Source organism: Gemmatimonas sp. (assembly GCF_036405635.1).
Lineage (GTDB): Bacteria > Gemmatimonadota > Gemmatimonadetes > Gemmatimonadales > Gemmatimonadaceae > Gemmatimonas.
In genome coordinates this window covers 1-45,176 of record NZ_DASWXE010000198.1, presented here as the reverse complement: position 1 = coordinate 45,176, position 45,176 = coordinate 1, and the positions used below count along the sequence as shown (strand labels likewise).

At 65.4% G+C, this 45,176-nt stretch carries 40 protein-coding genes and 1 tRNA gene; 22 read left to right on the top strand and 19 right to left on the bottom strand.

Translation table 11 applies throughout. From position 1 onward, the window contains the following. From VGE27_RS15650 to VGE27_RS15640, 3 genes are all read left to right on the top strand, one after another. Positions 1 to 1,025: class I adenylate-forming enzyme family protein (locus VGE27_RS15650; protein WP_331050606.1), on the top strand; the 1,025-nt coding region annotated here is incomplete at its 5' end. Between the two features lie 125 nt (positions 1,026 to 1,150). Then, entirely contained in the window at positions 1,151 to 3,268 is a 2,118-nt protein-coding gene (locus VGE27_RS15645) for an NYN domain-containing protein (RefSeq protein WP_331050605.1), read from the top strand. A gap of 30 nt (positions 3,269 to 3,298) precedes the next feature. Continuing rightward, positions 3,299 to 3,892 (top strand): DNA-3-methyladenine glycosylase, encoded by a 594-nt coding sequence (locus tag VGE27_RS15640; protein ID WP_331050604.1) that lies wholly within the window; start codon positions 3,299 to 3,301, stop codon positions 3,890 to 3,892. Here the strand turns inward: VGE27_RS15640 and VGE27_RS15635 are convergent, their stop codons facing one another. From VGE27_RS15635 to tdh, 4 genes are all read right to left on the bottom strand, one after another. Further along, positions 3,893 to 4,951 carry a 6-bladed beta-propeller gene (locus VGE27_RS15635; RefSeq protein ID WP_331050603.1) on the bottom strand — a complete coding sequence of 353 codons (1,059 nt, stop codon included), beginning with the start codon at positions 4,949 to 4,951 and terminating at the stop codon, positions 3,893 to 3,895. It abuts the gene before it with no gap. 70 nt (positions 4,952 to 5,021) lie between these two features. Further along, positions 5,022 to 5,603, bottom strand: coding sequence for a hypothetical protein (locus VGE27_RS15630; protein ID WP_331050602.1), 582 nt, complete (start codon positions 5,601 to 5,603; stop codon positions 5,022 to 5,024). A gap of 271 nt (positions 5,604 to 5,874) precedes the next feature. Beyond that, entirely contained in the window at positions 5,875 to 7,071 is a 1,197-nt protein-coding gene (locus tag VGE27_RS15625) for a glycine C-acetyltransferase (protein ID WP_331050601.1), read from the bottom strand. Positions 7,072 to 7,086: 15 nt separating this feature from the next. Next, a complete protein-coding gene (gene tdh, locus VGE27_RS15620; protein WP_331050600.1) occupies positions 7,087 to 8,112 on the bottom strand; it encodes an L-threonine 3-dehydrogenase in 1,026 nt (341 codons plus the stop codon). A gap of 319 nt (positions 8,113 to 8,431) precedes the next feature. Here tdh and VGE27_RS15615 point away from each other — a divergent pair, with 319 nt between their 5' ends. Together VGE27_RS15615 and VGE27_RS15610 are read left to right on the top strand one after the other, a co-directional pair. Next, a complete protein-coding gene (locus tag VGE27_RS15615) occupies positions 8,432 to 8,761 on the top strand; it encodes a hypothetical protein (RefSeq protein ID WP_331050599.1) in 330 nt (109 codons plus the stop codon). A 100-nt stretch (positions 8,762 to 8,861) separates the two neighbouring features. Then, the gene (locus tag VGE27_RS15610) at positions 8,862 to 9,131 is read left to right on the top strand and encodes a hypothetical protein (RefSeq protein WP_331050598.1); all 270 of its coding nucleotides are present in this window, start codon (positions 8,862 to 8,864) and stop codon (positions 9,129 to 9,131) included. A 114-nt stretch (positions 9,132 to 9,245) separates the two neighbouring features. Here VGE27_RS15610 and VGE27_RS15605 read toward each other — a convergent pair whose 3' ends face one another. After that, positions 9,246 to 9,419, bottom strand: a complete 174-nt coding sequence (locus VGE27_RS15605; RefSeq protein WP_331050597.1) for a hypothetical protein — start codon at positions 9,417 to 9,419, stop codon at positions 9,246 to 9,248. A gap of 216 nt (positions 9,420 to 9,635) precedes the next feature. Then, positions 9,636 to 10,298 carry a hypothetical protein gene (locus VGE27_RS15600; protein WP_331050596.1) on the bottom strand — a complete coding sequence of 221 codons (663 nt, stop codon included), beginning with the start codon at positions 10,296 to 10,298 and terminating at the stop codon, positions 9,636 to 9,638. Between the two features lie 253 nt (positions 10,299 to 10,551). Here VGE27_RS15600 and mutM point away from each other — a divergent pair, with 253 nt between their 5' ends. Then, entirely contained in the window at positions 10,552 to 11,346 is a 795-nt protein-coding gene (gene mutM, locus VGE27_RS15595) for a bifunctional DNA-formamidopyrimidine glycosylase/DNA-(apurinic or apyrimidinic site) lyase (RefSeq protein ID WP_331050595.1), read from the top strand. On the opposite strand, the gene VGE27_RS15590 is transcribed toward mutM, so the two are convergent. The 8 genes from VGE27_RS15590 to VGE27_RS15555 form a co-directional block, all read right to left on the bottom strand. Beyond that, complete coding sequence (locus VGE27_RS15590) at positions 11,278 to 12,528, bottom strand: glycosyltransferase family 1 protein (RefSeq protein WP_331050594.1); 1,251 nt, start codon at positions 12,526 to 12,528, stop codon at positions 11,278 to 11,280. The genes mutM and VGE27_RS15590 overlap by 69 nt on opposite strands. Positions 12,529 to 12,637: 109 nt before the next feature. Beyond that, positions 12,638 to 13,810 (bottom strand): class I SAM-dependent rRNA methyltransferase, encoded by a 1,173-nt coding sequence (locus tag VGE27_RS15585; protein WP_331050593.1) that lies wholly within the window; start codon positions 13,808 to 13,810, stop codon positions 12,638 to 12,640. A gap of 104 nt (positions 13,811 to 13,914) precedes the next feature. Beyond that, entirely contained in the window at positions 13,915 to 14,739 is an 825-nt protein-coding gene (locus VGE27_RS15580) for a glycosyltransferase family 2 protein (protein WP_331050592.1), read from the bottom strand. Positions 14,740 to 14,765: 26 nt separating this feature from the next. Then, positions 14,766 to 15,815 (bottom strand): endolytic transglycosylase MltG, encoded by a 1,050-nt coding sequence (gene mltG, locus VGE27_RS15575; RefSeq protein WP_331050591.1) that lies wholly within the window; start codon positions 15,813 to 15,815, stop codon positions 14,766 to 14,768. Beyond that, on the bottom strand, positions 15,815 to 16,330 hold the full coding sequence (gene ruvX, locus VGE27_RS15570) for a Holliday junction resolvase RuvX (protein ID WP_331050590.1): 516 nt from the start codon (positions 16,328 to 16,330) through the stop codon (positions 15,815 to 15,817). The genes mltG and ruvX overlap by 1 nt, the downstream gene beginning before the upstream one ends. 5 nt (positions 16,331 to 16,335) lie before the next feature. Next, positions 16,336 to 17,589 (bottom strand): transcription termination factor Rho, encoded by a 1,254-nt coding sequence (gene rho, locus VGE27_RS15565; RefSeq protein WP_331050589.1) that lies wholly within the window; start codon positions 17,587 to 17,589, stop codon positions 16,336 to 16,338. 97 nt (positions 17,590 to 17,686) lie between these two features. Continuing rightward, positions 17,687 to 17,760 (bottom strand) — tRNA-Arg (locus tag VGE27_RS15560). Between the two features lie 85 nt (positions 17,761 to 17,845). Next, positions 17,846 to 18,625 (bottom strand): helix-turn-helix domain-containing protein, encoded by a 780-nt coding sequence (locus VGE27_RS15555; RefSeq protein WP_331050588.1) that lies wholly within the window; start codon positions 18,623 to 18,625, stop codon positions 17,846 to 17,848. Positions 18,626 to 18,844: 219 nt separating this feature from the next. Here VGE27_RS15555 and VGE27_RS15550 point away from each other — a divergent pair, with 219 nt between their 5' ends. After that, entirely contained in the window at positions 18,845 to 18,994 is a 150-nt protein-coding gene (locus tag VGE27_RS15550; RefSeq protein WP_331050587.1) for a hypothetical protein, read from the top strand. 19 nt (positions 18,995 to 19,013) lie between these two features. On the opposite strand, the gene VGE27_RS15545 is transcribed toward VGE27_RS15550, so the two are convergent. Then, the gene (locus tag VGE27_RS15545) at positions 19,014 to 20,225 is read right to left on the bottom strand and encodes a tetratricopeptide repeat protein (protein WP_331050586.1); all 1,212 of its coding nucleotides are present in this window, start codon (positions 20,223 to 20,225) and stop codon (positions 19,014 to 19,016) included. 238 nt (positions 20,226 to 20,463) lie between these two features. Between VGE27_RS15545 and VGE27_RS15540 the strand changes: the two genes are divergently transcribed. The 10 genes from VGE27_RS15540 (at position 20,464) to VGE27_RS15495 (ending at position 34,364) form a co-directional block, all read left to right on the top strand. After that, positions 20,464 to 20,940: a hypothetical protein gene (locus VGE27_RS15540; protein WP_331050585.1), complete on the top strand. Its 477-nt coding sequence runs from the start codon at positions 20,464 to 20,466 to the stop codon at positions 20,938 to 20,940. 180 nt (positions 20,941 to 21,120) lie between these two features. Next, positions 21,121 to 22,263, top strand: coding sequence for an efflux RND transporter periplasmic adaptor subunit (locus tag VGE27_RS15535; RefSeq protein ID WP_331050584.1), 1,143 nt, complete (start codon positions 21,121 to 21,123; stop codon positions 22,261 to 22,263). Positions 22,264 to 22,267: 4 nt separating this feature from the next. Beyond that, a complete protein-coding gene (locus VGE27_RS15530; RefSeq protein WP_331050583.1) occupies positions 22,268 to 25,372 on the top strand; it encodes an efflux RND transporter permease subunit in 3,105 nt (1,034 codons plus the stop codon). Continuing rightward, a complete protein-coding gene (locus VGE27_RS15525) occupies positions 25,369 to 28,437 on the top strand; it encodes an efflux RND transporter permease subunit (RefSeq protein ID WP_331050582.1) in 3,069 nt (1,022 codons plus the stop codon). Before VGE27_RS15530 ends, VGE27_RS15525 begins: the two co-directional genes overlap by 4 nt. A 9-nt stretch (positions 28,438 to 28,446) precedes the next feature. Next, positions 28,447 to 29,298: an NAD(P)-dependent oxidoreductase gene (locus VGE27_RS15520; protein WP_331050581.1), complete on the top strand. Its 852-nt coding sequence runs from the start codon at positions 28,447 to 28,449 to the stop codon at positions 29,296 to 29,298. A 33-nt stretch (positions 29,299 to 29,331) separates the two neighbouring features. Beyond that, a complete protein-coding gene (locus tag VGE27_RS15515) occupies positions 29,332 to 29,514 on the top strand; it encodes a hypothetical protein (protein ID WP_331050580.1) in 183 nt (60 codons plus the stop codon). A 228-nt stretch (positions 29,515 to 29,742) separates the two neighbouring features. Beyond that, positions 29,743 to 31,281: a serine/threonine-protein kinase gene (locus VGE27_RS15510; protein ID WP_331050579.1), complete on the top strand. Its 1,539-nt coding sequence runs from the start codon at positions 29,743 to 29,745 to the stop codon at positions 31,279 to 31,281. A 79-nt stretch (positions 31,282 to 31,360) separates the two neighbouring features. Beyond that, on the top strand, positions 31,361 to 32,212 hold the full coding sequence (locus tag VGE27_RS15505) for a DUF3108 domain-containing protein (RefSeq protein ID WP_331050578.1): 852 nt from the start codon (positions 31,361 to 31,363) through the stop codon (positions 32,210 to 32,212). A gap of 129 nt (positions 32,213 to 32,341) precedes the next feature. Beyond that, positions 32,342 to 32,935 (top strand): YceI family protein, encoded by a 594-nt coding sequence (locus VGE27_RS15500; RefSeq protein ID WP_331050577.1) that lies wholly within the window; start codon positions 32,342 to 32,344, stop codon positions 32,933 to 32,935. Positions 32,936 to 32,993: 58 nt separating this feature from the next. Next, a complete protein-coding gene (locus tag VGE27_RS15495; protein ID WP_331050576.1) occupies positions 32,994 to 34,364 on the top strand; it encodes a hypothetical protein in 1,371 nt (456 codons plus the stop codon). Between the two features lie 80 nt (positions 34,365 to 34,444). On the opposite strand, the gene VGE27_RS15490 is transcribed toward VGE27_RS15495, so the two are convergent. Further along, positions 34,445 to 35,530, bottom strand: a complete 1,086-nt coding sequence (locus VGE27_RS15490) for a cyanophycinase (RefSeq protein ID WP_331050575.1) — start codon at positions 35,528 to 35,530, stop codon at positions 34,445 to 34,447. A 147-nt stretch (positions 35,531 to 35,677) separates the two neighbouring features. Between VGE27_RS15490 and VGE27_RS15485 the strand changes: the two genes are divergently transcribed. The 5 genes from VGE27_RS15485 (at position 35,678) to VGE27_RS15465 (ending at position 41,885) form a co-directional block, all read left to right on the top strand. Then, the gene (locus VGE27_RS15485) at positions 35,678 to 36,523 is read left to right on the top strand and encodes a DUF1028 domain-containing protein (RefSeq protein ID WP_331050574.1); all 846 of its coding nucleotides are present in this window, start codon (positions 35,678 to 35,680) and stop codon (positions 36,521 to 36,523) included. Between the two features lie 158 nt (positions 36,524 to 36,681). Continuing rightward, the gene (locus VGE27_RS15480) at positions 36,682 to 37,176 is read left to right on the top strand and encodes a YbhB/YbcL family Raf kinase inhibitor-like protein (protein WP_331050573.1); all 495 of its coding nucleotides are present in this window, start codon (positions 36,682 to 36,684) and stop codon (positions 37,174 to 37,176) included. 107 nt (positions 37,177 to 37,283) lie between these two features. After that, a complete protein-coding gene (locus VGE27_RS15475) occupies positions 37,284 to 38,774 on the top strand; it encodes an alkaline phosphatase PhoX (protein WP_331050572.1) in 1,491 nt (496 codons plus the stop codon). Positions 38,775 to 38,790: 16 nt separating this feature from the next. Next, on the top strand, positions 38,791 to 40,692 hold the full coding sequence (locus VGE27_RS15470; RefSeq protein WP_331050571.1) for a cytochrome c peroxidase: 1,902 nt from the start codon (positions 38,791 to 38,793) through the stop codon (positions 40,690 to 40,692). Positions 40,693 to 40,727: 35 nt separating this feature from the next. After that, entirely contained in the window at positions 40,728 to 41,885 is a 1,158-nt protein-coding gene (locus VGE27_RS15465) for a glycosyltransferase family 1 protein (RefSeq protein WP_331050570.1), read from the top strand. Here the strand turns inward: VGE27_RS15465 and VGE27_RS15460 are convergent. From VGE27_RS15460 to VGE27_RS15450, 3 genes are read right to left on the bottom strand one after another with little or no spacing between them, the layout of a single operon-like run. Then, positions 41,882 to 43,054: a glycosyltransferase family 1 protein gene (locus tag VGE27_RS15460; protein WP_331050569.1), complete on the bottom strand. Its 1,173-nt coding sequence runs from the start codon at positions 43,052 to 43,054 to the stop codon at positions 41,882 to 41,884. The two genes, VGE27_RS15465 and VGE27_RS15460, sit on opposite strands and share 4 nt — an antisense overlap. After that, positions 43,051 to 43,815, bottom strand: coding sequence for a polysaccharide deacetylase family protein (locus VGE27_RS15455; protein WP_331050568.1), 765 nt, complete (start codon positions 43,813 to 43,815; stop codon positions 43,051 to 43,053). The genes VGE27_RS15460 and VGE27_RS15455 overlap by 4 nt, the downstream gene beginning before the upstream one ends. Then, complete coding sequence (locus VGE27_RS15450) at positions 43,812 to 45,047, bottom strand: glycosyltransferase (RefSeq protein ID WP_331050567.1); 1,236 nt, start codon at positions 45,045 to 45,047, stop codon at positions 43,812 to 43,814. The genes VGE27_RS15455 and VGE27_RS15450 overlap by 4 nt, the downstream gene beginning before the upstream one ends. Between the last annotated feature and the right edge of the window lie 129 nt (positions 45,048 to 45,176).

Here is a 45,176-nt window from a genome sequence, read left to right as displayed (position 1 = left end):
CGGTGCAGCTGTCGCACCGGGCGGTCGTGGAAAACGCGGTGCGCACGGCGGCTGTGCTGGTCGTGCAACCCGATGATCGCGTACTCACGCTCGTGTCGTTCAGCGCGATCTTCGGATTCAGTGCGATGGTGGGCACCATGGCCAGCGGCGCGACGATCGTACTGCAGCCGTCGTTCGATGCCCCTGCGGCGCTCGACCTGATGGCCGAAACGCAGACCACTGTGCTGCTTGGTGTGCCGGCGCAGTATCACCTGCTCATGCGCGAGAGCGCGTTCGATCCGGCGCGGTTGCGATCCATTCGCACGGGACTGATGGCCGGTAGCGCCGTCGCCGAAGCGCTGGTGCGCAAGGTGCGTCGCTGGTGCGATGTGCTGGTCGCATGGGGTCTCACCGAAACCGGGGGCGCGGTCACCGTGACCCGGCTCGATGACAACGAGGATCGCCGGCTGCACTCCGTCGGCGTCCCGATGCCGGGCATCGAAGTGATGGCGATGGACCTGTTGTCGGGGCAGTTGCATGGCCCCGAAGCCGTGGGTGAGCTCGCGGTGCGCGGCTCGAACGTGATGGGCGGCTATCTCCGCATGCCCACCGAGACGGCGAAGGTGCTCACGACGGACGGGTTCTTCCTCACCGGAGATCTCGGCATCATCGACGAAGACGGGTGCGTGCGCATCCTCGGTCGTCGGCAGGAAACCATCTCGCGGGGCGGGTCGCAGCTCTACCCGCGCGAAATCGAGGATCGCCTCCGGGCGCATCCGGCAGTGGACGATGTCTGCGTGATCGGCGTGCCCCATGACGTCATGGGAGAACTGGTCTGCGCGTGCATCGTTGCGGTGGAAGGGGCAGTCATCACGGGCGACGAAATCAAGCGCTTTGCCCGCGATACGATGGCTGCCGACAAAGTTCCCGACCTCGTCCGCTTCTTCGACGCGTTCCCGATGACCGGGAGCGGCAAGGTGCGTCGGCGAGAGCTCGCGCGCGCAATCGCGCTGAGTGCGAACGCCCTGAGCGCTTCGGCGCTGTAGGCGATGCGCTCGATCACCCCGTTTCGAATCCAGGCTGGTTCATGAGTCGCCATCTTCCCCGGTCGGGCGCATCGCCGTCCCGTTCCGTCGCGCCGTTCCATCGCGGGCCGCAAGCCGTCACGCCGATGACGTCGCCCAATGCCGCGCCGCCGGCGCATGCGCCCAACGCGGCGCTGCTCATCGACTTCGACAATGTCACGATGGGTATTCGCTCCGATCTGCAGGAGGAGCTCAAGAACCTCCTCTCGTCGGACATCGTGAAGGGCAAGGTCGCCGTGCGTCGCGCGTATGCCGACTGGCGCCGCTACCCGCAGTACATCGTGCCGCTCACCGAGGCGTCGATCGACCTCATCTTCGCGCCGGCCTACGGCTCGTCGAAGAAGAACGCGACCGACATCCGCCTTGCGATCGATGCGCTCGAACTCGTGTTCACCCGCCCCGAGATCGGCACCTTCGTGCTGCTCTCCGGCGACTCCGACTTCTCGAGCATGGTCATCAAGCTCAAGGAGTACGGCAAGTACGTGATCGGCGTGGGCATCCGCGAGTCGTCGAGCGACCTGCTGGTGATGAACTGCGACGAGTACTACTCGTACAATGCGCTCGCCGGTCTCGTGAAGACCGGTGAGGACGAAACCACGCGCTGGGATCCGTGGCAGCTCGTGACCGAGGCCATCGGTCGCATGAAGCGCAACGGCGATGTGATGCGCTCCGATCGCCTCAAGCAGGTGATGCAGGAAATCGACGCGTCGTTCGACGAGAAGAACCTCGGTCATCCCAAGTTCTCGCGCTTCGTGCAGGAAGCACAGCAGCGTGGCCTGCTGCATGTCACCAAGCTCGAGAGCGGCCAGCTCGAAGTGGACGCGCCGGAGGGCACGGCGTCCGCGCTGGTGCCGGCAGCCCCTGCGGCCGATGCCGAGCCGCGGCGTGACGGTGAACGTGATCGGGATGATCGTCGTGGTCGTCGGGGCCGCCGTGGTCGCGGTCGTGACCGGTTCGATCGCGATCGGGATGTGCAGGACGGTGCAGTGGCAACGGATGCCACTGGTGTCACGGAAGCCGGCGATGCGACCGACGTGCCGCTCGATGTGACGGCCGAAGTGGCCATCCCGCAGGGCGTGTTTGTCGAGCCCGAAGGGATTCGGCCGCTGCCGAGCGAGGCCACTGCTGACGAGACCGCCGATGAGCAGGGTGCGGCGGGTGAAGACAGCGGAACGGGCACGGCGGAAGAGCGTGCTGAGCGGCGTGATCGTGGCCGTCGCCGTGGACGGGGGCGCGACCGGTTCCGCGATCGCGATCGTGGTCCGCGTGCCGAGGGTGGCGAGCAGGAGGCGGCTGGTGAAGTGGCCGCGACGCCAGCGCCGGTACCGGCTTCGGCCCCGCTGTCGCTGGGTGCGCCGTTCGGCACGCCGGTGGCAGATACGGTGGGCCGCAGTGGCGAGCGTCTCACGCGCAGTGACGCCTTCGATCTCGTGCGCCGGTCGGTGGAGTCGCTGGTCAGCGGCGAAGCCGTCACCAGCGCGAGTGCGGCGCGTCAGCGGGCGTTCGAGCTGCTGGGCCGCGACAGCGAATCGCTGAGCGCACGGATGTTCGAGCGGATCCTGCAGGACGCGCATGATGCCAACCTGATCGACCTGCGCCGTCGCGGCGACGATTGGGAGTTGGCGCGTGCGGCCGAAGCGGCCAGCATCGTGGAACAGCTCAAGACGGCCGATGACGCCCACAAGGCTGCTGCGGCGGCACTGGCGGCCTCGCAGCCGGCGGCGCCCCGTGGTATGGGGGCTCGCGGTGTGAGCGGCCGGGGGATGGGCGCACGTGGCAAGGGCGGACTGCCGCCCGAGCTGCTCATGGTCGGTGTGGTGGGAGCTGCCCCGGCGGTCATCGCCCCCGCGGCGATCGCCCCGGTGACGCCGGTGGTTCCGGCTGCTCCAGTTGCTCCGGTCGCAGCCGTGCCTGCCCCGGTGGTGGAGGAAGCCCCCGCCACGCCGGCTGAAGCGCCCGTGGAGGCGGTTTCGGACGCTCCGAAGGCCGCAGCACCGGCGGGACGGAAGTCGCCCGCCAAGAAGGCGGCCAAGGCTCCGGCGAAGGCGGCCAAGACTGCTCCCAAGGCTCCGGTCAAGGTGGCGACCAAGGCACCCGCCAAGGCCCCTGCCAAGGCGGCCAAGGCTCCGGCCAAGACCGCCGCGAAGGCCCCGGCGAAGAAGGCGGCCAAGGCTCCTGCCAAGAAGGCCGCGTCCAGGAAGTGACCGGTCCGTTCGAGGGTGAGGGGCGTCCGCATGCGTGAGCATGAGGGCGCCCCTCTTTCGTCCGGGTTCTATCTGCGCGACGCCGCACTGGTCGCGCGTGACCTGTTGGGTGCCGTCCTGCAGCATGACGACGGCACGCAGGTGGTCAGCGGGCGCATCATCGAGACCGAGGCCTACCTCGGTCCACACGACCCGGCGTCCCATTCGGCCGCTGGGCGCACCGCCCGCACCTGGCACATGTTCGGCCCGCCCGGCACGGCCTACGTGTACTTCATCTACGGCATGCACTGGTGCGTGAATGCCGTCACGGGTGAGGATGGCTACGGCAGTGCAGTGCTGATCCGCGCCCTCGAGCCGATACAGGGGCTGAGCGCCATGCGTCTTCGGCGGCCACGTGCCCGCCGTGACACGGCCTTGTGTGATGGCCCCGGCAAGCTGTGCGCCGCGCTGGGTATCACGCGGGCGCAGGACGGTCTGCTGCTGACCGGCGCCTCATCTCTCACGATTCTCGCCGGCCCTCCGGTGCATGACACCCACGTCGTGATCGGTCCGCGTATTGGCATCAGCAAGGCGGTGGACTGGCCCCTGCGGTTCCGGGTGATGTCGCCGCGGCCCATCCGATGATCAGCGCGTGACCCGATAGACCCGAACTTCCGGGAAGTCGTTGTCGGGGTGGTGCGCGAGGCCGAGCAGGTAGTCGCGACCGATCTCCACCACGTCGAGCGATGAGGGGAGTGAAATGCGGGCCGTCACGGCGCCCTTGCTGTCGAAGACGGTCCAGGTGACGGGTGCACTGCCTCCGCGTGGAAAGGCTTGCACCCACAAGTTGCCGAGCGCGTCGGCGATGATGTCGCGCGTGGCCGGAAGGGTCTTCGGACGCGCCTTCTTCTGATAGCTGGCTTCGATGGGCTTGCGAAGTGCCTCACCGAACTGTGCGATGTCCCGCTCCATTTCCGCCTTCCAGTCGGCGTCGGAGGAAGAAACGGGCGTCCACGCCGCGCGATAGGGTGCGAGGGGCTTGCCGGTACGATCGAACACCTGCACATGCAGACTGTCTGACAGGGCGATGAACACGCGATCGCTGCTGATGGCCACTCGTGGCTGTTTGCCCAGCGGCAGCGGTTCGTTGGCGAAGCGCTCCGACCCGGGAAAGCGCCCCAGCAATGTGCCCTTCAGTGAATCGGCACCAGCGAGGAGATAGTCCACGGTCGGACGAAAGGGACCGTCGACCATCGCCTTGTCGGACTCCCATCCCATCTGCACGAACTGCTGTCGATCGTTGCAGGCGGTGCGAAAGGGATCAACGGCAAAACGAAACGCCCGACGGTACGTGAGATCCAGCGTGAATTCCTGCACGCGCCCACCCATGGTGTCGTGCGTGTAGATCCGATCGCCGCAGCGGTAGAGAAAGCTCAGGCCATTCACCTCACCCGGTCCTCTTCCCTTTCTTGCCGTGCGTCGCACGAATGCGCCCTTGGCATCGAACAGGAAGAGTGCATGATCACCCCGGTTCCCCACGACGATGTGTCCATCGGGGAGGCGCGTGGCATTGGTGATCACCTGGAGGTCTGCAGCATCCACCTGATCCTGCCCGATCATGGTCATGGGTGCGGCATCCACTTTGAGGCGCTGACCGTGCAGGGCCTCGGGGAGTACGACGGGCGACAGCAGTGTCGTGGCCACGATTCCGGCAGAAAGCCTTTTCGCAATCATCACATACTCGCGGACAGAAAAGGTGTATGGCTCATCGCCGTCAGCGCAGCGATGGAACGCGGCTGGAAGCTGCGGTGGCGACGGTGTCGCTGGCGCGCACGAACAGCTCCGCGGCCTGATCCACGATCTTGTTGACCTGCGGCCGGGGGAGCGTTTGCGTTTGGCGACCGGCGCGGGCGAGTGACAGTACCGGCAGGTCGGCGAGGAAATGCACGACGAGAAGTTGCTGACGTACTGGCTCCGGCATGGCTTCCAGTGTCTCGATCGTCAGGCCGCTGTCACGCATGCGCTCGGCGTCGCGGCGGGCCAGAGAATCGCTGGCGCCGAATGCCCCCTGACTGAAGTGGCTCAGGCGTCCGGCCGTCTCATAGCGGAACACGCGCCATCCGATGCGCTCCGCAGGCCCTCGGAAATCCTGATGGATGGCCACGATGCGCCCACTGTCCACGATCGAGCGCCAGGTCGTCAGTTCGGAGGGTGTGTGCCACTGCCCCTCCGCGGCGCGCAGTACAGGGCGCACGTTGACGCTGGTCTGGTTGACGGGAGGCGCCGCTTCCGCACAGCCCTGCAGCACAAAGACCAATGGCAAGGCGGCGAGCAGCAGCAGTGGATGTATTCGCAATCGGCAACACGGCATCGTCGGCACCCAAGGTGGTCGTGGCACAGCCATCGACAGGTCCAGCGTGGGGCCAACAGTGCGTCCCGACACATGGGACGTCCAGACGAATTGGATTAACGGATCATTAGTCGTGCGTTACAACACGGCAGTGGCGGGTCGCGAGGCAACGGGTTCGGGGATCACCAGCTTGGTGTCGGGTCGCGGGTTTCGTGACCCGTAACGCGCTACTGAGCAGTTCACCTCCAAGCCCGTCCCCCGCGACCCACAACCGCTGTTACAGAATTCCCGCCACGCGTCCCGCATCCTTGAACGCCGCGACCACCGCATCGAGATCGTCCTTTGTGTGCGCCGCACTCACCTGGCATCGCACGCGCGCCTGACCCTGCGGCACCACCGGGAATCCGAAGCCGGTCACGAACACGCCGCGCTCGAGCAGCAGATCGCTCATGCGAATGGCCAGTGCTGTCTCGCCCACAATGATCGGCACGATGGGTGTTTCGCCGGCCAGCGGGTTGAACCCGGCCTCCTGAATGGCACCGCGGAAGTAGCGCGCATTCTCGGCCAGCTTCGTCACGAGCTCCGGGTGGGCTTCCGCATGCTGCACCGCAGCCAGTGCGCTGGCCGCCACGGTGGGCGGGAGCGCATTGGAAAACAGCTGCGGCCGCGAGCGCTGCGTCATCACATCGCACAACGCCCCCGGGCCGGCGATGAAGCCGCCGGCTGCTCCGCCCAGTGCTTTGCCGAGCGTGGATGTAATGATGTCGACCTCACCGACCACGCCGAAATGTTCGGCCGTACCGCGGCCGGTCTTGCCCAGCACACCGGTGGCGTGGGAGTCGTCCATCACGACGATAGCGCCTTCGTCGCGGGCGATCTGCAGGATTTCCGGCAGCTTGGCGATGGCGCCTTCCATGGAGAACACACCGTCGGTCCAGATGATCTTGCGCTTGGCATCCTTGTTGGCGCGCAGTTTCTCGCGCAGATCGTCCATGTCGGCGTGCTTATAGACCGCCGTCGTGCACTTGGTGATGGCCTTGGCCAGGCGCACCGAGTCGATGATGGACGCGTGGTTGAGCGCGTCCGAAATGACGAAGTCGCCTTCCCGTGCGATGGTTGGCGTGAGCGCTTCGTTGGCATTCCAGGCCGACACGTAACTCAGGCTGGCTTCGGTGCCGACGAAACGGGCAAGCGCCGCTTCGAGTTCGCGGTGCACGGTGAACGTGCCGCAGATGAAGCGCACACTGGCGGTGCCGGCGCCGAACTGGTGCAGGGCATCCACGCCGGCCTTCACCACCGAGGGCTCGTTGGCGAGCCCCAGGTAGTTGTTGGACGACAGGACGATGACTTCTCCGCGCCCTTCCATCTGCACGCGGGCCCCCTGGGGGCCTTCGAGATGGTTGAGGCGCTTGTAGGTGCCGGCGGCGCGGAGTGCGTCGAGCTCGGCTTGCAGTTCCGTGGAAAGAGCAGACATCGCGAGGCAGGTCGGTCAGTCGATGGTGAAAATGATCTTGCCGGCTTCGCCGCTCTTGATCAGCTGCATCGCTTCGTCGACCGCTTCGAGCGGAAGGCGGTGCGTGATCACCGGCGTCGGATCGAAGGCACCGGAGCGGATGAAGCGGGACATCTGATGCCAGGTGTCGTACATGCGACGGCCGACCACGCCGTAGATCGTCAGGCCTTTGAAGATGATCTCGGTGGCGAAGTCGATGTCGATGGTCTTGGACGGAATGCCGAGCATGTTCACGCGTCCCGCCGGGCGGGCGAGGGCGAATGCCTGGTGCACCGCGCTGGGCACGCCGGACATTTCGAGCACGACATCGGCGCCGTGTCCATCGGACGCCGCCATGACGGCGTCGCGCGCCTGGTCGGGGTGGACTGCATCATGGGCGCCCATGGTACGGGCCAGTTCGAGGCGGCGCGGATTCACGTCGGTGGCGATGATGCGCGCCGCACCGGCCGCCTTGCAGATACCGACGGCAAACGCGCCGATCGGACCACACCCGGTGACGAGCACCACCGCACCGGGGATGTCGGCGGTCAGGGCGGTGTGGAAGGCGTTGCCCATCGGATCGTGGATGCCACCGATGTCGTAGCTGATCGCGTCATCGAGGTGCCAGACGTTCGTGGCCGGCATCGCGATGAACTCGGCAAAGCAGCCATCCCGGTCGACGCCGATGATGCGGGTGGACGGGTCGGCGTGGGCGTTGCCGGTGCGGCTGAAGAGCGAACGTTCGTCGACGATGTGTCCCTCGGCGGTGACGCGGTCACCGACCTTGACCGTTTCGACGAAGCTGCCGACGGCGACGACGTCACCGGCAAATTCATGACCAACGACGAACGGTGGCTTGCAGCGTCCGGCGGCCCAGGCGTCCCACTCGTAGATGTGTACGTCGGTGCCACAGACGCCGGCGCGACGGACGCGGATGAGCACCTCGTCGTCGCGGATCGTGGGCACGGGAACGTCCGTGAGAGTGAGACCGCGACCGGCCGTCTGCTTCACGAGCGCTTTCATGTTGCTCCAAGAGAAAGGCCGACGCGGGCGTCGGCGCAGAGTGAGGCGTGCATTGAGAAGGCGAAAAGTCGCATGCGTGCCGGGCGGAGAACAGGGCCGCGCGCGGCGCCGAATACGTGCGCGGCGCGGGCATTTTTGGTGCGCCGCGACAATGTTGCCTTTAGTAATCGCGCGCGTTCTTTATACGCGCTATTGCGCGTTGGAATTATCCACGCGTATATTCGCGTCAATTCAACGACTTGCGCGCGCTGTCCACATCGAACTCCCCGAGCGTTTTGCAGTTCACCGTCTCGGGGCGCGCAGTCCTCATCGGAAACGCGTGGCCATAGTCCGGCACGAGTTCCACCCGCAGTACCACGTCGCGCTTGCGACCCTCTCATCCGAGACCTGCCGCTTCATCGAGCGGGTCTCCGCTTCGCCGTCGTTGATCGCGCCTGTGCGCGGAACGATGGCGTGCTCCGCTGTCTCGCTCCAACAGCGTTCGAGCTCGATCGTCGTGATCGCCGCGATCATCCCATCCTATCACGCACCTGCTGACCAGTTCGCCGATACGGCCAACCGGTTCTCCATCCCGTTCGCTTCGTCGCGCGATGTTCTGCGACGGTCACGGCGAACACCAGACTGCGCGCGCCTCCTGGAGGCCGCGTAGCGCAAGCCGTGGCAGCGCATGCGCTGCGCGGTTTGTGCGCTCACCTTTCCACCGGGGGAAAGGGAGCACGATCCACCTCCTCGAGAGGAGAGTTGTTCCAATGGCTCCTGCCAAGAAGGCCGCCAAGAAGGCGGCGAAGAAGGGTGGCCGTAAGGTCGCGAAGAAAGCCGCTCGCAAGACGGTGAAGAAGGCTGCGAAGAAGGCGGCCAAGAAGGGCGCGAAGAAGGTTGCCAAGAAGGGCGCGAAGAAGGCGGCCAAGAAGGGCGCCAAGAAGGCTGCGAAGAAGGGCGCGAAGAAGGCGGCCAAGAAGACCCGCAAGACGGTGAAGCGCGCCAAGAAGGTCGCGGCACCGGCTCCGGTCGCGATGTAATTCGGTCGTTCGCGACGTCGCAGTACCCATATACGTGAAAGGCGCCGGCATGTCTGCCGGCGCCTTTCACGTATATGCAATCCGTTGCGTCGCTGGTGCGTACTTACTTGCCGCTCAGTACGCCGCAGCCACCATCGGCTCGGGTTCGACGATCACGTCGAGATCTTCAGGAACGGGTCCCCAGACAAACGCCGAGAAGCGCGGCAGTGCGTCGCCGCGGCCACCGTCTGCGATGACGATGCCAAGGGGTTCCTGATCTTCGGTCTGAAAGAGATGCTGGATACGCATTGGGGTGAACCTCCACCCAGTATGTTGAGTGTCACGGCCATCTGGCCATCGACGCACTCTATTGCACGCCCGATGCCAGATCGGCGATGGGACGGTAAGTCATTATGTCTATATGCTTTGCGAGACTTCTTTCGGACGGTCCCGGGACGTCAAGTGTCCTGCTGACACATCACAAAGTCGCTCGTTCGTGTCATGACGACACACGAGATGATCTGATCAGGCGACCGCGGCTTCCTTGCGCGCGAGGAAGGTCTGATGGCGACCCGTGCTGCGTTCCACGGAGATCGTCCAGCCACGATACCGGGATGCCAGCTCTTCGATGGGCATCGCGGCCTGCATGCTGTCGTTGCCCGCGACGATGGTCTCCACGAGGTGCACACCACCATCGGCGGTGGCACTCTGCAGTACTTCGATCACCCGGGCGCGGTCCTGTGCATCGAGACCGGCGAACGCCGACGGTGAACACACCACCGCGTGCAGCTCGACGTCGGGCGCCCAGCCACCCAGATCGGCGCAGTAGCCACGAATACGCTCGGTCAGGCCTGCGGCTTCGGCCGCACGTACGACACGCTCCACGGCGTCTTCGGCGGGCTCCAGCGCCGTCACGGCGGCCCCCCGCGCAGCCAGATACAGCGCGGCACCCTCACCTTCTGCCCCGGCCACCAAGACGTGCCGGTCGCCTGAGTCGGCCAGCGCACGCACGAACGCGGCATTGGGATCGATCCCCCAATGCTCGGGGCGCTGGTATTCGGCCAGCATCTTGAGTCGGCGACGCTTCCAGGTCGCGTACGTCGGGATCCGCAGACGTCGCGAAATGATACGATCGACTTCCTGCCAGACGAGGATCTCCGTCAGCGCGATCTGGTCAGCCCGGCGCAATGCCTCGACTGCCTCATCGCCGATCTTCAGGAGCGAGCTACGCGAAACCGAGTCCTTGTAGTCCTCGATTTCCCGCTCGACGTACAGCTCGTACTCGTACTTGAGTGACCGGGGCGAACTGATGGGGGTACCCCTGTGGGCTGTGGAAGAATGTGGACAACTTACCACTTGCTGTGGTTTGCGCAACCCCCATTTTTGTGATCCGAAGCGATTTAAGTATCTATCACGACACTGCTTGGACCGAGGTCGTACGGTGCCCGAACTGCCTGAGGTGGAATATGCCGCCTCGCAACTTCGTGATCGGATTCTGGGCCAGACCGTACAACGTGTTCTGGTCAGTCACGCCGCGCAGGCCCGTCACCTGACCGAGGCGGACCGGGAGGCGATCGCTGGGCGCAGGCTGGACCGGGTGGAACGCCGCGCCAAGGTCCAACTGCTGCACCTGGGTGGCGGGGTATTGGAAGTCCACTTCCGCATGACCGGCGACTGGGCATTCACGGCGGTGGGGGATCCCACACCGCGATTTGAGCGGGTGGCGCTGGAGACCGACCGCGGCGTGCGGGTCAGCCTCGTCGATTCGCGGGCCCTCAGTGTGGTGCGCTGGCACGCGCCGGGCACCTACAAAGGGCCGGATGCCGGGCCGGAACCACTGACCGAGGACTTCACGGTGGAGGCATTTCGCGAGGCCATCTCACGCCGACGGGGGCCCATCAAACCGGTGCTGCTCGACCAGCGCGTGGTGGCCGGCGTGGGCAACATCTATGCATCGGAAGCGCTATGGGAAGCCGGCATTCATCCCGCGGCGGTCGCCAATACGCTGGGTACGCGCCGCCTCACCCGTTTGCGCGATGCCATTCGTACAGTGCTCATCACCGCACCGGACGCGCGCTATTTCGAACGCGACACGCCTGACGATGAAGAGCTCGACCGTCGCTGGCGCGTGTACGGACGTGACGGTCGGCCCTGTCGTCGCTGTGGTTCAGCGATTCGTCGCCTCGTGCAGGCTGGTCGCAGCACGTACTGCTGTCCCGGATGCCAGCGGCGATAGCGGTCGCGCACGCGTCGGACGAGTGAGTGCACGCAGCAACGGCTGCACCATGGCCTGCAGTGAATGCGGAGCATGATGCACGCGATGTCTCTCGACGGCGCGTTGCATTGCTTCAAATGTTTCACTGGCCGTGCGTGCCCATGAAAACGTGGCTGCCTGCGCATGTCCGCGTGCACGGAGATCGTCCTGCAGCCGTGAATCCTCGGCGAGACGCTGCATGGATGCGGCGAGTGCTTCGGTATCGTCCCACGGCACACTCAATGCCGCCGCGCCAGCCACCTCAGGCAGTGAGCTCGCCGATGAACACACCACCGGCGCGCCGCTTCGCATGGCTTCGAGTACCGGAAGACCAAATCCTTCGTAGCGCGACGGGAACACCAGCGCCGTGGCGTGACGATACAGCGTCACCAGTTGTGCATCAGTGACATAGCCGACGTGACGCAACCAGGGCGTACGCGCCTGCACGGCCCGCGTCTCGCTCGAAAGCCCTGGGCCACACTGCACCAGGGGGACGCGAACACCGCGCGACCAGAGCCGGTCCATCGCGTCGTACAACGTCGACAGATTCTTGCGCGCCTCCTGGCCCCCCACCGAGAGGAAATAGCCGCCGTCCTGAGCGATGCGCTGCAGCACACTGCGATCGTCCGGCGCCGACAGAGCGAGATCATCGGCCGCGAGCAACGTCACCGCCAGTTTGTCTTCTGGCGCGGGGAAACGCTCGATGATCTCCTGGCGCGTGAAGTGCGAAATCGTGATGAGACCATCGGCGCGCGCAATCGTGCGTGCATATCGCCGACGATACTTGGCGCGCTTGAGGACCTTCCACCATCGGTGGTCATGCTGCAGCATCGGTGCAATGTCGTGGATCGTGACGACATTCGCGGTGCGCCGGTTCGCATGCAGCATCAGGTTCCATGGATGCCAGACCACATCGGCATCGGCATAGGCCAACGCGCTGATGGGTTCCACCGATGCCCAGTCACCCAGACCATGATGCAACCCGTCGAGCAGGTCACGCATGGCGGCGATGTCCCGCGTGCGCGGCACGTACAGGGTGAAGCGCAGATGGGGTTGCTGGCGTGTCAGCTCCCGCAGGACGTTGCGCACGTACCGGCCGATCCCGCGCCGTTCGCGCAGGAGGCGGGTGGATTCGATGGCGAGATGCTTGACGATGTGCGACACGGGAGCGGGGCCAAGGTCGTAGGGACGTCCACGTCCATGACACCGATAGTGTATTCCACCCTACGACAAGACCAGAAAACGTGTGTGTGCGCGATCACACCCGGTCTCGCTATCCCATCGCCTCCAGCAGCGCGCCCTTGAGATAACCGGTTTCGGGTACGGTGATCAGCTCCGGATGATCCAGCGGCTGACCGGTAATGGCCCGGAGCGCAAAGCGTCGCCCGCTGTCGGCTGAGGCTTCCTGAAGCATCCCGAAGAACAGGCCCCGCGACAGGTGAAAGCTGCACGATGCCGTGAAGAGCAGGCCGCCCGGTGCGAGCAGGCGCATCGCTTGCAGGTTGATGTCTTTGTAGCCGCGCAGCGCGCCATCGATGGCGCCGCGATTCTTCGCAAAGGCTGGTGGATCCACCACGATGGTGTCGAAGCGACGCCCCTCCCGGTACCAGCCCCGCAACACGTCGAACGCATCACCTTCCACCGGCTCGATGTTGGTCAGACCGTTGCGCTCGGCATGTTCGTGAACGCGAGCCAGTGCGGGCGCCGAAATGTCGAGGGCGGTGACATGGTCAGCACGACCGGCGAGGTGCAACGCGAACGACCCGTGATAGGCGAAGCAGTCGAGGGCGCGCCCGCGGGCCAGACTGCCGATCAGCACGCGGTTCTCGCGCTGATCGAGAAATGCGCCGGTCTTCTGTCCATCCCAGGGCGCGGCGAGGTATCGCACGCCATGCTCCACCACTTCCACCACCCGTGGCACGTCGCCGTGAAGCAATCGTACCTCGCGGGGCAGTCCTTCACGGTCGCGGGCGGCTGGGTCGTTGCGCGCGAGAATACCGGTGCATCCCGTCAGTTCACGCAGTGACGCCGCGATCGTGTCGGTCCATGCGTCGACGCCTGCGGAGAGCAGCTGTACCACCAGCGCATCACCGTATCGGTCGACCACGAGTGATGGCAAGCCGTCACCTTCGCCGTGCACCAGACGATAGGCATTGGCATCGCCGACCAGCGGCGCGCGGCGCGCAATGGCCACGCGCAACTGCTCGTGCCACCACTCGGCGTCCGGCGCGCGCGAAGGATCGGCACTCACATGGCGCAGGGAGATCTCCGACTTGGGGCTCCACAATGCATAGCCCAATGGCGCGCCCGTGTACTCCTCCACGCGCACGAATCCTGCCGGTACATCGGGAGCGCGCTCGAGGTCGGATCGGAACACCCACGGATGACCAGACCGAATGCGCTGTGCTCCACGACGATTGACGACGGCGATATCGCCGCCAATCACCGGCCCGGTCGGACGAGCTGACCCGCCGGCGCGTGAGGCGGGGCGGCTGCCTGCGGATCGCGGGCCCCGTGTGCGGGAGGACGAATCTTGGCGCGTGGGACGACTCACGAGACGGGGACGGCAGAGGTGGAGAGATACTGGTCGAGCCCGCGTTCGGCGCGCGTCAGGCGCAGCTCGCGTGTGCGGACAAGGCGCTCATGATTGCGGTCGACATGGTCGGTGCTCGCGGTCGGATGCCAGAGATGATAGGCGACGGCGCTGAACTTGATGTTCCGCCTCTGCACTCCGGCGTTGAGCAGGCGTGTGGCCAACTCACTGTCTTCACGCCCCCAGCCTTCGATCTCTTCATCGTATCCGTTCACGCGCAGCAGGTCGTCGCGCCAGAATGCCATGTGCGCACCGCGAATGCGCTTCATGCCATCTCGCGGTCCACGCACAAAGGGGGTGATCCACGGGGCATAGAATGCATTGGGCCGCCCGCTCAGGTCATTCGTGAACACCCCCAGCTGACAGCGCTCGCCGTTCATCAGTCGGCCCGTGCAGTCGCGGCCAAGCAGCGCGCGTGATCCCTGGGCCCAGCTGCCGCGTTGGGCGAAGCGGGAGTGGCCCCGGAAGAAGTCCGGGTGCATCAGGATGTCGCCATCGACCTGGACGATGTAGTCGCCACGCGCGGCGGCAATGGCCTTGTTGCGAATCGAGGCCAACCGAAAGCCGGTGTCTTCATGCCACACGTGCTGAATGGGCACCGGAAACGTGCGCGCCTCCCGTTCGATCAGCGCCCGCGTGTCGTCGCGCGAGCCATCGTCCGCGATCACCACCTCGTATGGAAGCACATGCTGGCGCCGCACCGAACCCAGGACCAACTCGAGGGCGCGCGGCCAGTTGTACGTCGAGATCAGGAGCGATATCGCGGTCGGCGGGGAGTGCATCGAAGATGCCCGGAAAGGGCCGCAGATCAGGGAGAGGAGTTGCGGCCTGACCGTTCGGCAGCGCGACGGGCAGCGCGGATCTGGGCGATCGCGCGCGTGTGCTCGTCGAACGTGGTGCGGAATTCGTGGCTGCCATCAGGCCGGGCCACGAAGTAGAGGTACGGCACATCGGCTGGTGCAAGCGCCGCCGCAATGGATGCTGCGCCTGGCGAGGCAATCGGGCCCGGCGGAAGACCGGCGTATTTGTACGTGTTGTACTTCGAATCGACTTCGAGGTCGCGAAACAACACGCGCTCCACATGCTGCGGCAACGCGTATTGCACGGTGGGGTCGGCTTGCAATCGCATCCCCTTCTTCACGCGATTCCAGTACACCGCGCTGATGAGTGGACGTTCCTCCGCCTTGCGCGCCTCCTTTTCGACGATGGCAGCCATGGTCATCACGTCATGGCGCGACAGGCTCATCGCACGAGCCTGTTCGGTCCACTCAGGCTTCCATTGTACTTCGAACTGCTCGAGCATGGCCGTGACCGCTTCCCGCGCACTCGTGCCATCGGGAAATGCGTACGTGGCCGGAAATAGATAGCCTTCGAGGGTGGGTGTGGGGATGTCGAGCTTGTGGAGCCACGCCGTGTCGGTGGTCACCGCGCGGACGGAGTCTTCGCTCACGCCCAGCGTTTTCACCAACAAGGGCGTGATGTCGCGCAGGTCGAATCCTTCCGGAATCACCACCGTGCGCATCAGACCGCGGCCGGTCACGAGCGCATCGAGCACTTCGCTGTATCCGGAGCGTTCGGCAAACTGGTAGGTACCCGGCTTGATCGCGCGCTCGCTGCCCGTGAGTGCCGCCATCCAGCGGAACAGGCGCGATGATCCCACCACATCGTGGGCTGCCAGTGAGTCCGCGGCCGCGCGCATGCTGGCGCCGCGGGGAATGACCACCCGCGCCGGACGTTCGGTGACCGAGGGTGCCCCCCCCACTTCACGCCACAGCAGGAACGCCCCGGCACATGCGACGAGTGCGCCGATGATACCGGCTGTGCGCAATCCCGATCGCCTGCCTCCGCGACGTGCCATCACGAGTCCCCTTCGGTATTGGAGTCCGCAGATCCCGCCACCGCATCAGCAGCAGGCGCTGCGACCGCCTCCCCCACTGTTACCCCCTGACCCGCCGCACGGAGCACGCCTTCGAGGAGCACACAGGCGGCGAGGGAATCCACGTCACCTTTACGGCCACGCGTGCTGCCACCCTGTTCACGGATGCTGCGCAATGCTGCCGACGTTGTGAACCGTTCGTCGACCAGTCGCACGGGCAGGGGTTGGCGGGCCGCGAGCTTGCCGGCCACGTCTCGCACCTCGCGCGACCGATCGGTTTCGTCACCGCCCGGATCGAGCGGGAGCCCGAAGATGTATCCCACTACGCCGAGCGATTCGGCCTGGCGCATGAGCTCCGCGATGGGCGGACGCTTGCCGGCGCGCCGCGCAATGATGCCGGCCGGCGAGGCAAGCATGCCCAGTTCGTCGGACACGGCGAGGCCGATGCGCTTGTCTCCCCAGTCGACGGCCAGCAGGCGCCCGATGGTCGTCGCCATGCGGCTTACGCCTCGGCCATCTGTTCGAAGAACTCCTGATTGTTCTCGGCCCGCTCCATGCGCTTGAGCAGGAAGAGCAGCGCTTCATCACTGGGCATGTCAGCCAGGAAGGTGCGCAGCAGGAACGTGCGCTGCTGTTCGAACGGCGTGAGCAGCAGCTCCTCGCGGCGCGTGCCCGACTTGTTGATGTCGATGGCCGGGAAGATGCGCTTTTCGGCAAGCTTGCGATCGAGCACGAGCTCCATGTTGCCCGTGCCCTTGAACTCTTCGAAGATCAACTCGTCCATCCGGGAGTTGGTCTCGATGAGCGCGGTGGCGACGATGGTGAGCGATCCGCCCTCGACGAGCTTGCGGGCGGCACCAAAGAACGCCTTGGGCTTCTGCATCGCGGTGGCTTCCATACCGCCGGACATCAGCTTGCCGCCCTGCGGCGCGACGGCATTGTGAGCGCGGGCGAGACGCGTAATGGAATCGAGCAGGATCACGACATCCTTGCCCGACTCCACGAGGCGCTTCGACTTCTCGATCACCATCTCCGCCACCTGAACGTGACGGTCGGCCGATTCGTCGAACGTGGAGCAGATGACTTCGGCCTGCGGGCAGGAGGCCTGCATATCGGTCACTTCCTCGGGGCGCTCATCGATCAGCAGGATGATGAGCGTGACCTCGGGATGATTCTCGATGATGGAGTTGGCCAGCTGCTGGAGCAGGATGGTCTTGCCGCCCTTGGGAGGGGCGACGATCAGGGCGCGCTGGCCCTTGCCGAGTGGTGCGATGATATCGCAGACACGGGTCGAAAGCTCCCCGTTCTTCCGTTCGAGGCGAATGCGCTCGTCAGGATACTTGGCGGTCAGGTTGTCGAAGGCGCTGCGCAATTTGGACTGCTCGGGGTCACCACCGTTGATGCGCTCCACCTTGAGGAGCGCGAGATAGCGTTCCCATTCCTTGGGCGGGCGGACTTCCCCCATGACCGTGTCACCGGTACGGAGGTCGAAGCGCTTTACCTGGGAGGGGGAGACGTAGATGTCGTCGGGGCCGTGCAGATAATTGAAGTCCTGTGCCCGGAGAAAGCCGTAACCTTCGGGGAGCACTTCAAGGACGCCCTCGCCATAGAGCGTCGTTTCCGCGTCGAGCAGGGCTTGCTCGATACGGAAGATGAGTTCCTGCTTGCGAAGGCCGTTGACGCTGGTGATCTGCAGGGACTCAGCGAGCGCCAGCAGTTCAGGGACCGACTTTCGCTTCAGCTCGGCGACGTGCACGTGGCTAGGGAACGAGAGGGATCGAAGGCCGGCTCCAGAGGGCATTCTGCCTCTGGCGGCGCATCCCACAAGGCCGACCCCCGGGGGGGACGGGCCATGCGCGCGGCAGGACTCGAACCTGCGACCTTCTGCTCCGGAGGCAGACGCTCTATCCAACTGAGCTACGCGCGCAATGCGGCACCGTGAGCCATGAGAGCCCCACTGTACTCCGCCTGACGGGCTCAGGTGACACCCGATCCTCGCCAGACCGACCAAGCTAACCGCGGACGCCGGGCAGGGGCAAGGAACGTGGAGCGTCGGGAGTCGGGTCGTCGGGGGCCGCCGTACCGGTTCGCAGCGCCTCGGCCAACTCGGCGAGCTGCGCGCGCAGCGCATCGACAGTGGTGCGGAGAATTCCTCCATCACGCAGCTGCGTGACGTTGCGGCCGGTATAGCGCCGCAGATACTGGCCCAGGGAGCCGCCATCAGGAAAATCGAGCACGCCCGCGACCGAATCGAGCGTATGCCCCGGCTGCTCGAGCAGGGCGCTGGCGACCAGCAGCCGACACCAGGTCAGGAATGGCCTCGGAGAGGGCAATCCCGCGCGCAGGAATCGGTTGTGGAGTGTGCGACGGGTCATGCCGAACACGGCGGCAAACTCGTCGCGATCGATGTGTTCGCCCGCGTGTTCGAGGCCGTGTTCCAGCATGGGCCGGATGCGCCGCGGTACGAGGTCTTCGAGCATCGTCACGATCTGCGACGCGACGCTGCGCTGACGCGCGGTGGCGAGAATGCGGGAAAAGATGTGGGGCAGTTCGTCCTGTTCTTCGCGGACGATGTCCTGAATCCCGGCACGGGCGAGCTCCAATAGCTGAGCCGTGTCGATTCGGCGCAGATCGCACCACGCCACGAGGGCGTGTGCAGGGAAGGCTTCCCGTAACTGCAAGACCGCCCGAACGCCGGCAGTGTGATGCGGGCCACCGGCTTCTGCGACGGTAAGTGATACACTGCCTGAGGCGACGGCGGCCAACAGCGTTGGCACATCGTCGAATGGCACGACCCGATATCCGGCAGGGGCGATCCGTTGGGCCCTGGCCTGCGCTGCCGAGCGCCCGGGTATCCAGGCGATCTGCAGGGGCGTTCGCGTAGCGGCTCCCCCCGTTTCCGTGCTGGTCAAAATCGGTTTCCCACGGGAACCGATGATTTCCCATGCCAGCACGGCGCGGGTGAACGTGCGATGACATCTAAGGGCACACCTTTTCTGGAGTGCTTTCCGATGACCATCGCACGTCGCCTGCTGCTGCTCGCCGCTGTCACGATTACTCCCCTGGTTGCTGCCTGCAGCCTGCCCACGGCCGCTGATGATCCCAATGGTGGTGGCAGTGGTTCGGACTCGAGCGCTTTTGACGTGAAGCCCTGGGGATGACGGCGAGCGCGGGTCATGCCTAACGGAGCGCGGTCAGTCTGGCGATAGAAGTTCGCATCGATGCACTCGGCCGTGAAAACGGCACGGGCGCTTCGCCAAACGTCGGCTGCAGGGTGGGCGACGCTGCCCAATCCCGCTCCATAGCATCTACCCGGAATTCGTACTCGTGATAGCGATACGTGGTGGCGAGTGTGCGGGCACGTTCGAGTGCCTCACGCGCTGCCACGCGCTCTCCGATCTGCCAGTGTGCTTCCGCAAGGTACATCAGGACCTGAGCGGCGTCATGCGGCTGATTGGCACGGGCAATTTCTGCATCGATCGCCTGGGCCAACTGCACGACTTCGCCTGGAGCGTCCAATTTTGCAGCTGCACGAACGGCACCGCCGAGCGCCATGAGCAGGGCGCGCGGAGCGGGTCGCATGTTGATGACTTGTGCAAAGCCGAGCTTGGCAGGCTCAAAAAATCCCGCACGCAGCGCCACGACCGAAAGATCGGTGAGAGCTTCCGCGCGCGTTTCGGCATCATGCTCACTGGCGTCATACAGTTTCCAGCCGAACAGTAGCGCGTCGGCCAGTTTGTTGTCGCTGATAGCGAGCGTCATCAAGCCCTGGCACGCATGCACGTAGGCCCCGCCGCCGAACACCGCGGCGCGTAAAGCCTTCCGGTATAATCGTTCGGCGGCGGGTCGATTGCCTCGCATGTCGTGGATCAGTGCCTGACCAATGTACCCTCGTGCTGCGAGGGGTCCGTCGCGCTCATGGATCGTTCGTTCCACCGCCGATTCGTAACACTGCTCGGCGCTGTCGTAATCGTTCATCTGTCGCGCAACACGACCGAGATGCACCGTGGCCAACGCCAGTGCGGCGTAACCAGAGTCGATCGCCAAGCGGCAGACTGCCGACACCGTGGTGAAGGCGAGTTCGAAACACCCTGCGAGTTCCATGTCTTCCGCCGCAGAACGGAATCGCTCGTACAACTGATCGAGCGAATCGGTCGGAGCGGGCTGCGCATCGTGTGTGAGCGTCGGGCGACGCCCCCGGTACTCCGGTAGCAACGACTCGATGTGCGGCATGTCCTGATGCAGGCGCCAGCGCGGTGCGCTCGACAACGCGTCAGCTGCCTGGGCGACGGACAGCCACGGCAGCAACTGGTGGTCGACAGGGACGCCGCGTGAATTGGCGCCCTGCGCATCGGCCGCGAAGGCCTGCAACGGAGACAGTGGCTTACGCATGAGGTGATCGAAAGAGTGGCAATACTGCCAATGCAATGAACGCCATGAAGGCCTCCGACGAGGGATTGCGAAAGTGCGAGCGCATGGATGGGCAAACACCCACCACAGACAACATGGTGCGGCGCTGAGGTAGGCAACCGGTAATGGTGGGAAAATACCGGTAACTGTGGGCAACGGCTTTGCACGTGGAAGCGAGCGCTACTTGACTCGTTTCCGGGCGCTCCGGAAACTGCGCGGCATGGACTTACGCCGGGTCGCCGTCGCACTGGTGGTTCTCGCAGCCGCATTGGTGCTGACGCTACACAGCGGCGGTGACGATGACGGTGCGCCGTGGACCGACCTGCGCACCTCCGCACCATCCGGTGTGGCTCTCATCATCCGTCCGGGTGACCCGATGCGGCGCCTCGCCGACCTGCGACTCGTGCAACGGGTGTTACCGATTTCCGCCGTCGTGATGGTGAGCGGTGCTGAGATCACGCGTGCGGACTCCGTGCGTGTCCGGGAGATCTTTGGCACACAGCCCGTACGATTCCTTCGGACTATCGATGATGCGTCACTCCGCCGGATCGGACTCGATGTCACGCCGGGGGTGTTCGTATGGAATAGTGTCAGCCACATGTCCACAGTCATGAGTGTTCAGGAAGACCGGCACAAGCTGCAGGATCAGCTGCGGCGCATTCAGTACCTGACGGCGCTCGACGGGCTATCCTGGTAACCACGAGCCGTCACAGGCCGTGCTCAATGGTTAGAAGCTGATTAAGAATGCCAAAAAGTCCGGTGTCGAGGGCGCGAAGTATCGCGGAGCCCTGATCCGGGTCGTAACGTAGCGCAGTATTGTCACCTCCCTGGCGCACATTGCCATGGGGAGGGCGTCTTTGACGACTTCTCTGCGCCAATGCCAATTCCGACGCCGTATCCTGCCTTCCTCCTCTGTGCGCTGCTGCTGACGGCCTGTGGCAAAGCCGCCGGAGCTGATGCTGACACTTCCGCAGGGTCAAGCGATGCGGATTCGGCCGCGGCGATTGCCGATGATGCCTCGCGACCCTCGATCGCACTGCCGGTCGTCGCGGACGATGCACGGAGCGGCGATCTCGTGCTCCGGATCTCCACGATCGGGCAGGTGCGCTCCGACGCGGTTGTGAAGCTCAAGGCGTCGGTCGAGGGCACGGTGGCCACACTACTGGTTCGCCCTGGACAGGCGGTGAAGCAGGGCCAGGAAGTGATGCGACTCGATGCATACCCATTCGAGTTGGCGGTGCGTGAAGCACAGGCGCGATCGGATGAGGCCGAACAGCGCTTTCTCGAATCGTATGTACCCGAGTCACTGGTGACCGGGCGCGGCCCGACGCCGGAGCAACGACGGGCGCTGATGAACAAGGCGGGGCTGTCGGGTGCGCGTTTGCAGCTCGAGCGCGCGCGATACGAACAGGAACGATCCGTCATTCGCAGTCCGGTCACCGGAACGGTCGACCTGATCGATGTGTCGGTGGGTGAGAAGCTGTCGGCCGGACAGGCGTTGCTCACGATTGTCGATCTGCAGCATTTGCGGATCGATGCGCAGGTGTTGGAGCACGACCTGTCATTCATTCGGGTGGGAGGAGAAGCGACGGTCTCGAGTGCCGGCGCACCGGGGCGCACCTTGCAGGGACGCATCGATGCCGTGTTGCCCTTGGTCGATTCCGTCACACGGGCGGGCCGTGCGGTTGTGCGCGTGCCCGGTGACGGGCGATTGCGTCCCGGCATGTACGCGGATGTATCGCTCGAAGCCAACCGGCTGACTGGACGACGTCTCGTGCCGGCGCGCGCCGTGATCGAGCGCGATGGTCGTCCGCTGGTGTTTGTCGTGCGGGATGGCCGAGCGCAGTGGACCTACATCCTGCCCGGTCGCAGCAACGGACGCGAAACCGAAGTCCTGCCGGACTCCGGTAGTGGAGAGATCCCGATACGTGCGGGAGATCAGGTGATCGTGGATGGGCACCTCACGCTCACCCACGATGCGCCGGTACGCGTGGTGAAGCCCGGCGCGTCGCGGAACTGACGTCGTGAGTCTCGCGGCCTCTGCCGTCCGCCGTCCGGTCGCCACGGTGGCGGCCATTCTGGCCGTCCTGCTGCTCGGATCGGTGTCGCTCACGCGATTGCCGGTCTCGCTGTTGCCCGATGTGTCGCTGCCGGTGCTCACCATTCGCACCACGTATGCCAGCGCCGCTGCACCGGAGGTGTCGCGTTTTGTCGCCGAACCGGTGGAGGCGGCGATCGCCGCGACACCAAGATTGGTCGAGCTGCGCAGCGTGAGCCGGAACGGTACCGCCACCACCACGGCGCGATTTGCCTGGGGCACTGACATGCGTGGCACGGTGCTGACCGTGCGCGAGCGTCTCGATGCGGCGCGGGGCCAACTGCCGGCAAGTGCTGAACGCCCCACTCTGCTGACCAGTGATCCGGGGGAGCGGCCCATTGCGGTGCTCGCGGTTCGTGGCGTGGAGTTGCGCAGTCTCGCACGAACCGCCGCCGATGTGCACGCTAGACGGCTGGAGCAGATCGCCGGTGTGGCCAGCGTTGCGGTGGTCGGTGCGCCCGCCGATGAGGTGCGGGTCACGCTTGATCCGGATCGACTGCGCGCGCTCAATCTCACACCAGAGGATGTCGCAGCCGCCATTCGTGCGCAGAACGTGACGGGGGCGGGCGGCACGATCCGGCGCGGACAGTTCCGCTTCTCGGTCAGGTCGCTGACGGAGTTCCGGTCACCGGATGAGCTGCTCGATACACCCATCGGTCCGTTGGGCAGTCATCTCACATTGCGCGATGTGGGCACGGTATCGCTCGGGTTGGCCGAACCGGAGACGCGCACGCGGCTGGATGGCGTGGACGCGGTGGGCCTCGTGGTCTACAAGGACGCGGGCTCCAACACCGTCGCGGTGACGAGCCGGATGATGGAATCGGTGGAGCAGCTGCGCCGGGAGTTTCCGGCGCTGGGCATCACGGTGGTTGCCGCGCAGGCTGATTTTGTCACCGACGCACTGTCCAATCTTGGGCAGGAGATCGTCGCTGGCGGCCTGTTGTCGCTGTTGGTCATTCTGCTCTTTCTGCGCGACTGGCGCATGTCGCTGGCCATCGGGCTCACGGTGCCCCTGTCGGTGCTGATGGCCCTGGTGGTGCTGCAGGCGCTGGGCGTGTCCATCAATGTGCTGTCGCTGGGTGGGCTCGCACTCGGCACGGGCCTCCTGGTGGACACGGCCATTGTTGTTGCCGAATCGGTGGGACGCCGGCGCACCGAAGGCATGGGACTGCTGGAGGCTGCGGTCACCGGCACCAATGAAGTGGCCGCGCCGCTGTTTGCCGGCACGCTCACCACGGTGCTGGTGTTCGGACCAATCATCTTTGTGCGCGGACTGGCCGCGGCGCTGTTTCGCGACCTCTCACTGAGTGTCGTGACGACCGTGGCGGCCAGCCTGCTGTTGTCGCTCACGCTCATGCCGGTGATGATCGTCGGGCGCCGTCGTGCGGGAGCCTCTCAATCGGTGCTCGCCCCCAGCCGGCCTTCACCACTGGGACAACGACTCGATGCGTGGGGAGCGTGGCTGTCGTCGCGCTATGAACACGGCATGCGCTGGTCGCTGCAGCATCCCCGGGCGGTATTTGGCATGGCGCTTGGCGCGCTGGCGATCACGGTCGTGCTCATCATGCGTTTGCCCAAGGAGATTCTCCCGCGCGTCGACGAGGGCGTCATTGTCGCGGACCTCGCATTGCCACCGGGTACGAGTCTGGACGCGACGACAGGGCAGGTGGCACGGGTCGAAGCGGCGGCTCGCACGCTGGGCGCGCGCGATGTGTACGCGCGTGTCGGCAAGGCAACGGATGAAGAGATGTTGGCAGGCGCAGATCCCGGCTCGAGCGCCACGGCCCAGTTGATCGTGCGTGTGCCCGACGGACGTCCGGCTGCAGATTTTGCGCAGGCGCTGCGGCGGGCATTGCCCGACCTCGCGAACGGCGCGTTGGCCATCGACCTCGCGGGGCAGTCCGAGTTTGGTTCGCTCATCGGACGCGAAGGGCGATTGGTGCGTGTGGAGCTCTCGGCGGCCTCTCCAACGGAAGCGCAGCAATGGGCCGACTCGGTGCGCGCGCATCTCAAGGGCATATCTGCGCTCACCGATATCCGGGACGCCTATGCGGCCACGCAGCCGGTGGTGGAGATCTCGCTCGAGCGCCACCGGTTGGCGGAGCGCAACCTTTCGCCGCAGCAGGTGTCGGGAGCACTGGCTGGTGCGTTGGGTGGTGTCGCGGCGAGCGAGTTGCGCGAAACCGACCGTCGCACGCCCATCATGGTGCGCTATGCGGGGCTGGCCAACGAAGACCTGGAGATGGCACTGCGCACGAGCGTCGGCGGGACGCCGCTCGGGCCGTTGGTGCAGGTGCGGGAGATGCGCGCGCCGGTGGAGGTGGTACGCATTGGACAGCGACCGGTGTCCATCGTGGAAGGGCTGGTGGAAGAAGGTGGCACCGCCCGCGCCACAGACGATGTCGTGGCACGCATGGAGTCCATGCGCTGGCCCGGCAGTGTGCGCTGGACGGTGGCAGGCGCCGATGCGGAACGGCAGCGCACGGAGCAGGAGCTGACGTTGGTGGCCGTGCTCGCGGCGGCGCTGATGTTCCTGGTGCTGGCTGGCGAGTTTGCGTCCTTCACCATCCCGCTGGTGGTGATGTGCACGGTGCCATTGGCGGGTGCCGGCGCCATCGTGTTTCTCTGGCTCACCGGACAGTCGCTCAATGCCGTCAGTCTCATCGGCATCGTGGTGATGATCGGCATGGCCGACAACGAAGCCGTCGTGAAGCTCGACACCATTCGTGCATTGCGGGAGCAGGGCATGCCCTTGCACGACGCCATCCTCGAGGGCGGTGCACGGCGCTTGCGGGCGATCGCGATGACCAGCATCACGACCGTCACCGGCGTGTTGCCCTTGGTGTTCGGATGGGGCTCCGGTGGGGCGTTGTACCAGCCTCTCGCGGCGGGCATCATCGGTGGCAGCATCAGCGCGCTGCTCGTGACGTTTTTCCTGCTACCCACGGCCTACGCGGTACTGGAAGGGCGTCGTGAGGAACGGGCCGTACGACGCGTGGCTGTCCGGACCGGCGCGGGACCGTTGGCGTGATTCGCTTTGCGACATCGCGGCCTGCCGTGGTGTGGGCGATGTGTGTGGCGCTGCTGTTGGCGGGCGCCCTGGCGTTCATGCGCCTTCCGCTTGCCACGCGCACCACCGTCGAGTTGCCACGATTGTCCGTGAACGCCGTATGGCCCGGTGTCGCGCCCGAAGTGATTGAAGCCTATCTCACGGCGCCCATGGAAGCGGCGGTACAGGGCGTGCGTGGTGTGAAGCGCATCTCCAGCGTGAGCAGCGATGGCGTCGCCGCACTCACGGTCAGTCTCGAAGAACGCGCCGATGTACAGATGACACGACTCGCGATTCTCGAACGGCTGGACCTGCTGCGCACAGAGTTCCCGCCTGGTGTGAGTCCACCGTCGGTCTCGAACCATGTGCCCGAAGGATTCGAAGAGCTCCCGTTGCTCTCTTTGCTGGTGTTCGGTCCCTACACACCGGGAACCCTGCAACGACTGCTGAACGAACAGGTCAGCCCGAAGCTGGCCGGTGTTCCCGGAGTGTCTGGTGTGGCGGTGCGCGGAGGATCGGACCTCGGCATCGCAGTCACCTACGACGCCTCGCGTCTTCGCCAACTGACAATCTCCCCAGCGAGCCTGCGCGATGCGCTCGGCAGCGCGCGCCTCGTGCAATCGCTGGGCAGTGTCACCCGGAATGTGGGTTCCGTCAACGAGACGGTGCAGGCGGTCGTGCTGCGTGATGAACCGGGCACGCTCGACGAACTGGCCCAGTTGCCAATCGTTGCACCGGGAGGCCGGGTGTTCCCCCTGGGCCAGCTGGCGTCGATCCGGGCCGAGGAGGATTCGCGTGGGCGTTTCTTTCGCATCGATGGCGAGCCGGCGGTGGCGCTCGATGTGACGCGCAGCCCGGGGGCCGATGCCATTCGGACGGCGGCAGCACTGCGGGCGGCGGTGGCAGAACTACAGTCGTCGCTCCCGACGGGCGTGCGTTTGCAGGTCGCCAATGACGAGAGCGTGGATCTGGCGCGTGACCTGCGTGATCTCGCGCGTCGTGGAGCGATTGCCTTCGTGTGTGTTCTGCTGGTGCTGTTGCTCCTGTTGCGCAACGCCCGTGCTGCAGCGGTGGTCATGGGCACCACCGCTGTGGCACTGACTGCCACAGCCCTCACGCTGTTCATCTTCGGCATTCCGGCCAACCTGCTCACATTGGCTGGCATGGGGATGGGGGTCGGCGTGCTGGTGCAGAATGCGGTGATCGTCGTGGAGCGATTGACGCTCGCCCCGGACACACCGGATGGGCGGGCCGGAGCCACCCAACGCATTGCGCCTGCGGTGTTGGGCGGCACGCTCACCACCGCGGTGGTGCTGTTTCCGTTTCTCTACCTGCAGGGCAATGCCCGGGCCGCGTTCGTTCCGTTTGCGCTGGCGTTCGTCGTGGCGCTGGTGTGGAGCGTGTTTACCTCCTTGTGCGTGGTGCCCACGATGGCTCGAGGGCAAACCGCACGCCGTGCGCAATGGATGTGGGCCACGCGCGCGTACAGATGGGTGGTGCGGGGACTGCTGCGCTGGCGATGGCTCACACTGACTGCCGGTGTGGCGGTGCTGGCGGTGATGACGTGGGCGTTCATCGAGAAGGTGCCGCGTTCATCTTTCAACTGGTTTGGCGGACAACGCACCACACTGGCCGTGACGATCAGTTTCCCCCGCGGCTCCGACCCCGCCACGCTCGATCAGGCGATGCGGGACTTCGAGACGATCGCCACGAGCGCACCGGAAGTGGAACAGGTGCGTTCCGAGTCCCGCACACCGATCAGCGCTTCGATGCGCGTGTTGTTCACGCGCGCGGGCGGCTGGACTTCTGCGCCGCTCATCATGCAGGAGCAACTCACGCAGCGCGCGGTGTTGGTGGGTGGCGCCAACATCTCCGTCATTGGAGAGGGGCCCGCGTTCTCCAGCGGTGGAGGAGGGGGCAGCTTCTCCAACTTCCGCATCCAGGTGCGAGGGTTCGCGTACGATGGTGTGTCGGAGGTGGCGAACGATCTCAAGGCCCGCCTGGAGCGTATCCCGCGTGTGCGTGATGTGCGCATCACGAGTGGAGGCTGGGGGCGTATCGAGCAGAGTTTCCAGGTGACGCTGGAACCAGATCGTCACGCGCTGCGGCGGTATGGTGTGTCGGCGGAGGCATTCACCAATGCCGTTGCCCGCGAGGTGCGTGGACCGGTGGGCGCACAACGGGTGGTGATCGGGGGTGAGGAGCTTCCGGTGACGCTCAAGGCCGCCGGTGCCCGCGATCGGTCGCTCGCTGAGCTGCAGGACGCACGGCTGCCAACATCTTCCGGGGCGCCGGTGCGCATCGGTGATGTGTCGGTGGTGGCCGAACAGGAGGCGCTGTCGACGGTGGTGCGCGAAGACCAGCAGTACGTGCGCCAGGCGAACTACGACTTTCGCGGACCACCGCGGCTGGCAAACCGCACACACACCGCCTTCGTGAAATCGCTGACGGCGCCCCCGGGCTACGCCATCATCGACCAGAGTAGCGGATCAGGCTTCACGCAGGACGAAAGTGTGCGCGGGCTCTGGCTCGTCTTCGGCATTGGCGTGGCGCTGGTGGTGCTTGCGGTCGCGCTCGTGTTCGACTCGGTGTGGGGGGCGGCCCAGGTGTTTCTGTCACTGCCACTCGCGCTCGCTGGTGTGGTGGCTGCGTTCTGGATGACCGACACGGCATTCACGCGCGAAGCTGCGGTGGGCGTGATTCTGGTGGTGGGTCTGGCGGTGAATCAGTCCATCCTGCTCGTGGATGCGGCGCTCGAACAGCGCCAGCGAACGGGATCCCTGCATGCCGGGCAGGTGCTGCGCGCTGCGCTCGACCGCTCCGGCATGATCGTCATGGTGACCTTCGCCGCGCTCGCTTCCCTGATTCCGCTATCGGTCGGAGCCGGGTCCGACACCCTCTTCGGGGCGATCGCTCTGGCCACGGCCGGTGGTACGGTGGCCGGGACCATCGGCGCCATGTTCTTTCTGCCGGCCATGCTGGTCGGACACCGGCAGTCAGCGCGGCGCCGGTGGCGCTTCGGTCGCCGCCGCCCGCACAAGGACTAGGTTACAAGCATGGCCACCATCGCGTATCTCGGCACGGGGCTGCTCGGCTCCGGCTTTATCGAAGCCGCGCTCGGTCGCGGCGACTCCGTCACGGTCTGGAACCGCACGCCGGCGAAGGCCGCCGCACTCACGGCATTCGGCGCCACCGTCGCTTCAACGCCCGCCGACGCCGTTCGAGGCGTGGATCGGGTGCACCTGGTACTCAAAGACGACGCTGTCGTCGACGAGGTGATTGCGGCGCTGCGGCCCGGACTGGCTGCCGGCACCATCATCGTGGACCACACCACCACGCAGCCCGAACTCACCGCGCAGCGGGCAGCCCGCCTTGCAGCGGAGGGTGTGTCCTATCTGCATTGCCCGGTGTTCATCGGACCGGCGGCGGCCCGCCAGGCACAGGGCATCATCATGGCGTCCGGGCCCAAGGCGCTGTTTGAATCGGTGCGGCCTGCGCTCGAACAGCAGGCGCAGCGGGTGGTGTACTGGGGTGAACGCACCGACCTGGCGGCCGCCTACAAGCTGATGGGCAACGCCTTCATCATCGGACTGGGCGCGCTGGTGTCGGACGTGTTTACGATCGCGGCCGGCACGGGGGTGGAAGCGCCGGATGCCCTCAAGCTGCTCGAATTCTTCAATCCCGGGTCGATGCTGCAGAATCGCGGGAAAAAGATGTCGGAAGGGGATTTCGCCGCGAGCTTCGAGCTGGTGATGGCCCGCAAGGACGTTCGTCTCATGCTGGAGACGGCCGGAGCGCGCCCGCTGGCGGCGCTGCCGTCCATCGCCGCGCGGATGGACGAGGTGATCGCTCAGGGCCTCGGCGCCGAGGACTTCGGGGTGATTGCCCGGGACGCGCTACGCCGCTAGTCTATTCCGCCTGACCCCAATCGAGGCCACCCGATGCCGTTTTTCAGTCACCCCGTGAACGCCGATTGGCTCCTGCCGATCATCAAGATCCCCATGATGCTCATGTCGGGGATCTTCAGTGTGATTCTTGCTGTGGGCCCGATCGGCCAGATTGCCTTCATCGCGATCTTCATCGCGCTGTATGCCCGCAATATCATGGGTCCGGCTCGTCCCTGATTCTGGTGGTCCAGAAGTGCTGAGCCCGCTCCGACAGGTCGTCGTGGCGGGCTCTGTTGTTTTGGCGCCTCCTGCGCGGACCATTCGGCCCACGCGTAGGGCGGACGAAACGAAATAGGGCCTCCGGGGTGTCCAACTGTTCGACAGCGTGAGCCTCGTCACCCATGACATCGCTTGGGTGGCCGTCGGCCTCTGTCGTTCGTTCACCGTTTGCATCGCCCAGCCCACGTGGTCCAGCTGACCGAAACCCTGCAGCGTCACCTTGGTGACGACTTCGTCATCGAGCGCGAGCTCGGCGGCGGCGGGATGTCGCGTGTGTTCGTGGCCTTCGACCGACGCCTCGATCGGCGGGTCGTGGTGAAGCTGCTGCGCCCCGAGCTCGGGGCAGGCGTGAATGCGCAGCGATTCCGCCGGGAGATTCTCACCGCGGCGGCGCTGCAGCACCCGCTGATCGTGCCGGTGCTCGATACGGGCGAACTCGATGGCGTGCCCTACTTCCTGATGCCGTTCGTGGAAGGGGAATCGCTGCGGTCGCGATTGCAAAGAGGCACGCTCACCGTGGTGGAGACGGTGCGCATTCTGCGTGATGTCGCACGCGCACTCGCGGTGGCGCATGCCCGCAAGGTGGTGCACCGCGACATCAAGCCGGACAACGTGTTGCTCGCCAACGACGCGGCGGTGGTGGCGGACTTTGGCGTGAGCAAGGCGTTCGCGATTGCGCGCCATGAACACGATGCGCGCATGATCGGCAGCAACCACTCCGGTTCCACGACCACGGCCGGCGTGTCGCTGGGCACGCCCGCGTATATGGCCCCCGAGCAGGTGGCGGCCGATCCGCAGGCATCATTCCCGATGGACATCTATGCGGTGGGCGTGCTGGCCTACGAGATGCTCATCGGAACGCCGCCGTTCACGGGGCGTTCGCCGCAACAGGTGATGGCCGCGCACATTACCGAGCTCCCGGTTCCCATCGAGGAACGGCGCGCCGACCTGCCGCCGGCATTGTCGGCGCTGGTGATGCAGTGCCTCGAGAAAGATCCGGCCGCGCGTCCTGAGAACGCTGCAGCGCTGGTGACGGCGCTCGACGATCCGCAGGTGATGAGCGGCAGCTTCACGCCGGTGGGCGAAGGCAGCGGCGCAGTGGAGGCGCTTCGGGCGCTTACGGGCGGCCAACGTTCGACGCGTGGGTCGCGTCGGGTGCTGTGGACGTGGGCTGGCGGCGCGGTTGCGGTGCTTGCCGTGCTCACGGCGGTGTGGTGGTCGGGCTTTCGTGATGGCAGCCGCGAAGCCGCCGATGGTGCTTCGTCCAGCGGGGTGGCCGCAGCCAGCGGCGGGTCTTTGATGGCCACCGCCGACACCGCTCCATCAGTGGCGGTTCTGCCGTTTGTATATCTCAGCGGCGACAGTACGCAGAGCTTCACGGCCACGGCGATTGCCGACGCGATCACCGATGCTCTCGCCCGGGAACGCGGGTTGCGCGTGAGTTCACGTTCAGCGGCCGAGTCGCTGCAGCGCCGCATCGCAGCCGGCGACACCGCGCGCATGCCCGTGCAGACGCTGGTGGAAGGTGTCGTGGAAGTGGAGGGCAATCGGGTGCGCCTGTCCGTGCGTCTGGTCAATGCGGCCGATGGGTTCACGCTGTATGCCGACCGCGTGGAGGGCGAGCGCGGGAATCTGTTTGCACTGGAAGACGACGTGGCCAATGGCATGCGCGACCTGCTGCGCGCGCACTTCCGTCTGCCGGCGGCGGATAGCATCGGTCGATAGCCTCGGCGCGTAGTCGGCGGTTGTCGGGGGAATCCGCACAGCACAAGCGGAATTCACCTGCTGTCCTGAAGCGCCTCGCGTGGCGAGCCTCAGGACCATGGGCATTACAAGAAGGTTCTGGTGCGCGCGTGGCATCGCACTGACGCTGGGCGTGAACGTCGGCGTCGCGTCCGACGTGCACGCGCAGGCAGCGACACCAGATTCCATGCCCGTACGCATGCCATTCGTGGTCGGCGAAGTGCTCGACTATCAGGTGCATGTGTCGCTGGGCGGAAACATCGGGCGTGGGCAGATGCGCGTCGAAGGCCCGCTCATCGAACAGGGGGTGACGGTCTGGCGCCTCGTCTCCGAAATGCACGCACGGCGTGCCTTTGTACGGGCCAGCGATCGCAGTACGTCGTGGGTGGATGCCGCGCACCTCGCCACACGGCGCTTTGAGAAGATCGAGCGCAGCCCACTGGGCAGCGGTACCGAACGCGTGGAAATCGATGCCGCAGCCGGTGTGTGGCGTGGTGTGGACGGTCGCGACAATCCGCTGGCGTCGGAGCAGCCACTCGACGAGCTGTCGTTTCTCTACTTCCTGCGCACACTGCCACTGGACCGCGAAGGCACGTTCAACCTCACACGTCACTACGATGCGGCGCGCAATCCCACCCTGGTGAGTGTGGGAGGGCAGGAAGTCGTGCAGACCGCGATGGGCACCTTCGCCACGCGCATGGTGGTCATGCACGTGCGCGACCCGAAGCACTACAAGGGGATCGGATTGATCAAGGTGAACATCGACCTCTCAGCGTGTCGCCTCCCGGTGCGCATCGTGAGTCGCATGCCCATCGTCGGCACGACCACGCTGTCGCTGATTTCCCGTGCTGCGCCCGGTGGGGCACCCGGGGATACCGGCACGGGCGTGTGCACGGAGTCAGCAAACCCCTGACGACGTTGCGGGCTGGAGCCTCACGAAACTTCCAGTTCCGCCTGACCGGATTTTCGCATGACAATGGCGAATCTCATCTCCAGAGGCGGCTGACCTGCCTCTTTCTCGATAGACACTGGAGATGGCACCATGCGGTCCTTCAATCCTGTCCTGCTCGTGGCGTCCGGCGCACTGATGCTGATCGCGGCCACGCCCAATGCGGTGAATCCCCTCACGCTGCGCGAAGGCAGCCGGCTGTGGTTCGAGGGCACGTCCACGGTGCGCTCGTGGAGCTGCACGGCCGACCGCATCGACGCGGCAATCAACGCATCGGAGACGGCGGTGTCGGCTGCGGTACTGGAAGGCCGCAAGGTGGAAGGTTCGGTGTCGCTGGACTTTCCCGTCGCAAAGCTCGAGTGCAAGAACGGCACGATGAACGAGCACATGCGCAAGGCGCTCAAGGCCACCGACAATCCGACCATCCGCTTCGCGCTCGAAGGTTACGACCTGACCAAGGCATCCACGGTGAATGGCTCGCTGCGTGGTTCGCTGCGTATGGCGGGCGAGGACAAGCCAATCGCTGTACCCGTGCAGTTCGCGCCGGCGGATGGCGGGCTTCGGGTCACCGGCAAGGTGCCGCTCAACATGAAGGAATGGGGCATCAAGCCACCCACGCTCATGCTCGGCACGCTCAAGGTCGGTGAGACCGTCACCGTGAACTTCGATCTCCTCCTGCAACAGTGAGTTCCGGTCGTTTCCCCTCTCCATCAATCGAGTTCCCTTCGATTCCCGGTATCTGATCATGACCCGTTCACGTTTCTTTCTCGCCGCGGTGATGAGCGTCGCGCTCTCGCCTCTTGGCGCACAGACCGCCACACCACCGGCGGATACATCGAAGTCCTCGCAGCGCAAACTCACCATTCAGTATCTGCGTCCGCAGGACCAGCGCGGCATCAACATGTTCGAGACGCCCAAGGTGGCGGGCGCCGAGTACAATGGGTTCGCGATGCAGTTCGGTGCGGCGTTTGCGCAGCAGTTTCAGGGACTCACGCACCAGAACACTGCGGACTCGGTGTTTCAGGCGGCCGTGCCGGCTGTGCCAGGCAACGCGGGCACGCCATCGGCCGCGAACAAGAACCGGTTGATGGCGATCAGCAACGGCTTCAACAACGCCACCGCCAATCTGTACATGCATGCGCAACTGGCGCGCGGTGTGCGCATTCAGCTCACGAGTTACCTGTCGGCGCGCCATCACAATGAGACCTGGGTGAAGGACGGTTTCATTCAGATCGACGAGTCGCCCATCGATATTGGCTTGCTCAACACGATCATGAAGTACACCACGGTGAAGATAGGTCACTTCGAGGTGAACTATGGTGACTTTCACTTCAAGCGGTCGGACAACGGCCAGGCGCTGTACAATCCGCTGGTGGGCAACGCCATTCTCGATGCCTTCACCACCGAAGTGGGCGCGGAAGCCATCGTGCAGCACAAAGGTCTGCTTGGTGTATTCGCCCTGACCAACGGCGAGATCCGCGGCAACATCACGCGGCCAGCGGACCGTTCGCCTGCCGTGATGGCCAAGCTAGGCTTTGACCGGGAGCTCAACGAGGACGTGCGTGTGCGCCTCACCGGTTCGTGGCGCAATCAGGGCAGTGCGATCAGCAATACCCTGTACGCAGGCGATCGCGCAGGCGCGCGGTACTATTTCGTGATGGAGAACTACCAGGCCACGGAGTCGGCCCAGCAGTACTCGGGCAACATCAACCCGGGCTTCAGCGACAAGTCGAGTTCGTACATGATCAACCCGTTCGTGAAGTTGCGCGGGCTGGAGCTGTTCGGCATGGTGGAGAAGGCCAAGGGACGCGCGGCGCCCAACACCAACCCCGTACGCGAAGTGAATCAGTACATGGCCGAGGCGACGTACCGACTGCTGCAGGACGACAAGCTGTACCTGTCGGCGCGATGGAACCGCGTGAACGGCGACCTGGGCGGTCTGAACAACGACATCAAGGTCACGCGCGGCAATGTGGGTGCGGGTTGGTTCATTGCACCGACGCTGCTGCTCAAGGGCGAGCTTGTGAATCAGACCTACGACGGCTTTGCCCGTACGGACATCCGCAACGGTGGCAAGTTCAAGGGCTTCATGCTGGAGGCCGTGACGGCGTTCTGATTCGCGACCGCTAGGCAGGCAAAACGCCCCGTCTCTTCAAGCGAGACGGGGCGTTCGATTGTCTTGCGTGCTGTCGTTGATCAGTAGATGTGACCGTCTGAAGACGTGACCACGCCGCTGCGGGCTGTGAGTGTGTAGCGACGCGCGGTGGGCGCCGACCAGCGACCAAGATCGAACGTGCTGCCCGAACCCACCAACTGCACATCCACAGGTGACAGATCGAGTGGCGTGTTCGCCTTGCAGGTGCGTGTCGCCGTCGTGTCCACGGACACCAGGTAGGCGCCGTTGCCCGGGCCGAACACGGTGGCGATGCCATCAGCGTTCACGCCCACCGCCGACTTCTCGTCCACGGCCAACGCGCGCGGCGCCGTCGCGGCGCCGTCCTGCTGCAGGCGGGCCAGAAACACCAGCAGGCGCCCCATGCGATCACGGACGGCGAAGTGCGAGTCGGTGATCACGTTGCGCAGCACGGGCAGGGTGAACAGCGACCGCGAGAGCGTTACCGATGCATCGTAGGGGCTTGGCAGCACCTTGGCCGACGTGGAGGACTCGTTGAGGGCGGAGTAGACGTGTTCACCGAGCACCGCCAGGCCCGCGCTGGTCCCGCCAACCGGATAGCCCGCCGTGATGCGGGCATTCACCTCACGCTGCAACGAGGTGCCACGCCAACGGGTCTCGTACGTGGATTGGTCACCGCCGGCGATGAACACCACCTCCGCATTGCGAATGGCCTCCGCGATCTCCGGGCGCTCCGCCCCTTCGCGCGAGAAGATCACGAAGCTCCGCACCGAGTGCGCGCCCATGTCCATGAGCATGGTGTGGTAACCATTCGAGCCGCTGGAGCGCAGCACCACCACGTCACCGAAGGCCCCGCCGGCCTGGGTGCCACCCTGTCCAAGCAGCCACTGCATGCCGGGTTGGATATCGGTGCCACCGCCGGCGAGGTATGCGCCGCCCTTCGGTGTGGTGCGCACGTCGGACGTGCTGCCCGAATGGTAGAGCGTGAATCCCCGCACGGTGTCGGCGCGTGCGCTGTCTGCCGGCGACCGGGGCGAGGACGAGACCGGGGCCGCTTCGGACGGAGTCCGCGAGGCCGCACAGGCACTGGCCGTGAGCAGCAGCGCCAGCATGGTCGAGACGCGCAGGGGGCGTGACTGGAGAATCATGATCGCAGCCGAGTGATGGGAACCGCTGGACGGGAGGCGGTTACGGGTGCACCTATTGGGGCCATCCGCTGGTGTGGATGCCGTGATGCGCCGTGTGACAACATAGTGCCGGCGTTCCATTGTCGTTGCCCTCCCTCCCCACTCCGCATGCGCCTGCTGCGAATTGCACTCGCCTGTTGTGCCATGATGCTGGCTTTGCCCAGCACGGCACACGCCACCTGGTCCGTGATTGCCGTCGATATGGCCACGGGTCGTGTGGTCATCGCGTCCGCCACCTGCGTCGACCGCGACGACATGTTCCTCATGGGCGTGCAGGCCGTGGTCGTTCCCGGATTCGGGGTGGCCGCCTGCCAGGCCGGGGTGGATGGCACCCACGCCAACCAGATGCTGGTGTACCGGGAGCTCAAGGCCGGCACCGATCCCAAGCGCATCATCGAGATGCTGTCGGCTGATCCCGCGTTCCAGAGCCGGCAGTTCGGCATCCTGGACCTCAAGGGTCGATCGGCCGGCCATTCGGGGCTCTCGAACGGCTATGTCACGCAAGACATCCAGGGCCAGGTTCCGGGCACCCAGATCTTCTACTCCATTCAGGGCAACATCCTGCGCACGGGCGACGTGGTGCCCAACGCGGTGAAGGCCTTTCTGCACACCACCGGGTCGCTCACCGACCGGGTGATGGCCGCACTGGAGACGGCCGACCGGTTTGGTGGTGACAGCCGCTGTGTGTGCCCGCCGCTGCCGGCCGACAACAGCCGCCCGATTAATCCGTGCGAAGGCCGCACGGCGTATGTGGCGTACATGCTGATGGCCAATTCCAACGACACCAACGGCGATTCGCACAACAATGGCAAGTACTCCATGTATCTCACCGTGGCGCAGCCGGAGCAGGGTGGCCCCAATGCGATCAAGCCGGGCGAGAATCTCAATCCGGTGAAGACGCTGCGCGCTCGCTATGACGTGTGGCGCAAGACGCAGCCGAGGGACTTCAAGTGAGCCGCGTCTTCGGATGGTCCAGCGTTGGGCATGCGGTGCTGACCGGTGCTCTGTTGTCGGTTTGTGCGACTGGCGCTGTAGCGCAGGCCTCGGGTGGAGCACGACCGGCCGCTGCGGCTCCCGCCGCACAGCCACCCCGGCCCCCCGCGCGAGCACCGATGCGCACGATGGCCCTCACATCACCCGACTTCACCGATGGTGGTGCGATTCCGGCCATGTTCGCCCAGACGGGGCGCGATGTGTCGCCCGCGCTCAGCTGGAGTGGTGTGCCCGATTCCACGCGCAGCTTTGTGCTCATCGTGCACGACGCCGACGCCCCGATGGGTGATGGGCTCGACGACGTGCTGCACTGGATGGTGTGGAACATCCCTGCCGCGGCCACATCGCTGCCACGCGGCGTCGCACAAGGCACGATGCCCGACGGCATGCGACAGATCAGCGTGAGCGGACCGTACTATCGAGGGCCAGCAGCGCCCAGCACGGGGCCGGCGCATCACTATGTCTTCGAGCTCTATGCGCTCGACATCCCGCTGAACGTGGCCGCCACCGGCATGGCGCCGGCCGCAACACGCGAGGCGGTGATGCGGGCGATGGCGCAGCACATTCGTGGCAAGGGCGTGATCACCGGAACGTACCGGCGTCCCGCTCCCTGACAGGTTCGCACGACAAGATGTAGCCGGCACGTGACACGTGTGTGACGTGTCAGTGTCGGCTTTGTTGTTCGGCGCGGTGAATGTCTCGGCACTCATGCGAACTCCGCATGAGCACCCACCACCGGATCACCGTCGCCATGCGCGTTCCCGCCCTTCAGTCATCCATTGCTGCAGCCCTCTCGTGCGGGCTGCTGTTCGCTGCTTGCAGCGACTCCTCCACCGATGCGCCGTCGGTGGAGCCTGTGGGACTCACCAATCAATCGGTGACCCCCTCCCTCGTGCGCTCGCTGGTGTCGGGCGTCGAGATCTATAGCCTCATCGGGAGTGACGACAAGCTGGCCGGTTCGCCGAACTTCGTGTTCGGTGGTTCGGCTGACGGGTCCGGCTTCATGCGCCACGCGGATGGTTCGTTCACCGCGCTGGTGAATCACGAGGACAACTTCGCGGTCTCGCGCGTGAAGTTCGACAAGTCGCTCAAGCCGATCTCGGGCGAGTACATCGTCAACTCCACCGCCGGTCGCTATCGCCTCTGCTCGGCCACGCTGGTCACGCCGGAGATTCACGGCTTCGGTCCGCTGTACATCACCAACGGTGAAAGCAGTGAAGAGTCGGAAATCCTCGCGGTCGATCCGTCGGGCCCGGCCAACACGCCGCGTTATCTCGCCGGCCTCGGTCGGTGGAACACCGAAAACTCGGTGCCACTCCCTAAGACCGCGTTCCCCAATCGCACAGTGGTCGTGATCGGTGACGACGATTCCGGCGCGGAAGGTGGGCAGCTCGCGTTGTACGTGTCCAACACGGTCGGCGACCTGGAAAACGGCAACCTGTATGCTCTCGCGCGCTCGGACAACAACACGCGTGAGCGGGACATGGTCATTGGCCAGACCTACCCGGTGCAGTTCCGTCAGATCCAGAACCAGCGCACGCTAACGGGCCGTCAGATCAATCAGGCCACGGTGGGCATCAACGCGGTGCGATTTGGTCGCGTGGAAGACATCGACTATCGCAAGGGCACTGCCGCGGCCAATGCGCGCGAGATCTACTTCACAGTCACCGGACAGAACAACTCCGGCGTAAATGCCGACTACAGCCGCAGCAAGTACGGCCGGGTGTATCGCGTGAAGTTCGATGAATCGAGCCCGCTGCAGGGCACCATCGAAGTGATCCTCGATGGTGACGATCGTACGGGCCCGGCGCGTCAGTTCCAGAACCCCGACAACATCTACGTCGGCGAGAACTACGTCTACGTGCAGGAAGACGACAACGGCTACGGCGACGAGACCCATGACGCCTACGTCTACCAGTACAACATCGCGACGAAGGATGTCCGTCCGGTGCTGGAACTCGACCACCGTCGCACGCAGGCCGACGCGGCGATCTACAACGCCGAAGGCGCGCGTCCGGCTGGCAAGGCGGGTTGGGAGTACGGTGCCATGATCGACATCTCGGCCGAGGTGGGTCATGCCAACACGTTCATGCTGTCCATCCAGCCGCATTCGTGGCGGGCGCCCAAGTATGCGGGCGTGGACGGCGGCACGGTGCGTCTTTCGGAGAATCAGGCCAGCCAGCTGGTCATCGTGAAGGGCTTGCCGCGCTGAGCGCGGCATTGATGCAATGAAGACACTGCGATGGACCATTGGTACCATCGTCACGTTCGCGGGGCTGGCAGCATGCAGCCCCGCGAATGGCGATGGGCAGGGAACGATGGCGGCCGCTGCACGGGCCGCCCATGATGCAGGCGATGCCCGCGCGATGCAGGTCCGGGCACTGTGGGTGGCGCAACTCGATACGCTCGATCGACGTCTCGCAGTACTCGACACGGCGGTGCGTGCGTACGCCGCTGCACCGCGTGACAGCAACGCCCACACGCACGCGCGGGCCCGGTTTGCCGAGGCCCGGCAGAGCTTCAAGCGCGCAGAACTGGCGATCGAGTACTACACGCCTTCGGCGGGACGGGAGCTGAACGGGCCGGCATTGCCCGAAGTGGAAGACGGGGAAGGCCCGGAGGTGGTGCTCGAACCCACGGGTTTTCAGGTCGTCGAAGAGATGTTGTTCGACGATGAGGCCGATGAGGTACCGCCGGCGCTGGTCCAGGAAACGTCCACGCTGCGCGTCATTGCGTCGCGGGCCGGCACCATGCTCGGAGCGCAGGCCGTGACCGACGACCGCGTGTGGGATGCCGCCACGCTCGAGATGGCGCGCATTGTATCGCTGGGCATGGCCGGCTTCGATTCACCGGTGGCAGGGCTCTCGCTGTCAGAGGCTTCGGCTGCGCTGGAGGGTATCGCTACTACGCTGGCCGTATACCGCGCTCCCGATGCGTCGTGGCAGGCACTGGATTCGCTGGTGAACGGCGCGCGCGCTGCGCTGAATACGACCACGTCGCGTGATGCATTCGATCACTTCGACTTCATCGTGCGGCACGCGAATCCGATTGCGCGCGAGATCCGCGCTCGTCGGGTGGCACTGGGCATCGGCGCGCCCACGGAAAGGCGGGCGTTCCGTCTCGAAGCGGCCACGCTGTTCGACTCGGCGGCGTTCGATGTGCTGGCCTTTGCTCCGGTGGACGCCGAGCCAGGCACTCCGGCGCAGGAACATGTGGGCGAGCAGTTGTTCGCCGATCCACGCCTGTCCGGCGACGGCAAGCGTGCCTGCACGTCGTGTCATCTCTCGGCGAACGGATTCACCGATGGGATGCGGGTGAATCGCACCCGCGGTGGCGCCCCACTCCTGCGCAACACCCCCACGGTGCTGAACAGTGCACTCCAGGTGGGGGCCTTCACCGACCTGCGCGTGACGTATCTCGAAGACCAGATCACCACGGTCATCGAGAACGTGGATGAGATGCATGGACATCTCGACGAATCGGCACGCCTGCTGACGGCGGATACGACGCTGCGCCGCACCCTGCAGGAGGCATTCCGGGGCACGCGTCTGGCGAGCGATTCTGCGGTGACGGGCGCGCAGGTGCGTCACGCACTCGCCACCTACCTTCGCAGCCTCACGGCGATGAACAGCCCGGTGGATCGCGCGCTGCGCGGGGATACCGCGGCCATCAACGCGGAGCAGCGGGCCGGGTTCAATGTGTTCGTGGGCAAGGGCAAGTGTGCGACCTGCCACTTCCTGCCACTCACGAATGGCACCGTGCCGCCCATGTATCAGAAGACCGAGGTGGAAGTGCTGGGTGTGCCGACGGCACCCGTCACCACGCATGGGCGCATCGATCCGGACGAAGGCCGGTTTCGCATCACGCGATCCGCGCCACACCGCTATGCGTTCCGTACGCCGACCGTGCGCAACGTGGCACTCACCGCGCCGTACATGCACAACGGTGTGTATCGCACGCTCGAGTCGGTGGTGGACTTCTACAACCGCGGTGGTGGCGCCGGGATCGGTATCACACTCGAATACCAGACCCTGCCGGCGGACACGCTGGGTCTGACGGCACAGGAGCAGCGTCAGCTCGTGGTGTTTCTCCGTGCACTGACCGACACGAGTCGCGTCGGTCGCCGCTGAGCTGATCGCACGGGAACTCACACACCGTCATCCTTGTGCGTCTGCTGTTGTGTACGGATACCTATCCGCCGTTGATCAACGGGGTCAGCGTCGTGACGGCGCTGACCGTGGATGGACTGCGGCAGAGTGGCTGGGAATGCCTGGTGGTGACGCCGGGCGCCGATGATCGCGGTGTGTCACACCATCAGAGCACCGACGGTGTAGAGCAATTGCCGGCCGTGGCGTGGCGTGCGTACCCGGATGTGCGTGCCGCAGTCGGGCAGCGCCGCCGGGTGCGCCGGCTCATTGAAGAGTTCCGGCCGGATCTCGTGCACTGCTCCACGGAGTTTGTCGTGGGCTGGTATGGTCGGCAGGAAGCACGGCGCGCCGGACTGCCGTATTGCACCTCGTATCACACCGACTTTTCTCTTTACACCGCCGCTTGGGGAGTGCCGTGGCTGCGGCGGCCGGTGCAGGGGTGGATCCGGCACTTTCATCGGCATGCCGCGCGCGTGTACACGCCATCGGCATGTGCCCGTGACGACCTCCGCGCACTGGGGATTCGCGAGGTGGAGGTGTGGGGTCGGGGTGTGGACGTAGATGTCTTCCGTCCGCGGATCGCAGCACGTGAGCACGCAGGCGTCTCGCGTCCCTTCCGGTTCCTCTACGTGGGCCGCCTCGCACCAGAGAAGAACATCGAGCTGCTTATCGATGCGATGGCGTTGACCCAGGCGCGACACCCAGACCAGGCCATGGAGCTGCACATTGCCGGCGATGGCCCGAGCCGTGCAGCACTCGAGCAACGTGCCGCTGCGGCACCTGGCGTCACCGTGCGATTTCTGGGTGCACAGGATCGACGCCGCGACCTGCCGGAGACCTACGCCGACGCTGATGCATTTGTGTATGCATCAACCACTGAGACGCTGGGGCTGGTGGTGCTCGAGGCGATGTCCGCAGGGCTTCCGGTCGTCGCAGCGCCGGCCGGTGGTGTTGCTGAACATCTGCTGCACGACATCAACGGCCTGGCCTACGCGGCAGGGGATGTCACGGCCTGTGTGGATGCCATGTCGCGTTTGCTCACCAGCGCCCCCCTGCGGGCACGTCTGGCGGCGGGTGCGCGCCGCACTGCCGAACAACGCTCGTGGGAGAGCGAGTGGAGACGGCTCGACGCGAGCTATCGGGAAGTGCTGGAGCGCTCGCGCGCGTCCCACTAAAGCCGAAACGGCCGCTGAAGCGTGCGATAGTCGTCGATCAGTCCATCCCAGATGGCATCCCATCGCTTCGAGCCCGCAAAGGCGAGTGCCTGTGCGCGTGTGGTCATGCGGGCTGAAGGATCGGCGAGCAATTGCAGCACCGTGTCAGTGAAGGCCTGCGCGTCGCCAGGGCGCACCAGCCATCCGCGGTCGGGGGCGAGCTGCTCGCGCGTGGGACCCACGTCGGCCCCAATGACCGGCGTGCCAGACGCCATCGACTCGAGCAGCACGTTGCCGAACGTGTCTGTGGTGCTGGGGAAGAGCAGCACATCGCTCGACGCGAACGCTTCGCTCAATGCATGCCCATCGAGGCGACCCGTGATGAGCGTGCCGGCCGGTGCGGAGGCGCGCACGGTCTCTTCGTACGGACCATCTCCTACAATGAGAAAGCGCACCCGTTTGGGGCAGGTGGCATGCAGCTGCTGCATGCACGCCAATACCACGTCGAGCCCCTTCTCGAGACCGAGGCGGCCGATGTACGACACGACCAGCGTGCTGTCATCGGCATTGAGTTGACTACGCAGCGCCGCCGATCGGTGAGCGGGATTGAAGCGCTGGGCATCCACACCACGAGACCATTCACGGCAGTCCGTGAAGCCGTGTGCCTCGATCTCCCGGATGATGGCCTGCGTGGGGCAGTACGTGCGCAGGCCGCCATTGTGAAACCAGCGCAGGTAGTGCCAACCGGGCTCGGCGAGCATGCCCAGTCCGTAGTGCTCTGCGTAGGCGGTGAAGCTGGTGTGATACGAAGACACAAACGGCACATCGAGATCGCGTGCCACCGCGCGACCAGCAAGCCCGATACCGAACTCGGTTGCCGCGTGCACGATGGTCGGCTGGAACTCCTCCAGTTGCCGCCGTACCTCACGCCGAGCGGGCCAAGCAAGTCGCAACTGGGGATACGCCCAGAAGCGCCGGCCTGGATAGCGGTCCACGGTGGCATTCGTCGCAATCGCGTCGGGTGCGACGGCTTCGTCATCGTCGGACACCGTGAAGACACGCACAGCACCGTCGCGCTCCTGCACCGCGTCCACCAGACGGGCCAGCGTGCGTGCGACTCCGTTCACCTGTGGCGTATACGTGTCGGTGAACAGCGCGAGGCGCAACGGTGTGGAACGGTCGTGGTTCATGTGCAGAGAGAGCGGTACGTGATGGCGGTGCGCGCGCGCGTCCAGTGGCGCAGCGACTCGTGCACCGAGGCCGCCGTGATGGGATGGTCCAGGTCCTGCGGATGCACCCCGATGCGTACCAGCGGTGCGTTGCGCAGCCAGCGACGGTGCCAACCGGCCACCATCTGGGAGAGACGTGCGCGCATATCCGTGCGTCCGCTCCAGCGAATCACCGGTGCCGCCTGCACACCGGCGGCGTGGTGAATGCCGACAACATCCTCACTGCAACGCACGCGTGGATACTGCTTCGTCAGCTCCTGCACGACGGCATGGGTGCTGGCCGGAGCCAGCCACGCGGGCGGCACGAACCCAATGGGGTCGAGCCCCAGCGCGATCAGGCGGTCGAGTCCACGCACGATGCGTTCCTCGGCGATCTCGGGCGACAACGTGAGGAACTCGCCCTCATTGGCCGTGCGGCCGAGTGCTCGCCACTCGTCGCGCCAGGTCCGCGGTGAGCCGACCTCATCGTGCCGTTCGCCATGGAGCAGGATATCGGCGCCCGCGGCCTGCGCATCGAGTAGCCACCGCACAAAGGGTGCGTGCTGTTCAATGGGCCAGGCACCGTGCCAGTTGGGCACGACGAATAACGCCGGTGTGATCTCCACGGCACGGCACCAGTTCCACAATCGATGCACACCGTCTTCGAGTGCCGGCGTCACGTCGTGAATGGAGAGCAGCAACTGACCAGGTGCCATCTTCGCAGGCATCGTGGACGTGATCATCGCCCACGAAGGACGTCGTCGTACACGGCGAACAGCCGGTCGAAGACGGTGGGCCAGTCGTGCTCACGCTCAGCGAATAATCTGCCCGACCGGCCCATCCCGTCGAGATCACCCCTCAACAACGCGATCGCTTCCTCGGCCAGCGACGCCGGCTGGTGTGGCACAAAGAGGCGACCGGCGCCACTCGCACGCACATGGTCCGCGACACCCCCCGCATCGGCCGACAGCACCGGCGTGCCGCTGGCCAGGGCTTCCAACGCCGAGAGGCCGAAGGTCTCGACGGCACCTGGCGCGACATACACATCGAGCGCGGCGAGCAGGTCGGCGAGTGCCCCACGGTCGTGCTGGAACGGCAGGAAGAACACACGCGATGCGTAGGGGTGCGCCTCGAGTCGTGGTGCCATCGGGCCCGCGCCGGCCAGTACCAGTCGTGCCCCCGTGGCGCGCTCCACCGCGGGCCACGCATCGAGCACCACGTCGAGATCTTTCTCTCGTGCGAATCGCCCCACGAAGCCCGCCAACGGCGCATCGGGCAGGCCATGTCTGGCGCGGGTCTCTTCGCGTGATTCACGACGCAGCGGCGTGAACGTGCCAAGGTCCACACCAAGGGGCACACGGGCAATGCGATCGATTCCCTCGCGGGCGAGATCGCGTGCCGCCGCATCCGACGCGACGATGGTGACCGGGAACAGCGCATCGAGGCGCCGCATGTAGCGCCAGGCGGCATCGTGCACCAAACGCTGCGCTGGCCGCCACGCGCCGGCCCGCGGTGCAAACATCTGCGGCAGGTTGGTGTGGTGGAAACACACCAACGGCACATCGAGCATGCGCGTGGCATGTCGCACGATCCACGGCACGATGAACGGGCTGCCGATCTCGATGAGATCCGGACGCTCATGCTGCACGATGCGCGAGATGGAGCGCGTGGCGAGCATGAACCGGTACGGACGTTGCCGCGGGATCGGCGGTCCGGCGAGGCGATAGGTGCGCACGCCTTCGCCATCTTCCACACCATCGCGTGCCCCGGGTACCAGCATCACGTGTCGCAGTGATGGGCGTGCGGCCACGTAGCGGGCCTTCTCGAGCAGGTACGTGCGAATGCCGCCGCTCGTATCGCCGAACCATTCGGTGACGTCGAGGACGCCCGTAGTGGCGGACGGACGCAGGCGCGACGGCAGCGTGTCCGTCCGCAGCGTGAGTCGCGCGTCGAACGGGAGTGCCGTGCTGGTCACGACCTGCAGTCCATCAAATTGTCCGTCCTGCGGTCCATCGGTGGCGCATCGAGATGGACGTCAGGCGAGCAGGGGATAGGCCGTGATCAGCGCGATGGCCTGACCCACGAGTACGTCACCCGGATAGTG

Excerpts from the sequence above, each read along its gene's own strand:
- VGE27_RS15540 (WP_331050585.1), top strand. The coding sequence starts at position 20,464 with ATGGACTTACGCCGGGTCGCCGTCGCACTGGTGGTTCTCGCAGCCGCA.
- VGE27_RS15610 (WP_331050598.1), top strand. The coding sequence starts at position 8,862 with ATGGCTCCTGCCAAGAAGGCCGCCAAGAAGGCGGCGAAGAAGGGTGGC.
- VGE27_RS15515 (WP_331050580.1), top strand. The coding sequence starts at position 29,332 with ATGCCGTTTTTCAGTCACCCCGTGAACGCCGATTGGCTCCTGCCGATC.
- tdh (WP_331050600.1), bottom strand. The coding sequence starts at position 8,112 with ATGAAAGCGCTCGTGAAGCAGACGGCCGGTCGCGGTCTCACTCTCACG.
- VGE27_RS15495 (WP_331050576.1), top strand. The coding sequence starts at position 32,994 with ATGACCCGTTCACGTTTCTTTCTCGCCGCGGTGATGAGCGTCGCGCTC.
- VGE27_RS15470 (WP_331050571.1), top strand. The coding sequence starts at position 38,791 with ATGAAGACACTGCGATGGACCATTGGTACCATCGTCACGTTCGCGGGG.
- ruvX (WP_331050590.1), bottom strand. The coding sequence starts at position 16,330 with ATGGCGACGACCATCGGGCGCCTGCTGGCCGTCGACTGGGGAGACAAG.
- VGE27_RS15455 (WP_331050568.1), bottom strand. The coding sequence starts at position 43,815 with ATGATCACGTCCACGATGCCTGCGAAGATGGCACCTGGTCAGTTGCTG.
- VGE27_RS15550 (WP_331050587.1), top strand. The coding sequence starts at position 18,845 with ATGACCATCGCACGTCGCCTGCTGCTGCTCGCCGCTGTCACGATTACT.
- VGE27_RS15500 (WP_331050577.1), top strand. The coding sequence starts at position 32,342 with ATGCGGTCCTTCAATCCTGTCCTGCTCGTGGCGTCCGGCGCACTGATG.
- VGE27_RS15545 (WP_331050586.1), bottom strand. The coding sequence starts at position 20,225 with ATGCGTAAGCCACTGTCTCCGTTGCAGGCCTTCGCGGCCGATGCGCAG.
- VGE27_RS15625 (WP_331050601.1), bottom strand. The coding sequence starts at position 7,071 with ATGTCTGCTCTTTCCACGGAACTGCAAGCCGAGCTCGACGCACTCCGC.
- VGE27_RS15520 (WP_331050581.1), top strand. The coding sequence starts at position 28,447 with ATGGCCACCATCGCGTATCTCGGCACGGGGCTGCTCGGCTCCGGCTTT.
- VGE27_RS15480 (WP_331050573.1), top strand. The coding sequence starts at position 36,682 with ATGCGCACGATGGCCCTCACATCACCCGACTTCACCGATGGTGGTGCG.
- VGE27_RS15535 (WP_331050584.1), top strand. The coding sequence starts at position 21,121 with ATGCCAATTCCGACGCCGTATCCTGCCTTCCTCCTCTGTGCGCTGCTG.
- VGE27_RS15490 (WP_331050575.1), bottom strand. The coding sequence starts at position 35,530 with ATGATTCTCCAGTCACGCCCCCTGCGCGTCTCGACCATGCTGGCGCTG.
- VGE27_RS15485 (WP_331050574.1), top strand. The coding sequence starts at position 35,678 with ATGCGCCTGCTGCGAATTGCACTCGCCTGTTGTGCCATGATGCTGGCT.
- VGE27_RS15640 (WP_331050604.1), top strand. The coding sequence starts at position 3,299 with ATGCGTGAGCATGAGGGCGCCCCTCTTTCGTCCGGGTTCTATCTGCGC.
- VGE27_RS15605 (WP_331050597.1), bottom strand. The coding sequence starts at position 9,419 with ATGCGTATCCAGCATCTCTTTCAGACCGAAGATCAGGAACCCCTTGGC.
- VGE27_RS15580 (WP_331050592.1), bottom strand. The coding sequence starts at position 14,739 with ATGCACTCCCCGCCGACCGCGATATCGCTCCTGATCTCGACGTACAAC.
- VGE27_RS15460 (WP_331050569.1), bottom strand. The coding sequence starts at position 43,054 with ATGAACCACGACCGTTCCACACCGTTGCGCCTCGCGCTGTTCACCGAC.
- VGE27_RS15475 (WP_331050572.1), top strand. The coding sequence starts at position 37,284 with ATGAGCACCCACCACCGGATCACCGTCGCCATGCGCGTTCCCGCCCTT.
- mltG (WP_331050591.1), bottom strand. The coding sequence starts at position 15,815 with ATGGCACGTCGCGGAGGCAGGCGATCGGGATTGCGCACAGCCGGTATC.
- VGE27_RS15645 (WP_331050605.1), top strand. The coding sequence starts at position 1,151 with ATGACGTCGCCCAATGCCGCGCCGCCGGCGCATGCGCCCAACGCGGCG.